Below are 55,509 nucleotides of genomic sequence, written 5' to 3'. Positions count from 1 at the left end.
GTCGCCGAGCGGGTGGCCCAGGATCTCGAGGGCGCGGTTCGCGATCACCTCGTTGGCGTTCATGTTCGTGGAGGTGCCGGCACCGCCCTGGATCACGTCGACGACGAACTGGTCGTGCAGCTCGCCGCGGCGGATCTCCTGGCACGCCTGCACGATGGCGGCGTGCCGTTCGTCGTCGAGCAGGCCGAGATCGTGGTTCGCCTCGGCGGCGGCCTCCTTGACGGCGGCGAGCGCCTGGGGCAGGTAGGGGCTGATGGCGATGGGGACACCGGTGATCGGAAAGTTCTCCAGGGCGCGCAGGGTGTGCACGCCCCAGTAGACATCCGCCGGTACCTCACGTTCTCCGAGCAGGTCGTGCTCGATCCGAACGCGTGTGATCTCGGTCATGCGTCCATCCAATCACCCGGACAGGCCGCATGCCGGTCAGCGCAGCTCGGCCCCGAGTGTCGCGGCGGCCGCGACGATCTGCTCGCGCGCGGCCTTGATGTCGGCGTCGGTGAGCGTGCGGTCCTCGGCACGCAGGCGCACCTTGAACGCGAGGGACTTGCGGCCCTCGCCGACCTGGTCGCCGGTGTACACGTCGAACAGTCGCACCGACTCCAGCAGCGGGCTCGCCGACGCGATCGCCGACTCCAGCTCGCCCGCGGTCAGGGCGGAGTCCACCGTGAAGGCGAAGTCCTCCTTCGCGACCGGGAAGGCCGAGAAGTGCGGCTTCGGGCCGATCGCGGGCGCGGACTCGATCAGCGCGTCGAGGTCGAGCTCACCGGCGGCCACGCGGCCCGGGAGGCCGTAGGTCTCGGCCACCTTGGGGTGGAGCTCGCCGACGTGGCCGACGACGCGGCCGTCGATGCTGAGTCGGGCACAGCGACCCGGGTGGAAGGGGGCGAGGCTCGCCGCCTCCACCGTCAGGTCGACGTGCAGGTTCGTCGCGACGCGCTGGGCGATCGCGAGCGCGTCGGTCCACGCGACGGCGCGACCCGGACCGGCCCAGCCGGAGCGCGTGCGCTCCCCCACCAGCACGAAGCCGGTGTGGCGGGGCTGCTCGGGCAGTGCCGCGTCGAGGGCGGCGAGCTCCTCGTCGGTGGGGCGCCGGTCGACGCCGAGGATCGGCGCCGCGGGGCTTCCCTCGCGCGGGTGGAACACGCGCCCGATCTCGCTCAGGGCGACCGCCTCGTGGCCGCGTCCGATGTTGAGCGACGCCGCGCGCAGCAGGCCGATCAGCAGCGTGGGCGTCAGCCCGGGCTCCTCGGCCGACAGCGGGTTCGCCAGCCGGACGAGCTCGCGCCGCGGATCGTCGGCGGGCAGGCCCAGCTTGTCGAGGTCGGCAGGGCCGACGAACGGCAGCGTGGTGACCTCGACGAGGCCGGCTCCGGCGAGCACGTGGCCCACGCGACGCCGCAGCTCCTGGTCGCGCGACAGGCCTCGTCCGCCCGTGGGCGTGGGCAGCACCGAGGGGACGTTCTCGTACCCGGCGGTGCGCAGCGCCTCCTCGACGAAGTCGTAGGGGTCGTTCAGGTCGAAGCGCCAGGACGGCGGGGTGACCGTGAAGCGGTCACCGGCGAGCTCGACCGTGCAGCCGTTGCGCTCGAAGGTGTCCTGCGCCTGCTCGGGCGTGATCGGCAGGCCGCTGATGCGGGCCGGCAGGTCGGTGGAGAGCGTGACGGGCTGGCGCGCGGGCGCGGTTCCCACGACGGTGGCGCCGGGCGCGAGCGTGCCGCCGGCCAGCTCGACCAGCAGCTCGGCCACCCGGGCCGCGCCGACGAGCGGCAGCTCCGGGTCGACACCGCGCTCGTAGCGCTTGGCGGCCTCCGACGGCAGCTTGTGCCGCTTGACCGCACGGAAGATCGTCACCGGATCCCAGTAGGCGGCCTCGACCAGCACATCGGTCGTCGTGGCGTCGATCTCGGTGTGGTCGCCGCCCATGACGCCGGCCAGTCCGATCGCTCCGGACGAGTCCGCCACCAGCAGGTCCTCGGTCGTGAGGGCACGGTCGACGCCGTCGAGGGTCCTGAGTCGCTCACCCTCGGTCGCGCGGCGCACCACGATCTCGCCGTTGACCTTGGCGCGGTCGTAGCAGTGGTTGGGTTGGCCCAGCTCGAGCATCACGTAGTTGCTGATGTCGACGGTGAGCGAGATCGGCCGCATGCCGGCGTCGGCGATGCGCTTGGCCATCCAGGCAGGCGTGGTGGCCGACGGATCGATGCCCTCCACGACGAGCGTGGTGAACACGGGGCAGCCCGCGGGGTCCTCGACGCGCACGGGGTACGCCGCGGTGTCGGCGGACGGCACATCGCGGTCGGCGGGGTCGGTGAACGGCACGTCGAACGCGAGAGCGGTGTCCCGCGCGACACCGCGCAGGCTCAGCGCGTAGGCGCGGTCGGGGTTGACCTCGAGGTCGAGGGTCTGGTCGTCCAGGCCCAGCAGCGCGATCGCGTCGTCGCCGGGCTCGGCCGAGCCGGCCGGCAGCACGACGATGCCGTGGGCCGAGGTCTCGTCGTCGGCCAGGCCCAGCTCGGTGGTGGAGCAGATCATGCCGTCGGACACGTGGCCGTAGGTCTTGCGCGAGCCGATCTCGAAGCCGAGCGCGGGCAGGTAGGTGCCGGGAAGCGACACCACGACCAGGTCGCCGACGCCGAAGTTGTGGGCGCCGCAGACGATGCCGCGCGACGGCACGTCCTCGCCGGGGGCGTCGGGCACGGACGGATCGTTCTGCGCGCCGACGTCGACCCGGCACCAGTTGATCGTCTTGCCGTTCTTCTGCTCCTCGGGCGAGATCGCCAGGACGCGACCGACGGTCAGCGGACCGCTGAGTCCGCCGCCGACGATCTCCTCCAGCTTGAGGTCGTACATCGTCAGCCGGTCGGCCAGCTGATCCGTCGTGACGGCATCGGGAAGCTCGACGAGTGACCGCAGCCACTCCACGGGGACACGCATGTCAGAGACCAACTCCGAAGGGCTCGGTGAAGCGGACGTCGCCGTCCCAGAGATCGCGCAGGTCGGCGATGTCGTAGCGACTGGTGACGGTGCGGTCGAGGCCCATGCCGAACGCGAAGCCCGAGTACTCCTCGGGATCGACGCCGCACGCGACCAGGACACGCGGGTTCACGACGCCGCAGCCACCCCACTCGACCCAGCCCTCGCCGCCGCACGTCCGGCACGAGGCGACCTCGGCGGGATCGTTGTGGCACACGTAGCAGAGCAGGTCGACCTCGGCGCTGGGCTCGGTGAACGGGAAGTAGGAGGGACGGAACCGGGTGGTGATCTCGGTGCCGTAGACGGCGCGCGCGAAGTGGTCGAGCGTGCCCTTGAGGTGCGCCATCGACAGGCCCTTGTCGATCGCCAGGCCCTCGACCTGGTGGAAGACGGGCATGTGCGTCGCGTCGGCCTCATCCGTGCGGTAGACGCGACCCGGGCAGACGATGTAGATCGGGGGCTGGCGGGTCAGCATCGTGCGCGCCTGCACCGGCGAGGTGTGGGTGCGCAGCACCATCGCGGCCGACTCGGGGTCGAGCCAGAACGTGTCCTGCATCGTGCGAGCCGGGTGGTCGGGGCCCAGGTTGAGGGCGTCGAAGTTCAGCCACTCGGCCTCGACCTCGGGGCCCTCGGCCACCTCCCAGCCCATCGCGACGAAGATGTCGGCGACGTGCTCCTGGATCGTGGTGATCGGGTGACGCGCGCCGACCGGCTCGACGTCGACCGGCAGCGTGACGTCGACGGTCTCAGCGGCGAGGCGGCGCTCGAACTCGACGGCCTCCACCTCGGCCGTGCGGGCGGCCAAAGCCTGGTTCACGGCGCCGCGGGCCTGACCGACGCGCTGGCCGGCGTCCTTGCGGGCGGCGGGCGGCAGCGCACCGATCTCGCGGTTGGCCAGAGCGAGGGGCGAGCGATCGCCGGTGTGGTCGATGCGCACCTGCTTGAGGGCGTCGAGGGACTCGGCCGCGGCGATCGCCGCGAGGGCCTCGTCACGCATGCGTTCGACCTCGTCGGCGCGCAGGGGCGTCACCTCGACCGGGTCGTAGTCGGAATTGGGCGCAGACACGCCCTCGAGTCTATCGGCGCGTCAGGACGTCATGGTGTCCGGCTCGTTCACCGGGAACCACACGCAGATCGACGCTCCCCCGCCCTCGGCGTCCTCGATGATGATCGACCCGCCGTGCTGGTCGACGACGCCGCGCACGATGAACATGCCCAGGCCGCTGCCCGCACCCGGACCGGACCTCCAGAAGCGGCTGAAGATGCGGACCCGCGACTCCTCGGGGATGCCCGGACCGCTGTCGACGATCCGCACCGCAACCCCGTCGATGTCGCCGCGCGGCTCGGCCGCCACGACGACCTCGCGGAGCCCCTCGCCGTGGCGGATCGCGTTCTCCACGAGGTTGGTGAGCACCTGGGTGACGCGGTCGGCGTCGCCCCACACCACCGGCACCTCGCCCTCGACGCGGGGCTGGGGAGGCTCGTCGACCGCGGAGAAGACCGAGTTCAGGACCCGACCCGTGAGCTCGTCGAGCTGGACCGGCTCGGTGCGCAGCGACAGTCGGCCGGCGTCGATGCGCGCGGCGTCGAGCAGCTCGGTGATCAGGCGGCTCAGCCGGTCGGCGTCGGCGTCGATCGTCTGCAGCATGAACAGGCGCTGGTCCTCGGTGAAGGCGTCCCAGCGGCTCAGCAGCGTGGCCGAGAAGCCCTTGATGCCGGTCAGCGGCGAGCGCAGCTCGTGGGCGACCGTGGCCACCATGTCGGACTTCTGCCGGTCGCGCTGCAGGCGCACGCGGGCGTTGCGCATGCTCACGATCACCTTGATGACCCGCCCCGCGGGCCGCTCGCGCACGAGGGAGGCGGTGATGAGGTACTCGCTGCCGCGCGGGGAGTACCAGGAGGACTCGCTGATGCGCTTGCGGATCGCGAGGCCGTCGTACGGGTGGACGGAGTCGAACCAGCTGTTGCCGGCGAGGTCGTCGAACGGGACCGCGTCCCGCAGGTCCATCCCGATCATCTCGTCGCCCTCGGCACGCGCCCAGTAGCGGACCCACTTGTTCGCCAGTGTCACCTTGGCGTGCTCGTCGGCGACGATGATGCCGTCTGGGAAGTCTTCGAAGGGCACGGCCAGAGCCTAGCCCTGCTCGCGCGCGGAGGCGTAGAGGCAGACCGCCGCGGCGGTGGCCAGGTTCAGGCTCTCGGCGCGGCCCAGGATGGGCACGTGGACGACGCGGTCGGCTGCTCGCGCCCAATGATCGGGGAGTCCGTGCGCCTCGTTGCCCATCATCCAGGCGGTGGGCACGGACAGGTCGAGGTCGGCGTCGAACAGGCCGGTCTCACCGGCGCCGTCGGCGGCGAGCACCTGGCAGCCGCGGCGCTGCAGCTCGGCGATGGCCGCCTCGACGTCGCGCTCGACGGCGATCGGCAGGTGGAACAGGGAGCCCGCGGTGGCGCGGACGACCTTGGGGTTGAGCGGGTCGACGCTGTCGCCGGCCACGACGACGCCGGCCGCTCCGGCCGCGTCGGCGCACCGGATGACGGCCCCCAGGTTGCCGGGGTCGCGGATCTCGGCGCAGACCACCACGAGTCGCGCGTCCTGCGGGACGTCGGCCAGCGTGGTGAGGATCGAGTGGCAGCGAGCCACGAGTCCCTGCGGGGTGACGGAGTCGGCGATCTCCTCGACGACGTCGTCGGTGACGACGTGCCAGGTCTCGGCACGCTCGGCCAGCTCGGGGTGGCGCTCGGTGGCGTCGACCGTGGCGAAGACCTCGATGACCGCGCCCGGGGCATCGAGGGCCTCACGCACGGCCTGGGGGCCCTCGGCGAGGAACTCGCCGGTCTTGACCCGGAACGCACGCGTGGCGAGCCGCCGAGCGGTCTTGACCCGTCCGGAACGGACGGTCAGATCGCCGGGGCTCGCCACGAGTGGAACTGAGCCGGAGCTCAGACGGCCGAGTCGGCCTTGGGAGCGTTGACGTCCTCGGGGAGGTTCGCCTTGGCGACCTCGACGAGAGCGTTGAACGCCGCGATGTCGTTGACGGCCAGATCCGCGAGGATCTTGCGGTCGACCTCGACCTCGGCGGCCTTCAGGCCCTGGATGAAGCGGTTGTACGTGATGCCCTGCGCACGCGCGGCGGCGTTGATGCGCTGGATCCAGAGACGACGGAAGTCGCCCTTGCGAGCCTTGCGGTCGTTGTACGAGTAGACCAGCGAGTGGGTGACCTGCTCCTTGGCCTTGCGGTACAGGCGCGAGCGCTGTCCGCGGTAGCCGGAGGCCCGCTCGAGGATCTCGCGGCGCTTCTTCTGCGCGTTCACTGAACGCTTGACGCGTGCCACAGTGTTACTCCTTCAAATCTTCGTAAAGTTCGGGGGCGCTCAGAGACCGAGCAGCTTCTTGACCTGCTTGGTGTCAGCCTTCGACACCGACGTCGTGCCGTCGAGGCGGCGCTTCCGGGTCGAGGACTTGACCTCCAAGAGGTGGCGGCGGTTGGTCTGCTCGCGGCGGAGCTTGCCCTTGCCGGTGATCTTGATGCGCTTCTTCATGCCCGAGTGGGGCTTGAACTTCGGCACGGTTATGCCTCCATGTCTGGATCGAGGTTCTCGGAGCGCCGGCGAGGCTTCTTCGGCGGCGCTGTCTTCTGGTGTTCTTCGCGATGGACCTTCTCGGCCTCGGCCTCGGCCTCGCGCTCAGCCTCGCGGGCGGCGGTGGTCACGGCCTTCTCGGCCTTGACCTCGGCCTGCGCCTCGGACTTCTTCTTGTGAGGTCCAAGCACCATCGTCATGTTGCGACCGTCCTGGCGGGCGTTCGACTCGATGAAGCCGAGATCCTCCACGTCGGCGGCGAGCTTCTGCAGCAGCCGGAACCCGAGCTCGGGACGGTGCTGCTCGCGGCCGCGGAACATGATCGTGATCTTGACCTTGTCTCCGGCCTTCAGGAACCGCACGACGTGACCCTTCTTGGTGTCGTAGTCGTGCTGGTCGATCTTCGGGCGGAGCTTCATCTCCTTGATGACCGTGTTCGTCTGGTTGCGTCGCGACTCGCGCGCCTTCTGGGCGGCTTCGTACTTGAACTTGCCGAAGTCCATGAGGCGGCAGACCGGGGGCCGGGCCTGGGGGGCGACCTCGACGAGATCGAGATCGGCCTCGGCGGCCAGGCGCAGGGCATCTTCGATGCGAACGATGCCGACCTGTTCACCGCTGGGTCCGACGAGCCGGACCTCCGGTACACGAATGCGCTCGTTGACGCGCAGATCTGTGCTGATGGATCCTCCTGAGATCGGGTTTGGAGGACACGAAAAAGGTGGCCTCCGTCGAAGCGAAAGCCACCACACGCACCGTACGGTGCCGCACGCCGCGAGATCGTTCGAGAACGACCCGCAGCGGGTGACCCCCGGATCCTTGAACCCGGCAGGTGGGAGTGACCTCCACTTCAGTCAACCATGTTAGCAGCCGATTCGTTCCCGGAGGAAATCGGGACGAAACACCGGCGGGTCAGACTGGTCGCATGATGTGGCGCGTGCGGACGACACTGGAGAACCGGCCCGGCATCCTGGCCGAGATCGCCCTCGCGTGCGGGCAGGCCGAGGTGAACATCGCGAGCATGCAGGTGTTTCCCGGCGACCCGACCGTGACCGACGAGTTCGTGGTGACCGCGGCACCGGGCATGACCGACCTGCAGCTGGCCGAGGTGTTCGAGAAGGCCGGCGGCACGCGCGTGGCCGTGACCCGCACGGGTCCCGACGCCCTCGACGACGAGGCGACCCGCTACCTCCGCGGGATGCACGAGGTGCTGGAGGGCGGGCGGGACGTCGAGAGCGTGCTCCGCGACCTGCTGGGCACCACTCCCCCGGACGTCCTGGACTACAACGGCCACGACGTGCTGGACCTGCAGCGCCGCAACGGCACGAGCCTGCGGATCAGCCGGGCGGTCCCCTTCACGCCCGCCGAGCGGTCCCGCGCCCAGGCACTGCTCTCCCTCGTCAGTGACGCGGGGATGGACGTGCCGCTGCTCCAGCCGGCCCAGCGGACCCCGTTGCCCCTGACGCGCCGGGCCACCCTCGCCGACATCGAGGGCGTCGCCGCCCTGCACCAGCGCTGCAGCGCCGAGACGCTCTACCACCGGTACCAGGCACCGCTGCGGATGCCGATGACCACGCGGCTGGCACGTCGGCTCGTCGTCCCCGACAGTGGCATGGCCGTCGTCGTGCAGTCAGGTTTGGACATCGTGGGCCACGGCCTGGTGGAGCAGGTCGAGGACCGGTGGACGTTCCACCTGATCGTCGAGGACGCGTGGCAGGGCCGGGGCATCGGCACGATGCTCGTCAAGCAGGGCGCCGGACGGGCCCGGGCGCTCGGCGCCCAACGGCTGACCTTCGTCACCGCCACCGCGAACGACACCCTGCTGCGCACGGTGGGACGAGCCGGGTTCGTCGCCCGGGTCGAGCGGCACGACGGGAACGTCCACATCACGGTGCCGCTGACGGGCGTGGCACCGCTGGAGGACTAGTCGCGCGCCGGCTCGATCCAGGCAGTGCCGGCGGCGGTGCGCACCAGCACGTGCTCGGCGGCGACGTGCTCGAGGTCCTCGGTCTCCACGACCCCGAAGGTGGGCTGGCCGAGATCGAGCAGCATGGCCGAGGCGCCATCGGCGAGGGCGGCCCGTGCGGCGTCGCGGCCGAAGACGGGCACGGGACGCGAGGTCGGGTTCCAGCGGCTCATCGTCTCCAGCGAGCTGAACGCGAGCAGCGCGGTGCGCCCGTCGGCGCCGGTCATCAGGACCGCCGCCATGTCGGAGTTCTTGTCGCTGCCGTCGGTGGCCCGCTCCCCCAGCACCGCCACGACCGGGACGAACACCCGCGCCGTGCCGATCGTGGCGAGCAGCGTGGTGTCGTCGGTCAGGTCGAGCGAGGGATCGACGGCACCGTCGTCGCCGGGGAACGCCGGCTCGGCCAGCGAGCGTCCGCCACCCCAGGAACCGTCGTCGTGACTCATCGGACGTGCCCGGACAGCCAGGTCACGGCGTCGCGCGCCGGATCGCCCTCGCTGGCCTGGATCGCGAACAGGGCGAAGCGGCGGCCGTCCTTCGTCTCGACCGTGGGCCACGGCGTGCCGGGGCGCATCGAGACGACGGAGATCCCGTCCCAGCGCAGCGTGCGACGGCGCCAGCCGTTGACGAAGGTCAGTCCCTCGTCGTCGGCCGTGACGTGGCTGCGTGAGACGAACAGGGCGAACAGCGCCATGAAGCCGATGAGCACCCAGATGGTGGCGGTCTGGGAGGTCGTGAACTTGTACTCCTCGGGCAGGCGGATCCCGATCAGCGCGGCGAGGACGGCGAGCACGACGACGCACGCCCACATCACGACGATGACGCCGACGGGACGGAACGTGCGCCGCGAGACTGACTGGCCCATCGTCAGATCCGGCACGACAGGATGTCGGTGACGAGGATGCCGCGGCCCCCGAGGGCGTACAGCTCGTCCATGATCTTCTGGGTGGCCTCGCGCGGGACCATCGCCCGGACCGCGACCCACCCCTCGCGATGAAGGGGCGACACCGTGGGCGACTCGATGCCCGGGGTCAGCCGGACGGCCTCGTCGACGTTCTGGACACGGATGTCGTAGTCCATCATCACGTAGGTCCGCGCCACGATCACGCTCTGCAGGCGGCGCTGGAATACGTCGACGCCGGCGGGCACCTCGGCCGCCGAGCGCGAGATCAGCAGCGCCTCGGAGGTGAGGATCGGGTCGCCGAAGACCTCCAGGCCCGCCTGGCGCAGCGTGGTGCCGGTCTCGACCACGTCGGCGATCGCGTCCGCGACGCCGAGCCGGATCGAGGACTCGACCGCGCCGTCGAGGCGCACGACCGAGGCGTCGATGCCGAGCCTCTCGAGGTGCGGGCGCACGATGCCGGGGTACGACGTGGCGATGCGCCGGCCCTGGAGCTCGGACTCGCTGGTCATCTGGCCCTCGGGGGCGGCGAAGCGGAACGTGGAGCCCGCGAAGCCCAGCTCCATCACCTCGTCGGCCTTGGCGCCGGAGTCCAGCAGCAGGTCGCGGCCGGTGATGCCGACGTCGAGCGTGCCCTCGCCGACGTAGATGGCGATGTCGCGCGGACGCAGGTAGAAGAACTCGACGTCGTTGTCGGCGTCGACCGTGACGAGGTCCTTGGCGTGGCGACGCTGGCGGTAGCCCGCCTCGGTCAGCATGGCGGCGGCGGCTTCGGACAGGGCGCCCTTGTTGGGGACGGCGACCTTGAGCATGTGGGGCTTCCTAGAGGTGGGAGTAGACGTCATCGAGGGAGATGCCAGCGGCGATCATCATCACCTGCGCGTGGTACAGCAGCTGGCTGATCTCCTCGGCCGCACGCGCAGGTCCCTCGTGCTCGGCGGCCATCCACGACTCGGCGGCCTCCTCCACGAGCTTCTTGCCGATCGCGTGCACGCCCGCGTCGAGCTCCGCGACGGTGCGCGAGCCCTCGGGGCGGGAGGCGGCCTTCTCGGACAGTTCCGCGAACAGGCCATCGAACGTCTTCATCGTGGTCATCCTATCGGCGGGGCGTCAGGCCCCGGACGGTCGCCCATGCCGAGAGGGCGGCCTCGGCGGCCTCGCGGCCCTTGTCCTCGGGCGATCCCGGCAGGCCGGCGCGGTCGAGCGCCTGCTGCTCGGTGTCGCACGTGAGCAGCCCGAAGCCGATCGGCACGCCGGTGTCCAGGGCCACGCGGGACAGCCCGTCGGTGGTGGCCCCCGAGACGTACTCGAAGTGGGGCGTCCCGCCGCGGATGATCACGCCCAGGGCGACGACCACGTCGTAGCCGGCGTTCGCGCAGGCCTGCGCGATGATCGGCAGCTCGAAGGAGCCGGGCGCCCGCAGCAGCGTGGTGTCGCTGACGCCGGCCTCCTTCAGCGCGCGGTCGGTGCCGGCGATGAGGCCGTCCATCACGACGGTGTGCCAGCTCGACGCGACGACGGCGACCTTGGCGCCGCTGCCGTCGACCGAGATCTCGGGTGCTCCGTGTCCGGCCATGTCAGATCTCCTCGTCCAGGTGGAGGTCGGGCAGGTCGTGGCCCATGCGGGCGGCCTTGGTCTGCAGGTAGCGCAGGTTGTCGGGCGTGGGCGCGATGACCACGGGCAGCCGCTCGGCGACCTTGACGCCGTACTGCTCCAGCTGGGTGGACTTGTCGGGGTTGTTGGTCAGCAGGCGCACCGACGTGACGCCGAGCTCGCGCAGGATCTGGGCCCCGGCGGCGTAGTCGCGCTCGTCCTCGCCGAAGCCGAGCGAGAGGTTCGCGTCGACGGTGTCCTGGCCCTGGTCCTGCAGCTCGTAGGCGCGCAGCTTGTGCAGCAGGCCGATCCCCCGGCCCTCGTGGCCGCGGAGGTAGACCACGATGCCGGCGCCGGCGGCGACGACCTCGGCCATCGCGGCCTCCAGCTGCGGGCCGCAGTCGCAGCGTCGCGAGCCGAAGACGTCGCCGGTCAGGCACTCGGAGTGCAGCCGGACCAGCACGTCCTCGGTGCCGGGCTCGCCGTGGACGAGGGCCACGTGCTCGGCGCCGTCGATGCGGTCCTTGAAGCCCATGGCGCGGAACGTGCCGAACTCGGTGGGCAGGTGGGCGTCGGCGAGGCGGGTGATCTGCGACTCGTGCAGCCGCAGGTACACCTGCAGGTCGGCGATCGACACGAGTGCCATGTCGTGCTCGTCGGCGAACTCGCGCAACTCGGGCGCGCGCTTGAGGGTGCCGTCGTCGTTCATCACCTCGCCGATCACGCCGGCGGGGGTCAGGCCCGCGAGCCGGGCGAAGTCGACCGCGGCCTCGGTGTGGCCGGCGCGCTCCAGCACCCCGCCGGGCTTGGCGCGCAGCGGCACGATGTGGCCGGGCTGCACCAGCTCGAACGGCTCGGTGGCCGAGTCGGCGAGCACGCGGCACGTGCGGGCGCGGTCGGAGGCCGAGATGCCGGTGGTGACGCCGTCGCGGGCGTCGATCGACACCGTGTAGGCGGTGCGCAGCCGGTCGCGGTTGTGCGGGGTCATCAGCGGGATCGCCAGCCGGTCGAGGATCTCGCCCGTGATCGGGGCGCAGACCAGGCCGCTGGAGTAGCGGACCAGGAACGCCATCAGCTCGGGCGTCGCCTTGGAGGCGGCGAAGATGATGTCGCCCTCGTTCTCGCGGTCCTCGTCGTCGACGACGACGATCGCCTTCCCCTCGCGGATGTCGGCGATCGCGCGCTCGATGCTGTCGAGGCGGACTCCGGTGTGCTGCTCCTCGATCATGAGTGAGCTCCCTTCTCGAGCAGTCGCTCGACGTACTTGGCGATGACGTCCACCTCGAGGTTGACGCGGTCGCCGGGCTTGCGGTCGCCGAGCACGGTGTCGGCGAGGGTCGTGGGGATGAGGGACACGCTGAACCAGTCGTCGCCGGCCTCGACCACGGTGAGCGACGTGCCGTCGACGGTGATCGAGCCCTTGTCCACGACGTAGCGCGCCAGCTCGGCCGGGAGGCTGAACCGGACGACCTCCCAGTGCTCGCTGGGGGTGCGGTCGATCAGCGTGGCCGTGCCGTCGACGTGGCCCTGCACGATGTGACCGCCCATCCGGGCCCCGGCCTGCATCGCGCGCTCCAGGTTGACGACGGATCCGGCCTTCAGGTCGCCGAGGCTCGTGCGGTCCAGCGACTCGCGCATGACGTCGGCGCTGAACGTGTCCTGCGTCGGGTCGATCACCGTCAGGCAGCAGCCGTTGACCGCGATCGAGTCGCCGTGTCCGGCGTCCGACGTGACGACGGGTCCGCGGATCGTGATCCGCACCGCGTCCCCGAGGTCGTCGAGGGCCACGACCGTGCCCTTCTCCTCCACCAAGCCCGTGAACATCAGTTCGTGCCCTCGCTGTCAGGTTCCTCGATCGGTGTGTCCATGTCCTCGCGCGGCATCCGGCCCGGCGTGCCGACGATGCGGATGTCGGGTCCGACCATCCGCAGGTCGGTGATCTCGATGGGGCGGATGTCCGCGAGCGTGGTCGCCTCGCCCTCGAGCGCGGCGCGGCCCGAGCCCAGCATGGCCGGCGTCATGTAGCCGATCACGCGGTCGATGAGGCCCTCGCCCCAGAACGCGCCGGCGAGCCGGGGGCCGCCCTCGAGCCAGACGTGATGGATGCCCTCGGCCTGCAGCTCGGCGAGGACCTCGTGGGGGTCGCGCGAGTGGATCTGGCGCGTGGGCGCGACGCGGTCGAACACGCGGTAGTAGGCGGGGATCTTCGATTCCCCCACCACGACGCGCAACGGCTGGCGGTCGTACGGCAGAGGCAGGTCGGCGGCGTCGCGCACGGTGAGCCGCGGATCGTCCGCGAGCACGGAGTAGGTGCCGGCCATGATGGCGTCGCACTCGGCGCGGAAGACCTGGACGTCGCGGCGGGCGGTCTGGCTGGTGATCCACTTGCTGGTGCCGTCGGGGGCGGCGCTGAGGCCGTCGAGCGTCGCGGCGTACTTCCAGGTGACGAACGGCCGGCCGTGGAGGTGGCGGTGGGACCAGAAGCGGACCAGCTCGTCGGTCTCGTCGGCCAGGACGCCGCCCTCGACGTCGAGGCCCGCCTCGAGGAGGACCTTCGCTCCCCCAGCGCCCTCGGCCGGGTCGGTGGTGCCGAACACCACGCGGGTCACACCGGCGGCGATCAGCGCCTGCGTGCAGGGGCCGGTGCGGCCGGTGTGGTTGCAGGGCTCGAGGGTGACGACGGCGGTGGCGCCCCGGGCGCGGTCACCGGCGAGCTGCAGGGCGTCGACCTCGGCGTGCGGCGTGCCCGCGCCCCGGTGGACGCCCACGGCGATCTCACGGCCCTCGGCGTCGAGCAGCACGCAGCCGACCGGCGGGTTGGGCAGGGTGCGACCCACGGCTCGGGCGGCCTCGACGGCCCGGCGCATCGCGTCGGTCTCGGTCTGACTGGCCACCGGTCTCCCTGACATCAGGCTCACGGGACACCGGGGACGGCTCGGACGCAGGATGCGTCCGAGCAGCGTGCGCCTTCCATCCGGACTTTCACCGTCGGTACCGGAGTTTCACCGGTTCAACCTCGGCCCTGCGAGCAGGGCCTCGGGTCGCGGACTGTCACCGCCGGTTCGGACTTGCACCGACCCCGGAGCACGCGAGCGATTAGCTCGTACGGGGAAAGTCTAGCGGCTCAGTGGCAGGCGCCGACGGCCGTCTCACGCAGACGCTCCACCATGGCGCCCGGGTCGTCGGCGCTGTAGACCGCCGAACCGGCCACGAAGGTGTCGGCGCCGGCCTCCGCGCAGCGCTCGATCGTCTCCAGCGAGACGCCGCCGTCGACCTGGAGCCAGATGTCGCCACCGACCCGGTCGAGCAGGGCACGCGTGCGTCGGATCTTCGGCAGGCACAGGTCCAGGAACTTCTGGCCGCCGAACCCCGGCTCGACCGTCATGATCAGCACCATGTCGAGCTCCGGCAGCAGGTCCTCGTAGGGCTCGATCGGCGTCGCGGGCTTGAGCGCCATCGACGCGCGGGCCCCCTGCGCGCGGATCTCGCGGGCCAGGCGCACCGGCGCCTTCGCGGCCTCCACGTGGAAGGTGACGCTCGACGCGCCCGCCTCCACGAACTGCGGCGCCCAGCGATCGGGCTCCTCGATCATCAGGTGCGCGTCGATCGGCTGCGGCGCGGCCTTCGCCAGCGCCTCGATCACGGGCGCGCCGAGCGTCAGGTTCGGCACGAAGTGGTTGTCCATCACGTCCATGTGCAGGAAGTCGGCCGTCGGGATCCGGGCCGCCTCCCCCGCCAGGTTCGCGAAGTCGGCGTTCAGCAGGCTCGGCGTGATGCGCATGGGGCGAGCGTATCCGTCAGCTGCGGCGCAGCAGCGCCAGGTACATCGCGTCCGTGCCGTCGATGTGCGGCCACCAGTGGTGCTCGGACTCGACCGTCACGTCGGACCGCTCGGCGAGCACCGCTTCGACGACCTCGCGGGTCTCGGCGGGCAGCGGCGAGCAGGTGGCGTAGCCCACCACTCCCCCCGGCCGGACCAGGTCGATGGCGCGCGTGAGCAGCTGCCGCTGCAGCGTGACGAGCTCGGGGACGTCCTCGGCACGGCGTCGCCAGCGGGCCTCGGGACGACGGCGCAGGGCGCCCAGCCCGGTGCACGGGGCGTCGAGGAGGACGCGGTCGAACGACTCCTCCTCCCACGGACCCTTGCGGCCGTCGTGGACCGTGACCTCGACGTTGTTGAGCGCCCGCACGGACTGACGGACGAGCTCGGCGCGGTGCGGCTGCATCTCGTTGGCCACGAGGGAGGCACCGCGCTGGGCGGCGAGCGCGCCGAGCAGTGCGGCCTTGCCACCGGGCCCCGCGGCGAGGTCGAGCCAGTGCGTGTCGTACCCCTCGAGCGGCGCCTCGGCCGTGGTGATCGCCACCATCTGCGAGCCCTCGTCCTGCACCCCGGCGCGGCCGTCGCGCACGGCGGGCACGAAGCCCGGGTCTCCTCCAGCGGTCATCACGCGGGCATAGGGGCTGAGCCGGCCCGTCTCCCCCGGCAGAGACCGCGGGTCGACGAGTCCGGGTCGGGCCACGAGCGTGACGTAGGGCGGCACGTTGTCGGCCTCGAGCAGGTCCTCGAGCTGGTCCGGGCCGACGGCCTGCTCCAGCGCCTCGACGACCCAACGCGGGTGCGAGTACCGGACGGCCAGCGCGTCGAGCCGGCTCAGCCCTGCGGTGACCTCGTTGAGCCACAGACCGAGGTCCTTCTGCCCGATCTTGCGCAGGACCGCGTTGGTGAAGCCGACGGGCCGGTGCCCGATCCGGCGACGTACCAGGTTCACGGTGGTGTCGACGGCCGCGTGGGGCGGCACGCGCATCGCCAGCAGCTGGTGGGCCCCGAGCCGCAGTGCGTCGCGCACGGCCGGGTGGACCGTGCCCGTGGCCACGCGATCGATGATCGCGTCGTAGGTGCCCTGGTTGCGGATCGTGTTGTGGGTCAGCTCCGTCGCCAGTGCGGCATCGCGCTCGGACAGTCCGCCCAGCAAGGTCGGCAGCAGCAGGTTGACGTACACCTCGCGCGTCCGGACTGCCGACATGACCTCGAACGCGACCTCGCGCGGATCGGTGATGGCCTTGGCGCTCATGCGAACACCACCTCGGTGGCTCCGCCGAGGCCCCGGCCCCAGTCGGCGGCGGCCATCGCCTTCTTGCCGTGCGGCTGCACCTCGCCCAGCACGACGTCGGTCGTGGTGGTGCCGACGCGCACCTCGCGCTTGCCGATCGACGCCACGCCCGGCTTGAGCGTGGACTCCTCGGCGATGGTGAGCGGCCCGATCTTCAGGCGCGCCCCGTCCACCTCGGTCCAGGCGCCCGGCGCGGGCGTGCAGCCGCGGATCTGGCGGTCGACGGCGAAGGCGGGGCGGTTCCAGTCGATGCGAGCGTCCTCGGTGGTCAGCTTGTGGGCGTAGGAGACGTTGTCCTCGGGCTGGCGCACCGCGCCGATGTCGCCCTCCTCGATGTGGTCGACGACGTCGACGACAAGGGTGGCGCCCTGGTCGGACAGGCGGTCCAGGAGTGTTCCGGTGGTGTCGTCCTGCTGGATCCGCTCGGTGATCGTGCCGAGCACCGGGCCGGCGTCCAGCGCCTCCACGAGGCTGAAGACGGTGGCGCCGGTGATCTCGTCACCGGCCATGATCGAGCGCTGCACCGGGGCGGCTCCGCGCCAGGCCGGCAGCACGGAGTAGTGCAGGTTGATCCAGCCGAACTCGAGGGCGTCGAGCACGTCGCGGCGCAGCAGCGCTCCGTACGCGACGATCACGCCCAGGCGCGCCTCCGTGGCCGCCAGAGCGTCGAGGAACTCGGGGTCGGACGTGGACGTCGGCTTGAGCACGTCGATCCCGTGGGCCTCGGCGGCCACCGCCACGGGCGAGGGCTGCAACGAGCGGCCGCGGCCGACCCGCGCGTCGGGACGGGTGATCACGGCGACCACCTCGTGGCGGCTGGCGACGAGCGCCTCGAGCGTCGGCACGGCGGTGGCCGGGGTCCCGGCGAACACGATCTTCACCCGCCGAGTCTAGGTCGTGCCGCCGGGCGGCTCAGAAGGCGACGGGGTCGACCTGGATCCGCACCGGTGTCTCCTTGGCCGCGCTGCGCTCGGCGGCCACCTGCTTGAGCACCGCCGCGAGGGCCAGTCCCTCGCGCCGGGGCACCCGCAGGATGAGGCGCTCGCGGCCCGGCTCCAGCGGGACCGGGCCGAGGACGTCGACGAACGGCGGCCACGACCGCCGCGCCAGGACGCCGATCACGTCGTCGGTGCCGTCGACCGTGGCGAGGCGCCCGACGGGCGGCAGGTGGGTCTCGGCGCGCTCGGAGAGCTCACGAGCGGCCACGGCCACCGGGTCAGCCCGGACGAGCGCCTGCAGGACGGTGGTGTCGCCGACTGCAACGGCGCGCGCGCCGAAGGCCGACAGCGCCAGGGCGTTGAACCAGCGCCGGTGCGACTCCTCCGTGACGCGCACGTCGTCGCGGCCCAGCATGAGCCACGTGTCGAGCAGCACCACCACGGCGTAGCCGCCGGGGACGGGCGGCTCGGCACCGGGCGTGGCCAGCACGAGCGGGTGACCCTCGGGATCGACCGTCTCGAGCACCGTGTCACCGCCCGAGGTGAGGACGGTGCGGTCGGGGAAGGCGGCGCCGAACTCCTCGGCGGTGCGCAGCTGGCCCACGACCGGGGCGCGCAGGCGCGTGCCGCCGCACTCGGTGCAGCGCCAGCGGGGCACCTCCGTGGCGCACCAGCGGCACACCAGCGGGGCGTCGGCGCGGTGCTGCAGCAGCGGTCCGTGGCACTGAGGGCAGGAGGCCGGTGTGCGGCAGTCCTGGCACGCCAAGGAGGTGCGGTAGCCGCGCCGCGGCACCTGGACGAGCACGGGACCCTCCGCGGCCCGGACCGCCTGGAACACCGCGGCGGGCAGCCGGGCGGCGGCCGCGCCGTGCTCGGTGCCGTCGGTGACCTCGACCACGGGCCACTCGCGCCGGCGCGACGCCTGGTCGGCGACGATCTCGGCGCACCAGCCCTGCTGCACGAGGGACTGGGCCTCGGCGGTGCGGGCATGGCCTGCGATCAGCACGGCCGCGCCCGTCTCGATCGCCCGGGTGAGCAGCACCTCGCGGGTGTGGGGGTACGGCGCCCGGGGCTCGGCGTGGAGGTCGTCGCCGTCGTCCCAGATCACGACGAGACCGAGGTCGCGCACGGGCGCGTAGGCGGCGGCACGGGTTCCCAGCACGACCTGCACCTCACCGCGGGAGACCCGCAGGAAGTTGCGGTAGCGCGCCGCGGGCTTCTCGGCGGCCGTGAGCGCCACGTGGGCGTCGGGACCGAGGGCCTCGGTGAAGGCCGCGTGCCAGCGAGCCACCTCACGCACGTCGGGCACGCAGACGACCGCGCCCCGACCCGACCGCACGACCGCCGACACCGCCTCGGCCACGGCCCGCTCGGGCTCGTGGCGCGGCAGCACGTTCAGCACGGCGCGGGGCGACTCCCCCGCCGCCAGCGCCTCGACGTAGGACGCGCCGTGCACGTAGGCGTGCCACGAGGCGCTGCCGATGTCGGGCGGCCGTGGTGCCGGCTCGGCCGGCGGGTGGGCCTCGGCACGGGCGTGGCGCGGCGGGATCGCGAGCCGCAGCACGTCGGCCGCGGTGCCCGCGTAGCGGTCGGCCAGGGCCCGGGCGAGGGCGGCGACCTCCGGGGTCAGGACCGGCTCGGAGGAGACCACCTTGGCGACCGCCGCGAGCTTGCCGTCGTGCGCGGAGTCGTCGGCGAGCTCGAGGACGAATCCATCCACGAGCCGTCCCGCGAAGCGCACCTTGACCCGGCATCCGGGCACGACCGCCTCGGCCAGCTCGTCAGGGACGGCGTAGTCGAACGGACGGTCCAGATGCGACAGCGGCGTGTCGACGAGGACTCTCGCGACACGCCGCTGTGCTGGGTTCACTCGGCTGTTCTACCAGCAGGGCCCGACAGGGCCCCGGGGCACGGGATCAGAGACCCGCGGCCGCGCGCAGGGCGTCGGCGCGGTCGGTGCTCTCCCAGGGCAGGCCCGGGCGGCCGAAGTGGCCGTAGGCGGCCGTCTCGGCGTAGATCGGGCGCAGCAGGTCGAGGTCGCGCACGATGGCGGCCGGGCGCAGGTCGAAGACCTCGAGCACCGCGTCGCGGATCGTGTCGACCGGGACGACCTCGGTGCCGAACGTGTCGACGTAGAAGCCGACCGGGTGGGCCACGCCGATCGCGTACGCGACCTGGACCTCGGCCTTGGTGGCCAGGCCGGAGGCCACGATGTTCTTGGCGACCCACCGCATCGCGTACGCGGCGGAGCGGTCGACCTTGCTCGGATCCTTGCCGCTGAACGCGCCGCCACCGTGACGGGCGTAGCCGCCGTAGGTGTCGACGATGATCTTGCGGCCCGTCAGGCCGGCGTCGCCCATGGGGCCGCCGATGACGAACTTGCCCGTCGGGTTGATGTGCGACTTGTAGTTCGACGAGTCGATGTCGTACTGGCTCAGCACCTCGTCGATGACGTGCTTCTTGAGGTCGGAGGGCAGCTGGTGCTCGAGGTCGACGCCCTCCTCGTGCTGGGTGGAGATGACGATCGCCTCGACGCGCACGGGCTTGTCGTTGTCGTCGTACTCGATGGTGACCTGGGTCTTGCCGTCGGGACGCAGGTACGGCAGCGTGCCGTCCTTGCGGACCTTGGTCAGCTGCTCGGAGAGGCGGTGCGCGATCGTGATCGGCAGCGGCATCAGCTCGGGGGTCTCGTCGCAGGCGAAGCCGAACATCAGGCCCTGGTCGCCGGCGCCCTGGAGGTCGAGCGGGTCGGTGGCGCCGCCGAGGCGGGCCTCCTCGGCCGTGTCGACGCCCTGCGCGATGTCGGGCGACTGCGCGTCGAGGGTGACCTGCACGGCGCAGGACTCACCGTCGAAGCCCTTGGTGGACGAGTCGTAGCCGATTGCGAGCACGCGGTCCCGCGCGATCCGCGCGATGTCGGCGTACGCCTCGGTGGTGACCTCGCCGCCGACCAGGACCAGGCCCGTGGTCACGAACGTCTCGGCCGCGACGCGGCTCTTCGGGTCCTGCGCGAGGAGTGCGTCGAGGATGCTGTCGCTGATCTGGTCGGCGATCTTGTCCGGGTGACCCTCGGTCACGGACTCCGAGGTGAATAGACGGCTCACGGTTACCTCTCTGGCTGGTGGCTACGACGTCTGAGACGTCGTGATGACTGTAGTGGGCGGGTGATGAGGGGGCGGGTTCATTCCACCCGTTGGACGACCGCGTCCCAGATCGCGTGGGCGATCTCGGACTTGGCCGCGCGGGCCACGGGATGCTCGGATCCCTCAGCCGTGAGGATGGTGACCTCGTTGTCGGGCTGGCCGAACGTGCGCTCGGACCCGACGTCGTTGACGACGAGCAGGTCGCAGCCCTTGCGGGCCATCTTGGCGCGGGCGTGGTCGAGCACCGAGCCGTTCGCGTCGCCGGTCTCGGCGGCGAATCCCACGATGACCGGGCGCTGGCCCGAGCGGGTGCGGACGAGCTCGACGAGGATGTCCGGGTTCTCGATCAGCTCGATCGACGGCGCGACGCCGTCGGCCTGCTTCTTGATCTTCGCGTCGGCGAAGGACGCCGGCCGGAAGTCGGCCGGTGCTGCCGCCATCACGACGGCGTCGGCGGACTCGGCGGCCTTGAGCATCGCCTCGCGCAGCTCGGACGTGGTGACGACCCGGACCACCTCGGCGCCGGCGGGCACGTCGATCGACACGTTGGCGGCCACCAGCGTGACCGTGGCGCCGCGGGCGAGGGCGGCCTCGGCGAGGGCGATCCCCTGGCGGCCCGACGAGCGGTTGCCCAGGAATCGCACCGGATCGAGGAACTCGCGCGTGCCACCGGCCGACACCACGACGTGCTGGCCGGCGAGGTCGCGCGGACGGCCCTGCAGCACCTGCAGGCATACCGCGTGGATGGCCTCGGGATCGGGCAGCCGGCCGGGGCCGGTGTCGGCGCCGGTGAGGCGCCCGGAGTCGGGCTCGATGACCAGCACGCCGCGCTCGCGCAGCGTGGCGACGTTCGCCACGGTGGCGGGGTGCTCCCACATCTCGGTATGCATGGCCGGGGCCATCACGACCGGGCACCGGGCGGTGAGCAGCGTGTTGGTCAGCAGGTCGTCGGCCAGCCCGTGCGCGGCGCGGGCCAGGGTGTTGGCCGTGGCCGGCGCGACGACCACGAGATCGGCCGTCTGGCCCAGCTTCACGTGCGGGACCTCGGGGACGTTCTCGAACACGCCGGTCTGGACCGGGTTCCCCGAGAGGGCCTCCCACGTGGGGGCGCCGACGAACTCCAGCGCGGACTCGGTGGGCACGACGCGGACGTCGTGCCCGGCCTCGGTGAACAGGCGCAGCAGCAGCGCCGCCTTGTAGGCGGCGACGCCGCCGGTGACGCCGAGGACGATGCGACTCATCGCGACGTCAGGCTCAGGCCTCGTCGGTGGTCGCGGGCGCGTCGGCGTCGGGGGTGATGTCCTCGACGGTCAGCAGGCCGGCGTTGATCTCGCGCAGCGCGATCGACAGGGGCTTCTCCTGGACCTCGGTCTCGAGCAGCGGACCGACGTACTCGAGCAGGCCCTCGCCGAGCTGGGAGTAGTACGCGTTGATCTGGCGAGCGCGCTTGGCGCTGTAGAGGACGAGCTTGTACTTGGAGTCCGCCTTCTCGAGCAGGTCGTCGATCGGCGGGTTGGTGATGCCTTCGGCGGCAGAACGTGTCGTGGACACTCAGAATCTCCAGAAGTTCGAGGATTACCCGGCAGGGTCGGCTGGCGGGCGTGATCTGAACAAGTCTACCAACTCCCGCCCCGCTTCCTCGACTTCGGTGTTGACGATGGTGGCGTCGAACTCCGACACTGCCGCCAGCTCCTCGCGGGCGGTGGCCAGGCGGCGCTCGCGCTCGGCCTCGGTCTCGGTGCCGCGGCCGACGAGGCGGTTGACCAGCTCGTCCCAGCTGGGCGGCGCCAGGAACACCAGGAAGGCCTCGGGGAACCGCTCGCGCACCTGGCGCGCGCCCTGCAGGTCGATCTCCAGCAGGACCGACTCGCCCTGCGCCAGCTTCTCCTCCACGGCGGCGCGCGGGGTGCCGTAGCGGTTGACGCCGTGGACCGTGGCGTACTCGAGCAGGCCGTCGGTGGCGATGAGGTGGTCGAACTCCTCGGGGGTGACGAAGTGGTAGTGCCGGCCGTCGACCTCGCCCGGCCGGGCGGGCCGGGTGGTGGCCGAGACGGACATCCAGATCTCGGGGTGGTGCTCGCGCACCCACGCCGCCACCGTGCCCTTGCCGACCGCGGTGGGCCCGGCCAGCACGATCAGGCGACCGCGCCGTTCAGCACTGCGTGGTTCAGCCACGGCGGGCGATCTCGGCGACGAGGCCCTTGGCCTGGTTCGTGCCGAGGCCGCGCAGGCGGCGGCTCTCGGCGATGCTCAGGTCGGCCATGATCTGCTGGGCCGTCAGCTTCCCGATGCCGGGGATGCTCTGGAGCAGGTCGAGCACCTTGATCTTGGCGACGGCCTCGTTGCGCTTGGCCTCGGCCAGCACGTCGGCGACGCTCGCGCCGGAATGGCGCAGGCGGTACTTCACCTCGGCACGCACCTGGCGGGCGGCGGCCGCCTTGGCCAGCGCCTCGCGGCGTTGTTCGTCGGTCAGCTCGGGCAGGGCCACGGTCAACTCCTCACTTCTTCGACAGGTCGATGCCGCACTCGTCGTTCACGTGCTCGACCACGTCCTCGCGCTGGGCCCTCGTGTCGTTGAAGGCCTCGTGGGCGGCGGTGATCCGGTCGATGTCCTGCTGGGACAGGGCGTTCACCTTCTCCTCGCTCTTCATGTCCTCGAGCGCGAAGTCGGCCTTGCGGTGGGCGATCACGACCTTCTTGGTCGCCTTGGCGATGTCGGTCCACTGCTTCGCGATGTCCTCGGGCGCCTCGTGGGCGACCTTCGTCGTGACGTCCGCGTAGGTGGCGAACGCGGCGTCGTTCTGCTGGCCGAAGGTGGCCAGCGAATCGCGGCCCGCGTCGACCGCGTCGCAGTAGGGCCCCCCGCCGGAGCAGCCCGTCAGGGTCGCGAGACCGAGGACCACGGACAGCAGCAGGGAGGGTCGTCGCACCCCGACAGGTTACTAGCGAGCACCGTCCCGCCGACGGTCCGTCGACCGCGTGTATCAGCGCGCCCCCTTCCTGCCTCGTCCCGGATGTGCGCACAATGAACTTCGTGACCAGCGAAAAGTCACACGAACCAGCAGAATCCGACGACGGCCCGTGGATCCGCTCCGGCGAGGCCTTCGCACGCTGGCGTGACGGGGACCGCGGAGCGATCGACGAACTCGTGCGCGAGATGACCCCCGTGCTGTGGCACGTGGTGCGCGCCTACCGGCTCGACGAGGACGTGTGCGAGGACGTCATCCAGTTCACCTGGCTGACGCTCGTGCGCAAGGCCGACAGCGTGGACAACCCGCGTGCCGTCTCCTCGTGGCTCATCATCACGGCCCGCCGCCAGGCATGGCGGGTCGCCTCACGGAACCGGCGCGAGGACGCGGTCGACGACGAGCTGCTGGCGCCTGCGCTGCCCAGCTCGCCCGCCGCCGAGTCCGAGGCCGTCTCGGCCGACGAGAACCACCGGCTGTGGTCGGCGGTCGCGCAGCTCAACGAGCGCTGCCAGCGCCTGTTGCGCGTGATCGCCTTCGATGACCGGCCCGACTACCAGCACATCTCCGAGGACCTGGGCATGCCCGTGGGGAGCATCGGCCCGACACGCCGACGCTGCCTCGAGAAGCTCAAGGCCGTCATCTCCGGCGAGGGGGCCACGTCATGACCGAACGCGATCCGATCTTCACCAACCTGCGAGCGATGTACGAGGTGCTCGATCCACCGCCGGCCCACCTGGCCGACGCCATGATCGCCGCCATCGCCGCCGAGAGCCTCGACGCCGACTACGAGCTGCTGAGTCTGCTGGGCCGCAGCACCGAGCTGGTCGGCACCCGCGGCTCGGGCGTCATTACCATCGAGTTCTCCCACGACGAGGCCTCCATCCTGCTGCGCGTGGCCCAGGTCGACGAGACCACCCGCCGCGTCGACGGCTGGGTCACGGGCACCGGCGCCGACCACGCGCGGCTGACCGCCGGCGACCAGACCTGGACCGCCGACGTGACCGACGGCCGGTTCGAGTTTGAGTCCCTTCCGGCCGGCCTGATCCGCATCTACTTCTCGGGCGACACCGAGCTGGCGACCCCCACCTTCGAGATCTGAGGAGCACCGGATGCGTCCGACTGGCCAGGAGCCGCCGCGCTGGGAAGAGCAGGACCCGTGGGAGCGGGAGCAGGACCTCGAGAGCGTCGCCGCGCGCGAGGGCGCGACCCTCGACCCGTCCAAGGCCACCGTGGGCCCCGGCGGGCGCGAGACGCACCCCACGGCGTACCTCTCGACGAAGCTGCTCATCTCCACCCTCGTCGACGTCGATGCGGCGATCCAGCTGCTGAAGGACGCGGCCGAGGTGTTCAACTGGCAGGTCGTCGAGGACGAGACGTACCCGAGGATCGTGGTCGAGGAGACCGACGAGGAGCGCCGCGAGCGCGCCGAGCGCTACCCGTGGCTCACCACCACCGGCGGTGTCGGCATGGCGCGCGTCGTCATCTCCGCCACGGCTCGCTCGCACGCCCGTCCGCCGGACGCCTGGTCGCTGCTCCAGGCGGCCCGCGCCCTGGCGCTGGGTCGTGAGCCCGAGAAGGGCACCGACCTGCTGCACGGCATCGGTCTCGACCACGTCCTGCAGAGCAGCCCGTTCACGCGGGGCGCGCCGTTCACGCGCGGGGCTCCCTTCACGCGGGGCGCGCCGTTCACCCGCGGGGCTCCCTTCACGCGGGGCGCGCCGTTCACCCGCGGCGCACCCTTCACCCGCGGAGCCCCGTTCACCCGCGGCGCGAGCATGGCGGTCGACTCGTACGGCGAGGTCGGCTCCGGGGGACGCCAGCCGGTGGCGTGGGTCGGCCCGGCTCCCACTCGCTCCCCCGACGACCCCGACGGACAGCGCCGCCCGCGGGTCGGGGTGCTGGACTCCGGCTGCGGCAAGCACGCCTGGTTCACCAACGGCGCGGTCAAGGACGGCACGAAGCTGATCTCCGGAGTCACCATCGGTCGCGACGACGCGCCCACCGACCCCGAGACGCTCGGCAACGTCAGCGGCCCGCTCGACGGCTCGATCGACGACGCCTCGGGCCACGGGACGTTCATCGTGGGCCTCCTGCACCAGGGCTGCCCCGACGCCGACATCCACTGGTGGCGGGTGATGGACTCCGACGGCACGCTCGCCGAGTCCGACTTCGTCACCGCGCTGATCCGCATCGCGCAGCTCGTCCGCGCGGGCGACGGCGGCGTGAACGGGCTCAGCCTCGACGTGCTGAACCTGTCGTTCGGCTACTACCACGAGACGCCGTACGACCTGGAGTTCGACCCGACCCTCTACGAGCTGCTCGCCCTGATCGGCCGGACCGGCACCACCGTGGTCTGCGCGGCGGGCAACGACGCGACGTCGCGTCCCCTCTTCCCCGCCGCCTTCGGGCCGTGGGAGGACCCGGCCGACGAGGTCGTGCGTCGCGACCCCCGCGCCACGCCGATCGTCGCCGTCGGGGCGCTGAACCCGAACGGTCGGACCGACGCGATGTTCACGAACACCGGTCCGTGGGTCCACGTGTACCGGCCGGGCGCCTCGCTCGTCAGCACCATCCCGCCGTTCGAGGGCGGACTCCAGCCGATCGCGCGCGCCACCTTCCGGGGCCGTACCCGCGAGACCGTCGACCCCGACGACTTCGCGAGCGGCTTCGCGGTGTGGAGCGGGTCGTCGTTCGCCGCGCCCGTGTTCGCGGCCCAGCTGGCGTCCGCACTGGCGAAGGACCTCCCGGTGGAGGGAACGGCCGACGATCCGGCGCAGGCCGTGGAGCGGGCGATCGCCGCGATCGGTCGCCTCACCGACCCGGAGTGAGGTCCCATGCTCTCGGCCGTTGAGCTGCACCGGCGGGGCCGAGCCTCGATGGACGCCGGTCGTTACCGCACGGCGCGGCGGCAGCTGTTGACGGCACTGGAGCGCAACGCCGATCCCGATCGTGAGGTGCGGATCCTGGTCAACCTCTCGCACGTCGCGTCCACCCTCGGCGATGCGGAGGAGGCCCTGCGGCGGTGCGACGAGGCCGCGCGGCTGGCCCGAGCGCCGGCCGTGCGCGCGCTCGTGCACAGCCAGCGGGCGGGCCTGCACCTGAACGCGGGCGACGCCGACCGGGCGTCGGCCCTGTACGACCTCGCCGTTCCCGCGCTGACGGGCACGGCCCGGGCGAACGCCCTGATGAACCGCGGGGTGCTGCACCTGCAGCAGTGGCGCCTCGAGCGGGCGCGCCACGACTTCGACGAGGCGGCCGCGCTCTTCGATGCGGCCGGCGACGAGACCGGGTGGGCCCAGGCACGCCACAACGACGGCTACGCGGCGCTGCAGAGCGGCGACCTCGTCGGGGCCCTCGCGGCGATGGACGCGGCGCGCGTGCACTTGGCCGACCTCTCCCCCGTCGCCGCCGCCGTGTGTGACCAGGACACCGCCGAGGCGCTTCTGGCGGCCGGCGAGACCCACGAGGCGGTCGACCTCATCCTCGCTGCCGCCCGCGTCTTCGCCCAGGCACGATTGCGCCAGCACCAGGGCGAGTGCGAGGCCACCGCCGCGCGGGTCCTGCTGTTCAGCGATCCGCGCCGGTCGCGCCGGCTGGCGCGGCAGGCGGCGCGTCGCCTGCGCGGCACGGGCAGCGAGTGGTGGGCGCTGCGCGCCGACACGGTCGCGCTGGCTGCCGAGACCTCGATCGCACCACCCACCGTGGCGTGGCTCGACCGCGCCGAGGAGACCTCCGGCGCCCTGCGGAAGCACGGACTCGACCACTTCGCCCAGCTGCTGGACCTGCTCGCGGCCCGCTTCGCGGCTGTCCTCGGTGATCCCGAGCGGGCGACGCAGCTGCTGAAGCGCGGCCGCACCACCGAGCGCGACGGCCTCACCGAGCGGCTGCTGGAGCGATCGGCGCTGGCGGCGCGGTCACTCGCGCGCGGGCGCAGGCGCGAGGCGCTCGCGCACCTGCGCCGCGGACTCGACCTCCTGCACGACTGGCAGTCGTCCTTCGGCAGCCTCGACCTCGCCGTCGGCGTGGCCGGCAGCGGTCGCGCCCTGGCGCTCACCGGCATCCGCGAGGCCCTCGCCTCGGGCGACCCGTCGCTGGTCCTGGAGTGGTCCGAGCGCGCGCGCGAGCTGACCAGTCGCGTCGTGCCCGTGCGGCCGCCCGTGGACGCCGATGCCGCCGACGACCTCACCCAGATCCGCCAGCTCACCGTGGAGGAGCCGGACGAGGGGTCACCCGAGGCCCGCGAGCTCGCGCGCCTGCGCGATCGGGTGCGGCACCGCGCCTGGCTCGAGCGCGGGTCCGGCGAGGTCGGCGACGTGGTCGAGCCTGCAGAGCTGACCGACTCCCTCGGCGACCGCGACGCGCTCGTGAGCTACCTGTGGGACCGGCGCCGGGTGCACGCCCTGGTGATCACCGACGGCGACCCGGTCCTGCTGGACCTCGGCCCGCACGGTCCTCTCGTCGAGCGGCTCGGCGGGCTCCAGGCCGACCTCGACATGGCCGCCGCCACCCTCATGCCGGCGATGCAGCGAGCGGTGCGTGGATCGCGGGACCGGCGGCTGGTGGAGCTCTCACGACTCCTGGTCGATCCTGTGCTCCCCCACCTGGGCGACCGACGCGTGGTGATCACGCCGGCGGGGCTGCTGTCGGGCCTGCCGTGGTCGATGCTGCCGGGCTTCACCGGGCGTCCGGTCACCGTGCCGGTCACGGCCACGCGGTGGCTGGCCACACGCGACCTCCGCGCACCACGCAGCGCGGGCTTCGTCGCCGGACCCGGCGTCGCACGTGCCGTGGAGGAGGTCAAGCAGTCGGCGGCCCACTGGACGGGCTCCAGCGCGCTCACCGATGCGAGCGCCACCGTGGCGGCCACGCTCGACCTCGCCGACGGTGTGGATCTGCTGCACGTCTCGGCCCACGGCCGCCACGCCGCCGAGAACCCGTTGTTCTCCGGTGTGCTGCTCGAGGACGGACCGCTGTTCGGCTACGACCTCGACCGGATCGCCACGGTGCCGCAGATCGTCATCCTGTCCGCGTGCGAGGTCGGCCGCTCCACGCAGCGCTGGGCCGAGGAGTCGCTGGGCATGGTCACCGCGTGGCTGCACGCCGGTGCGCGCTGCGTGATCGCCTCCCCCGCCGCCGTGGCGGACGACGAGGCCTGCGAGGTCCTGCAGGACGTGCACCAGCTCATGGCCGCGGGCACTCCCCCGGCCGTCGCGCTCGCCGAAGCGACCGGCGACCGCCCCACCTCGTTCGTCTGCTTCGGCGCCGGCTGGTGAGCTGACGGAGCGCTGGCAGTGACGTTCGCGGGGGCGACACGCCGTGTGAGACCCCCGAAACGTCACTCCCAAGGCTACAGCAGGGACAGCGCGTCGTTGGTGGCGGCGGCGGCTGCGCGCAGGGCGTTGACGTCGGGGCCCTTCGCGAGGACGTCGCGCGAGGTCGACGGGACGATCTGGTCGGTCACGGTGTCGAAGAGGCGGCGCAGGTCGTCGACCGTGCCGCCCTGGGCGCCGAAGCCGGGCACGAGGATCGGGCCGTTGAAGCCGAGCCGCTGCGTGTCGAGGTGGGCCACCGTGGCACCGATGACGGCGCCGAAGGAGCCCATCGGGGAGGCGCCCTCGTTGGCCTGCCCGAGCTCGACGAGGATCTCGTCGCCCACCGACATGCCCGACGACGTCGTGGCGGCCTGGAAGCGGATCGCCTCGGGGTTCGAGGTGAACGCCAGCACGAACACGCCCGCGTCGTTCTTCTCCGCCGCCGCGAAGAACGGCGTCAGCGAGCCGAACCCCAGGTAGGGGCTGACGGTGATCGCGTCGGCCGCCATCGGGGCGTCGTCGTCGAGGTAGGCGTCGGCGTAGGCCGTCGCGGTGGAGCCGATGTCGCCGCGCTTCACGTCGAGGATCGTCAGCGAGCCGGTGTGCCGCAGGTCCTGCAGCGTGCGCTCCAGGATCGCCACCCCGGCCGCGCCGAACCGCTCGAAGAACGCGGACTGCGGCTTCACGAACGCCACCTTGCCCGCGAACGCCTCCACGCACGTGGCCGCGAACCGGTCGAGTCCCTCGACCGAGTCCTCGAGGCCCCACTGCTCGAGGAGCTGCGCGTGCGGGTCGATGCCGACGCACAGCGGACCGTACGCCTGCATCGCCACGTGGGCGCGGCTGCCGAAACTCATCGCGTGATCGTCTCCGCCCACGACTGCAGCGACCGCACGCCGATGCTGCCGGCGATCTCGGCCTCGATGCCCTGCACGGCGGCGGCGAGCGCCTGCACCGTGGTGAGGCACGGGATCCCCTCGGCCACGGCGGCCGTGCGGATCTCGTAGCCGTCGACGCGAGCGTTCGCGCCGCTGCCCAGGCCGTGCGGCGTGTTGACGATCAGCTGCACCTGGCGCTCGTTGATCTTCTCCACGACGGTGCTGCCCTGCGAGTCGTCCTCGTGCAGCTTGCGCAGGACCGTGGCCTTCACGCCGTTGCGCTCGAGGACCTCGGCCGTGCCGCTCGTGGCGAGGATCTCGAAGCCGAGGTCGGCCAGGCGCTTGATCGGGAAGATCATGTGGCGCTTGTCGCGGTTGGCCACCGAGACGAAGACCGTGCCCGAGGTGGGCAGGCCGTTGTACGCGCCCGAGGCCGACTGGCTCTTGGCGAACGCCGAGCCGAAGGACGCGTCGATGCCCATGACCTCGCCGGTCGAGCGCATCTCGGGGCCGAGCAACGTGTCGACATATCGACCGTCGTAGGTGCGGAACCGGTTGAACGGCATGACCGCCTCCTTGACCGCGATCGGCGCGGTGGCCGGCAGCCGGCCCCCGTCGCCCTCGGCGGGCAGGACGCCGGCGGCGCGCAGGTCGGCGATCGACTCGCCGAGCATCACGCGAGCCGCAGCCTTCGCGAGCTGCGTGTTCGTCGCCTTGGAGACGAACGGCACCGTGCGCGAGGCGCGCGGGTTGGCCTCGAGCACGTAGACCGTGTCGGAGCTGAGCGCGAACTGGATGTTGATCAGGCCGTGCACGCCCACGCCGCGGGCGATCGCCTCGGTGGAGGCGCGGATCCGATCGATCTCGGTGGTGCCGAGCGTGATGGGCGGCAGAGCGCAGGCCGAGTCGCCGGAGTGCACGCCGGCCTCCTCGATGTGCTCCATGACGCCGCCGAGGAACAGCTCCTCGCCGTCGAAGAGCGCGTCGACGTCGATCTCGACCGCGTCGTCGAGGAAGCGGTCGACCAGCACGGGGCGGTCGGGCGAGATCTCGGTGGCGTTCTCGATGTAGGTCGAGAGCGACTCCTCGTCGTAGACGATCTCCATGCCGCGGCCGCCGAGCACGTAGGACGGGCGGACGAGGACCGGGTAGCCGATCTCGTCGGCGATCCGCTTGGCGCCCTCGAACGTGGTGGCGGTGCCGTGCTTCGGCGCGGGCAGCCCGGCGTCGGCCAGGACCTGCCCGAAGGCGCCGCGCTCCTCGGCGAGGTCGATCGCCTCGGGCTGGGTGCCCACGATCGGCACGCCCGCGGCCTTCAGACCGGCGGCGAGGCCGAGCGGCGTCTGGCCGCCGAGCTGCACGACGACGCCCGCGACGGGGCCGGCCTGCTGCTCGGCGTGCACGACCTCGAGCACGTCCTCCAGCGTGAGCGGCTCGAAGTACAGCCGGTCGCTGGTGTCGTAGTCGGTGGAGACGGTCTCGGGGTTGCAGTTGACCATGATGGTCTCGTAGCCGGCCTCGGACAGCGCCAGCGACGCGTGCACGCACGAGTAGTCGAACTCGATGCCCTGACCGATGCGGTTCGGGCCCGATCCGAGGATGATGACGGCCTCGCGCTCGCGCGGCTCGACCTCGGTCTCCTCGTCGTAGGACGAGTAGTGGTATGGCGTCTTGGCGGCGAACTCGGCGGCGCAGGTGTCGACCGTCTTGTAGACGGGGCGGACGCCCAGCGCGTGCCGGACACCGCGGACGACCTCCTCGGAGAGCCCGCGGATGCGGCCGATTTGGGCGTCGGAGAAGCCGTGGCGCTTGGCGTGCTGGAGCAGCTCGGGCGTGAGGCGCTCGGCGGCGGTCACCTCGGCGGCGACCTCGTTGAGCAGCGCCAGCTGGTCGACGAACCACGGGTCGATCGCGGTGGCCTCGAAGACCTCGTCGGGCGTGGCGCCGGCGCGCAGCGCGTCCATGACCTCGCGCAGGCGGCCGTCGTGCGGCACGGCGGCGGACTTCAGCAGCGCCTCCTTGTCGAGGTCGACCCACTCGCGCTCCCACGAGAACACCGCGTCGGGGCGCTCGAGCGAGCGGAGGGCCTTCTGCAGGGCCTCGGTGAAGTTGCGGCCGATGGCCATGGCCTCGCCGACGGACTTCATGTGCGTGGTCAGCGTCGCGTCGGCGGCCGGGAACTTCTCGAAGGCGAACCGCGGCACCTTGACGACGACGTAGTCCAGCGTCGGCTCGAAGCTGGCCGGCGTCTCCTGCGTGATGTCGTTCGGGATCTCGTCGAGCGTGTAGCCGATGGCGACCTTGGCGGCGATCTTGGCGATCGGGAAGCCGGTGGCCTTCGACGCGAGCGCCGACGAGCGCGAGACGCGCGGGTTCATCTCGATGACCACGATGCGGCCGTCGACCGGGTTGACCGCGAACTGGATGTTGCAGCCGCCGGTGTCGACGCCGACCTCGCGGATGACACCGATCGAGATGTCGCGCAGGCGCTGGTACTCGACGTCGGTGAGCGTCATCGCCGGCGCGACGGTGATCGAGTCGCCGGTGTGGACGCCCATGGGGTCGAGGTTCTCGATGGAGCAGACGATCACCACGTTGTCGGCGGTGTCGCGCATGACCTCGAGCTCGTACTCCTTCCAGCCGAGGATGGACTCCTCCAGGAGCACCTCGGTGGTGGGGCTGAGCGCCAGGCCGCTGCCGGCGATGCGCAGCAGGTCGTCGTGGTCGTACGCCAGGCCGGAGCCGGAGCCGCCCATCGTGAACGAGGGCCGCACGACGACCGGGTAGCCACCCAGCTCGTCGACGCCGGCCTCGCACTCGGCCATGGTGTGGCAGATGACCGAGCGGGCGACCTCGGCGCCCCACTCGGCGGGCAGGTCCTCGACGATCGCCTTGAACGTCTCGCGGTTCTCGCCCTTCTCGATCGCGTCGATGGACGCGCCGATGAGCTCGACGCCGTACTTCTCCAGGATCCCGGCCGCGTCCAGCTGCATGGCGCAGTTGAGCGCGGTCTGGCCGCCGAGGGTGGCCAGCAGGGCGTCGGGACGCTCGGCGGCGATGACCTTCTCGACGTACTCGGGCGTGATGGGCTCGACGTACGTGGCGTCGGCGAACTCCGGGTCGGTCATGATCGTGGCCGGGTTGGAGTTCACGAGGATGACGCGGATGCCCTCCTCGCGCAGCACGCGGCAGGCCTGCGTGCCGGAGTAGTCGAACTCGCAGGCCTGGCCGATGACGATCGGGCCGGACCCGATGACCAGGATGGACTCGATGTCAGTGCGCTTCGGCACGGGCTGCCTCCATGAGGTCGGTGAAGCGGTCGAAGAGGTAGCCGGCGTCGTGCGGACCCGCGGCGGCTTCCGGGTGGTATTGGACGCTGAACCCGGGGCGGTCCAGCAGGGCGATGCCCTCGACGACGTCGTCGTTCAGGCACACGTGGGTGACCCGCGCGGGGCCGTAGGGCGTCTCGAAGTCGGCGTCCAGCGGCGCGTCCACGGCGAACCCGTGGTTGTGCGCCGTGATCTCGACCTTGCCGGTGGTGCGGTCCTGCACGGGCTGGTTCACGCCGCGGTGGCCGTACTTGAGCTTGTAGGTGCCCCGGCCGAGCGCGCGGCCGAAGATCTGGTTGCCCAGGCAGATGCCGAAGTACGGGGTGCCGCGCTCCAGCACGCCCTGCACGAGCTCGACCTGGTGGTCGGCCGTGGCCGGGTCGCCGGGCCCGTTCGACATGAAGACGCCGTCGGGGTTGAGCTCGAGCACCTCGTCGAGCGTGGAGGTGGCGGGCAGCACGTGCACCTCGATGCCGCGCTGGGCCATCAGCTTCGGGGTCATCCCCTTGATGCCGAGGTCGAGCGCGACGACGGTGTACTTCTTGTCGCCTTCAGCCGGCACGACGTGCGCCTCGTCGACGGTGACGTCGGCGAGGTAGTTCGAGCCGGTCATGCTCGGCGCGGCCGTGACCTGCTCCAGCAGCGCCTCGGGGTCGAGGACCTCGGTGCTGATGCCGGCGCGCATGGAGCCGCGCTCGCGGAGGTGGCGGGTGAGGGCGCGGGTGTCGATGCCGCTGATGCCCACGACGCCCTGCTCGGCGAGCAGGTCGTCGAGGGAGCGGTCGGAGCGCCAATTGGAGCGCTGGCGGGCGGGGTCGCGCACGACGTAGCCGTCGACCCACACGCGGCCGGACTCGAAGTCCTCCGCGTTGGCGCCGGTGTTGCCGATGTGCGGGGCCGTCATCACGACGATCTGGCCGCGGTAGGACGGGTCGGTGAGCGTCTCCTGGTAGCCGGTCATGCCGGTGTTGAAGACGATCTCGGCGACCGTGGTGCCCGTGGCGCCGTAGGAGCGGCCGCGGAAGGTGCGTCCGTCCTCGAGCACGAGGATGGCGGGGGTGAACGTCACAACAGCTTTCCTTCCAGGACGGTGGGCTTGCCGGCGAGGAACGTCGCGACCACGCGGCCCGGGAGTTCCCTTCCGGCGTACGGCGTGTTGCGCGAGAGACTCGCGGTGTCGGCGGGTTCGATCGTACGGGTGACCGACGGGTCGTAGAGCACGACGTGGGCCGGCTCACCGACCGCCAGCGGGCGGCCGTGGCCGGTGGCGCGGCCGATGCGCGCCGGGTTCGCGCTCATGACCTCGGCGACGCGGCTCCAGGACAGCGCTCCGGTGTCGACCATGGTCTGCTGGACGATCGACAGGGCGGTCTCGAGGCCGATCATCCCGAAGGCGGCGGCGCCCCACTCGCACTCCTTGTCCTCCATGGGGTGCGGGGCGTGATCGGTGGCGACGATGTCGATCGTGCCGTCGGCCAGGCCCTCGCGGACGGCGAGGACGTCGTCCTTGCTGCGCAGCGGCGGGTTGACCTTGAAGATCGGGTCGTAGCTGCGGACCAGCTCGTCGTCGAGGAGCAGGTGGTGGGGCGTGACCTCGGCGGTGACGTCGATGCCGCGGCTCTTGGCCCAGCGCACGATCTCGACCGAGCCGCGCGTGGACAGGTGGCACACGTGCAGGCGGCTGCCGACGTGCTCGGCCAGCAGGACGTCGCGGGCGATGATCGCCTCCTCGGCGACCGCGGGCCAGCCGGTGAGGCCGAGCTCGCCCGAGAGCGGGCCCTCGTTCATCTGGGCGCCCTCGGTGAGGCGGGGCTCCTGCGCGTGCTGGGCGATGACGCCGTCGAACGCCTTGACGTACTCGAGCGCGCGGCGCATGAGGACGGCGTCGCTGACGCACTTGCCGTCGTCGCTGAAGACGCGCACCTGGGCGGCCGAGTCGGCCATCGCGCCGAGCTCGGAGAGCCGCTCCCCCGCCAGTCCGACGGTGACCGCGCCGATGGGCTGCACGTCGGCGTAGCCGTGCTCACGGCCGAGGCGCCAGACCTGCTCGACGACGCCGGCGGTGTCGGCGACGGGCTCGGTGTTGGCCATCGCGAAGACGCACGTGAACCCGCCGCGCGCGGCGGCCTGGGTGCCGGTGAGGACGGTCTCGGCGTCCTCGCGGCCGGGCTCGCGCAGGTGCGTGTGCAGGTCGACCAGACCGGGCAGCGCGATGAGACCGGTGGCGTCCACCGTCTCGTCACCGCTGAGGTCCGCGCCGATCGCCGCGATGACCCCGTCCTCGATCAGGATGTCGGTGACCTCGTCGCCCAGGATCCGGGCGCCCTTGATGACGGTGCTCATGCGTTCTCCATTCCGGTGATCGAGTAGCCACGGAGCGCCGCCCCGGTGATCGAGTAGCTGGCGAGCGAAGCGAGACGCGTATCGAGATCACACGTCATGCGCTCTCCCCCTCCGTAGCCCCACCCAGCAGCAGGTAGAGCACCGCCATCCGCACCGCGACGCCGTTGGTGACCTGCTCGACGATGACCGAGCGGTCGCTGTCGGCCACGTCGGCGTTGATCTCCATGCCCCGGTTCATGGGTCCGGGGTGCAGGACGAGTGCGTGGTCGGGCAGCCGGTTCATGCGGGCGACGTCGAGCCCGTAGCGGCGGCTGTACTCGCGGGCGCTGGGGAAGAACGAGGCGTTCATCCGTTCGCGCTGGACACGCAGCATCATGACGGCGTCGGCCTTCTCGAGGCTGGCGTCGAGATCGTAGGAGGTCTCGACCGGCCAGGTCTCGACGCCCACCGGCAGCAGCGTGGGCGGGGCGACGAGCGTGACGTTCGCGCCCAGCGTGTGGAGCAGCAGCGCGTTCGAGCGGGCGACGCGGCTGTGCAGCACGTCGCCGACGATCGTGACGTTCTTGCCGGCCAGGTCGCCGAGGCGCGAGCGCATCGTGAAGGCGTCGAGCAGGGCCTGCGTGGGGTGCTCGTGGGTGCCGTCGCCGGCGTTGACGACCGCGCCCTTGGTCCACTCGGAGGTGGCGAGGCGGTGCGGCGCACCCGAGGCGTGGTGACGGATCACGACGGCGTCGGCGCCCATGGCTTGGAGCGTGAGCGCGGTGTCCTTGAGGCTCTCGCCCTTGCTGACGCTGGAGCCCTTGGCGCTGAAGTTGATGACGTCGGCCGAGAGGCGCTTCGCGGCGGCCTCGAAGCTGATCCGGGTCCTCGTGGAGTCCTCGAAGAACAGGTTGACGATCGTGCGGCCGCGCAGGGTGGGCAGCTTCTTGATGGGCCGCTGGGCGACGCTCAGCAGCTGCTCGGCGGTGTCGAGGATGAGGGTGGCCTCGTCGCGGCTCAGGTCGCCGGCGCTCAGGAGGTGCTTCATGCGTCGCTCCCCTCGATCGCGACGGAGTCGGCGGCGCCGTCGGTGTCGGTGAGCCGGACCCGGACCTTCTCGGTCTTCGAGGTGGGCAGGTTCTTGCCCACGAAGTCGGCCCGGATCGGCAGTTCGCGGTGGCCGCGGTCGACCAGGACGGCGAGCTGCACGGCCTTGGGACGACCGAGGTCGCTCAGCGCGTCGAGCGCGGCCCGGATCGTGCGGCCGCTCATGAGGACGTCGTCGACCAGCACGACGACGCGGCCGTCGATGTCCTCGGGGACGTTGGTGGCCTCGAGCGCACGGGGCGCCTTCAGGCGCAGGTCGTCGCGATACATCGTGACGTCGAGCGCGCCCGGCTTGATGGTGGTCCCCTCCACCTCGGCCATCTTGGCGGCGATCCGCTCGGCGAGCTCGACCCCGCGGGTGGGAATCCCCAGGATCACCACGCCTTCGGCGTCGCGATTTCGCTCGAGGATCTCGTGGGTGATGCGTGTCAGCGCACGCGAGATGTCGGTGGCATCCATGACGGTGCTCAAGCCCGACCTCCTTCTCCGCCTCACAGGACGGTGGTTAAAGGATGGTTCTGCGTCAGGTTATCAGTGCGGTTCGCCCATGTTGTGATCGCCTGCGGACCGGTCGGACCGAGACGCGCGACGTTGCGGTCGCTGGAGCGACAACTTCTGTACAAAGTCGCCCGCGCTGGCTTTACGGCGCTTCCGTATTCCTGTATTCCGCAGCAGCCGGACGCGGGTGATACGTGCGGTGCGACGGGCGTAGACCTTGGAAACGGATATGAGCCGAGGAGCCATTCACAGGAGTTTGACCCGCCCGACGACCGGTTTGGAAGTTTGGCCCCTGCGTCGGGGCAGCGTGGTTACGCCAGATCACGCTGTGAATCGCCCCGGGTCTGATGGAGGCTCTCAATCCTTGGAGGATGAGAGTTATGGCAGCACCGAGGAAGTACCCCGACGAGTTGCGTGAGCGTGCCACGAGGATGGCGGTCGAGCTCCGGGCGGATCCGGAGACGAAGTCGGGTGCGATCACCCGAGTGGCTGAACAGCTCGGCATGCATCCAGAGACGTTGAGGAACTGGGTCCGCCAGGCCGAGATCGACGGTGGGGTCCGGCCGGGCACCACGACTGGCGATGCGCAGCGGCTGGCCGAGTTGGAGCGGGAGAACCGCGAGTTGCGACGGGCTAATCACATTTTGAGGACGGCGTCGGCTTTCTTCGCGGCGGAGCTCGACCGCCCCACCAGCAGGTAGTGGCCTACCTCGACGCCCATCGCCACGACGTGGTCGATGGGCGCGAGGTCGGGGTCGAGCCGATCTGCGCCGTGCTGAAGAACGCCGGCGTCCAGATCGCCCCGAGTGGCTACTACGCGGCCAAGATCAGGCCGCTCTCGCAGCGCTCGGTGCGTGATGCCGAGCTGGTTGAGGACATCAAGGTCGTGCACCGGGCCAACCTGGGCGTCTACGGCGCCAGGAAGGTCCACGCCGCGCTGAACCGTGAGGGAATCACGGTTGCTCGGTGCACCGTCGAGCGGCTGATGCGCGCCGAGGGTCTGCGCGGGATCAGGCGGGAGAAGTCCCGCAAGACCACGATCGGTGACGGTGCTGAGACCGAACGGCCGGAGGATCTGGTGAGCCGCAAGTTCGTCGCTGCGGCACCGAACCAGTTGTGGGTCGCCGATCTGACCTACGTCCGCACGCACGCCGGCTGGACCTACGCAGCGTTCGTGATCGACGTGTTCAGCAGGAAGGTCGTGGGCTGGCAGGTCTCGACATCGCTGCGCACCGACCTGGCCCTGGACGCCCTCGACATGGGCCTTTGGGAACGGCAGCGGACCGGCCAGAGCGTCGGCGGGCTGACCCATCATTCCGATCGTGGAGTCCAAGGCGGATTCAATCGGTCGTCGCAACACCTCGTCGTGGAGGTGTTCGAGCATGGCGACAGCGGACTGGAGCAAAAAGACCAGCGACGCGCCAGAGGAGCTTCGCCGGCAGTGGCGTGCGGACCGGGCGCTGCGGCCAGCGATGCGCTCGCCCGGGCGTCCTGACCCATCCCGAGCGGTGCAACGGCAATTCTGGCGGCTGATCGCCACGGGCATCACGTCGGCAGAAGCGGCACTGGCGGTCGGTGTGTCAGTGCCGGTCGGGACCCGCTGGTTTCGCCACGCTGGCGGCATGCCGCCCATTTCGCTGGCCGAGCCCACCGGCCGCTATCTGAGCTTCGAGGAACGTGAGGAGATCGCCATCCTGCACGCCCAGGACAAGGGCGTTCGCGAGATCGCCCGCGCGATCGGGCGTGATCCCGGAACGGTCTCACGCGAGCTGCGGCGCAACGCTGCGACTCGTGGGGGGAAGCAGGAGTACCGGGCCACCGTGGCGCAGTGGAAGGCACAGCAGGCGGCCAAGCGCCCCAAGACCGCGAAGCTGCTCGAGAACCCGCAACTGCGGGAGTATGTCCAAGATCGGCTCGCCGGCAACGTTCGCCGGCCCGACGGCACGATCGTCACTGGCCCCACACCGGCCCCCTGGAAGGGGCTGAACAAGCCGCACCGTGCCGACCGGCGTTGGTCGCTGGCCTGGAGCCCGGAGCAAATCGCACAGCGGTTGAAGGTCGACTTCCCCGATGATGAGTCCATGCGCATCAGCCACGAGGCGATCTACCAGTCGCTGTTCATTGAGGGCCGTGGTGCGCTCAAGCGCGAGCTGGTCACGTGTCTGCGCACCGGACGTGCGCTACGTCAGCCGAGGGCCCGATCGCAGAACAAGCCCGGTGGGCATGTCACGGCCGATGTGGTTCTCAGCGAACGCCCCGCTGAAGCCGAAGACCGCGCCGTCCCAGGTCACTGGGAGGGTGACCTGATCATCGGCACTGGCCGGTCGGCGATCGGGACGATCGTTGAGCGCAGCAGCCGCTCAACGGTCCTGGTCCACCTGCCACGCATGGAGGGCTGGGGCGAGAAGCCCTACGTGAAGAACGGTCCATCGCTCGGCGGCTACGGGGCCGTAGCGATGAACGCGGCGCTGAGTGCGTCGATCACCAAGCTGCCCGAGCAGCTGCGCAAGACCCTGACCTGGGATCGCGGCAAGGAGCTCTCGGGTCACGCGCAGTTCGCGTTGGAGACCGGCACGAAGGTGTTCTTCGCCGACCCCCACTCGCCGTGGCAGCGGCCGAGCAACGAGAACACCAACGGCCTGCTGCGCCAATACTTCCCCAAAGGCACGGACCTGTCGCGTTGGTCCGCCGAGGACCTCGAGGCCGTCGCTCACGCGCTCAACAACCGGCCCCGCAAGATCCTTGGGTGGAAGACACCTGCCGAGGTGTTCGATGAGCAACTACGCTCGCTTCAACAACCCGGTGTTGCATCGACTGGTTGAACCCAAGCAATACCGCGCGATCCGCTACACCGAACGTCTCGCCGAAGCCGACGCCGTCGCCTCCGTCGGCAGCAAAGGCGACAGCTACGACAACGCGATGGCCGAGGCGTTCAACTCGCTGTTCAAGGCCGAGTGCATTCGCAACCCGATCATGCGTCCCAAGGGCGGCTGGAAGTCGGTCGGCGACGTCGAGCTCGCCGTCGCCGAATACGTCGACTGGTTCAACCACAGGCGCCTGCACGGCGAACTACGGCAGGTCCCACCCGCCGAGTTCGAAGCGAACCACTGGTCGCTCCAGGGCATCACGCACTACGTTGAAACCCCGACCCCAGCAGGGGCCGGAACCAAGTAACCGAGCCTCCACGAAACCCGGGGCGATTCACTGTCGTCGGGTGAGATGCCCATGGTTGGACTAGCCACGGATCGCTTCTGAGCCAAGTTGCTGGTCCTCCCGCTGAGCGGCGTGTGTGACCGTAGGCTCTTGGCGTGAATTCGGACCAAATCCTCGCCCTGCCGTACGACGAACGCAGGATCGTGGTCGTCACCGACAAGGTGCCGCCTGCGGTAGACAAACCCACGCGCTGGGAACTCGTCACGAAGCTCGTCGGCATCGGATGGGGTGGGGTTGGTCTGGCTGCCACTGCCTTCGCGGTCGAGATCGTTGCAAACTTCCGAGCGGGCGGTGAGCATGTCCTCCCCATTCAGTTCGACGCTGCACGCGGCCTACGCTTTCCCCCTGGACATCCCAGACGGAGCGTCGTCTACGTCGGCCACCCCGTCGACGTCGGCTCCTACATCCCCGCCGCCGACTTCCACCGGTTCCTCTTCGAGCATAAGGTCGCCGAGGCCCTCCGCCTGGTTCGATCGCTCGGCGCCAAGACCGTCGAAGTGGTTTCGGTTGAAGGCTGGGATAGCAGTGCCGCCGCGAAGCTCGGCATTAGCCTTCCTCAATCGGTCACCGGAGCAGATGTCGACCTAGGCGCCGAGTACGGACGCGAAGGGTCAAAGGGCTACGAGGTGCTCACATCGATGAAGATGGCCCCCACCGGCGAACCAGCCATCCCTACCGACCTCGTGTGGACACCCCATGAGCCGCTGTGGTCGGAACTGGCACAAGCACGCATTGAGTCCGGCCTCACGGACATCGTCATCGACATCCGGTCCACCGACGATTTTGGGGTCAACGCTGGCCTCAAGACCCTCATCAACAAGACCGGCCTAGACGCCGGCGGCGAGTTCGTGGAGCACAAGAAGACCACTTGGCGTCTCGAAGCCGCGTTTTGAATAGGGACCGCACGGCCGCCGCAAGCAGCATGTTGTATCCCCCGTCGATACCGGTTGGTGGCGTCGACCCATGCGTCGAATCCAAGAAGTTCGGACTTCAGGGGCCGTCCATCACCCCACCGCACGAGTGCGTCCAGGTCGTCGCTCATGGACTCCTCGGCTTGCGCCTGCCACTTGAATTCCCGTCCCGCCAACGGGCCGTCAGCCATGTCGGGATGACGTTCCAAAGGGAAACCTCCATCGTCACGGCGTCCACTTCCTGACTGCATGCGTCGTCGGCGTCTGAACGACACTGACACCCCTTGCGCCCAGAATGCAGAGGCCTCTAGGGCTAGGCACCGTGGTGATGTGAGGGAACTCATCTCTCAGCAGGCCCCCGCTTGCGGAGAAACGGTGACACGGACCGATCCTGATCAGAAATGTCGGTACCCGCGCCTAACGTTCTTTCGAGCCCACAGCGGCGACAAGGGGTGCATGACCATGGACCGAGACCCGTACAACGACCACGCGCTGTGGCCTGTTCTCGACAACTTGAAAGAAATGCTCGCGGGGGACCTCGCGGGGGAGGCTGAGGAAGGCCGGAGCGAGATCCGGTTGGCACACTCTGTTGTGCAGTACGTGGAATCACTCCGCGGTGTGGACCCGGGCCTCGTAGATGAGGGCGTCCTCGCGTCGCTCGCCCAGGACCTGACCAACGCTCGGGATTATTTGACGACCTACCTTCAGGACCGCGAGACGAATGCCGGAGTTCTCGCGTCCAACGCCGTTACGTCCTTCACTGGTGCGCGAAACACAGCCGTCCAGTCGATGCCGCCGCCGCCCGCAGACGAACAGGTACGCGCCGCCCAGGAGGCGACGGACCGGTACAAGCAGGCAGCGGACGCTGAGATCGCTGCGCTGCGCGATCTGGTCGGTGGCCTGAAGCAGCGCATTGCCGAGGCCGACGAGCAGCGCACCGCTGACGCTGAGACGGCGGAGGCGTCCTTGGAAGGGTTGCAGGAGAAGATCGCTGAGGGCGAGCAGGCCGTTGCGACGCAAACGACCCAACTGCAGGAACAGATCGAAACGCAACGGGCCGCTTTCTCTGAGGAAGCCGAGCAGCGCGAGACTGCATTCAAGGAGTCGGAGCAGGAGCGCGAGGCAGCGGGCAATGAGCAACGCGAGCAGCAGTCGCAGCGAGCGACAGAACTGCTGTCCGAATTGCAGGGCTACAGGGAACAGGCACGCGGGCTGATCGAGGCTACGGGCCGCGACGCCGTCTCGGGCGACTACCAGGTGTGGGCGAAGACTCAGGGCAAGGTCGCCAAGTGGTGGAACATCGCCGCCGTGGCGGTGGGTCTAATCACCGTCGGCGCTTTGGTCTGGGTGGTGCTCGGCGCCCGCAATGACACCACGCAGTTCCTGATCGCTAAGAGCAGTGTCGGTATTATTGGCTTGATCGTCGCCGGGTACTGCGGACGTCAGGCCGCTGAACACAGGGCGGAGGAGCGGACCGCGAAGCGGCTCGGATTGGACCTGGCTGCGCTGGAGCCATTCCTGGAGAACGTCGAGGATCCGCAGGAGTTGCGGGTCGAGATCGCTCGGCGCGTGTTCGCGCCGGAGCCTCCGGCGCCTGATGAGCGACGCATCTCGCTAGGCCGCCGGCGAATGTCGCTGAGCGAGTTGACCGAGTTCGTAAAGATCATCAGGAACCCACCGGTCTAAGTCCCGAGCCCCGCAGTTCGTTGGTCGGTCGAGCTCGCAGACGACGGCCAGGACCGATCTGCTTGCCTCATCCACCGGACGGACCAAGGCGACAAGTGTCGGCGCGAATGCAGGGACGGCCGCACGACCCCGATTCGGTACGGACGGTGCTGCGACGTTCCGCCGCGGTCCGGCCGGGTTCGCGAATCTCAGCAACTGAATCTCAGACGGCGACATACTGATCATCATGGGACAGCAGGAGATCAACGAAGCGATGGTTATTGCCAACGCTACGGACGAGAAGGTCAGCCAACTCTTGGAAAAACTGACGGTCATCGAGGACAGTTTCGATGACTACGAGTCCGAGGCCGCGTGGCGGGCCACGCTCGATGCGATCGAATCTGAGATCACCAACGCTCAGGAGGAGCGGGACGAGGCCGAGCGGGTATTCCAAGCCGCACTCGCTGACGACCTCGGTGGCGATGGCGGCTCCGGCGGTACTTCTTATTGCTGCGGGATGATGTACGACGGCGGTGAGGACACGTGCCGAAGCTGTGGCGATCCGCTTTAGCCGCAGATGACGAACACCAAGCCTTGGATCGCCACGCAGAGCTTGACGTGCGCCAACCCGAGCGGGTCGGCGCACGTCGCGCCTAAACATTCCCAGCTTGACGTCTAGTCGACGACAGACAGACCCCGCCCTCTACACCTTCAGCTTGTCAACGGTCTTGGTGATCTTCTCGCCGTCCCTCTCGAGGAACACGATCTCGCCGAACTCCAACAGGCCCCAGTCCGCCTTGCTGTCGGTCAACGGCTCGGAGGCGAAGATGACGCCGGTCGCGTTGTCGACGGTGCACTCCTCGAAGTCGTAGGTCGGGCCGTCGTGGTCGAAGTTGCGGCCCATCAGCAGGTACATCGGCTCCAGGAGCATGGAGAGGGCGTAGTCGTCCGTGCCGGGGCCGGACTTGCGCAGCTCCTCCCAGTCCCCCGCCGGGTCGGGCTCGCCGTGGTGCCCGGTGCCGACGTTGACCCCGATGATCCGGTTCGGAGAGACCAGCGCCAGCTTCAGCTTGGCCAGCGCAGGCAGATCGAGGTCCTTCATCGCCTGCACGAGGAGTCGCATGACCTCTTCGAAGGCGCGCTTCACGTCCTCGTCGCTGTCGCTCTCGAGCAGGGACAGCAGCAGCACGTAGAGGAACTCGGTGTCCGTGGTGCCCACCATCTGCTCGAGGTACTCGTCCTTGCAGTGCTGCAGCAGCTCGCGCTGCAAGAGCTGCCAGTTCGGCACGTCGCCGTTCTGCGCGACGATCCACGGCGTCCCCTCGAAGGAGAAGGGGTGGCAGTTCTCGTCGGCCAGCACGGTCTTGGAGTTGTAGTCCGCCGCCCTGACGTGGGCGAGCATGGTGCTGACCTGGAGGCTCGGCACGATGCCGACGACGTTGTCGTCGTAGAAGGCGGCCATGGGGCGGTGGTAGAGGAACGGCTTCTCCGGCTTGAGCAGGTGCTCGCTCCACGCTCCGAATCCCCACCCGGCCAGTTGGAGCTGCGGGTGGCGCTCCGGGTCGAGGGCCTGGTTGATGAGGCTGTTCTCAGGCTTGAGCAGCAGGTCTTCCAGCGGTACTTCTGATCCGAGATAGGCCAGAACGCGGCACATGGGCTTCCTTCACTGATCGATCATGATCCGGGACGTGGTCGGTCGGCACAGGCCCGCGCGCTCGAAGGGACGCAAGCGTCCCGAGCCTAGGGGCGATGGGTGGAGACGGCGACCGGGACGCCTCCCCCGGGCGAGCCAGCTCTGTTCGGGTCGGACACCCAGATAGCGTCCAGAGGTGGCCAGTCCTCGCCGATCCGGTGCTCGCCGACGCACCGCGTCTCCGCGCCGTGGCGGGACGCGACAGCAGTCGCGGCCGTTGCCGGCCGCCGGACCGGGTGAACGGATCTGGGTGCTCGACGTGCCGTACGGGACACAGGTCGACGGCGCCACCTGGCACCCAGCGGTCAAGACTCACCTCCACGTCGGACGCGCGCTGCCCGAGCACCTCGCCCCGTACGCTCCGGGGCCCCACACGCTCGGTCGGTTCATCGAGAACTCCCTCAATCCCGACCGTCCGACGCCGCGCCCCGAACCGACCGATGAGCTTGAGCCGCGGAGGATCCAGTTCGAGGCGGCCGACGCGATCGCGGCGCGTGCGGCGGCGGGCGGGCGGCAGTTCCTGCTGGCCGATGAGCCCGGCGTGGGCAAGACGATCTCTGCCGTTCTCGGCGCGACGGCGGTGGCCGATCTCCGAGCTGCGCGGCGGGTGCTCGTGGTGGCCGACCGACCCGCCGCGATCACGATCGGGCACTGGTGCCGCACGATCACCGCACTCGGCGACGGCGGCCTCGAATGGGTGGTCATCACGTGGGACCGGTTGGAGAAGGTCAAGGACCACACGTGGGACGTCATCATCGCGGACGAGGCTCACGCGCTGCGACGGACGACGACGAAGCGATGGAAGCTCTGGGCACGGATCTCCGGACACGGCCGCCCGCACGACAAGGCGCCGTTCGTCATCGCGACCACCGCGACGCCCGGGCACACGCCACTCGAGCTGCCGTACCTCGCTCCGGCCTATGCGCAGGTGCTCGGTGAGCCGATGAAGGAGTGGACCTCGTCGACGCAACCCGCAGCCGCGTTCGCCGACGCGCTCGAGCGCCACGGCGTCGGCGTGGAGCGGGGACGCTACGGCGCGACGTGGACCACCGACCCCGCTCGGCGCGCCGCAGATCTCAAGCTGGTGCGCGGCTGGCTGAGTGAGGAACGGCCTCCGGCCATGCTGCACCGCTCCGCACCGTGGGGGCCGGTACCGATCTCCGGCATGCCCGTGGCGCTCACCCCGGCGGAACGGAGCGCCTATGAGTCCGAATGGGGCCAGTTCTGCCATGAGATGGACATCGCCCGGCGCGGCCGCAACGTCGCGAAGGGCCGCTCCGCGCTGTTGCGCTTCCGGCAGAAGGCCGGACTGATCCGCGTCGACTCGACCGTCGCCTGGATCGCCCAGCAGGTCGAGGCCGAGCGGCAGGTCGCGTGCTCCGTCGAGTTCGTGGCGACCGCCGCTGACCCGATCGCCGACCGTCTGCGCGAGACCGGCATCGAGGTCGCCACCATCTACGGCCGTGACCGGTTCGACGTCGAGGCCGAGCGGCTCCGGTTCCAGACGGGACAGGCGAAGGTCTGCGTGTTCACGACCGTCGCCTCGATCAGCCTGCACGCCGGCGAGATCCTCGCCGACGGTCGCTGTGGGAGCACCGAGCCGCGGGTCGGCATCTTCCACCAAGCGCGCTTCTCGGGCATCGCCGGACGACAGGTGACCGGCCGAACCCACCGCGACCACCAGGTCTCGCCGTGGCACATCGCCTACGCCGAGGGCACCGTGGAGGAACGGGTCGGCAAGGTCATGGTGGAGCGGATCGCCGCAGCCTCCGACACCGCGGGAGGCGACACCACGGGCTTCAGCGAGCTCGCCGAGCTCCTGGGGGCCGACTGGCTGCCGGCCACGGCCCTGATCGAGGACGGAGTCTGATCCGTCACGACCAGGACACCGACCTCACGCGAGATCGGAGAGGCGGGCCTTCCAGTAGGGACGCCAGCGCTGACCTTCGGCCGTCGACGCGAGGCCGGCGTGCTGGATCGCGATCCGACCGGCCGAGACGTCCACCTTGACCGTCGAGCCGTCCGCCAGCTTCGCTCGCCAGTAGCGCCACTTCTCCGTCGAGCTCACGCGTGGGTCCCCCTCGACCGCCACGCCGTCGAACGCATCCTGGCCGGCGACGAGGTCAAGCCAGCGCTCGAGCAGCTCGTCGAGCGTGCCGACGACCTTCTTCGACGCCGACACCGCGTGGTCCCCCGCCGCCAGCTGGCCCTTCTCCCGCAGGCCGTGCTGGTGTCCGTACTCGATCGCGATGGTCTGGGCCCACCAGCCGTCGTTGAACGGCTTGCCGTTCGCCGCGTGCTGCGTGATGCCGAGCTCGTGGACGCGCTCCAGCGCAAGCCTCGCGATGTCGGGGTGCGGAAGTTCCTGGGCTCCCTGCTCGGTCAGCCACTCGTCCCAGGAGGTCCACGCGGTTCCGGTGGCCTTGGTGATGCTCGCCGCCTTCGATGCCATGGGGACGAGTTTCTCAGGCGCGGCCGATGACGCCCCGCCGACGCGCCTCAGCGACCGCCGCGGTGCGCGAGTTCACGCCCAGCTTGGGGTAGATGTGCGCCAGATGGGACTTCACGGTGGTCTCGCTCAGGTGCAGTCGCCGGGCGATGTCCGTGTTGCTGTGCCCCGCGGCGACCAGGTTCAGCACCTCGAGCTCCCGCGCGCTCAGGGACGTCCGCGGCTGCTGCATCCGCGCGAGGAGGCGCGTCGCCACCGACGGTGACAGAGCGGTCTGACCTGCGGCAGCGGCATGGATCGCCGCGGTGATCTCCTCCGGTGCCGCATCCTTCAGCAGATAGCCGGCGGCACCCGCCTCGATGGCCTCGATGATGTCGGCGTCGGTGTCGAAGTTCGTCAGGACGAGCACAGCGGGCGGCTCCGCCAGTTCGCGAATCTCGCGGGTGGCCCGCGCACCCTCGAAGACACGGTTGAACTGCAGGTCCATCAACACGACGTCGGGGTGGCTCCGCCGAACCTCGTCGAGGGCCTCCGCCGTGGTGCCCACGGCCGCGACGACCTCGATCGTCCCCTCGGTCTCGAACAGTGCGCACAGGGCGGCGCGCATCAGTGGGTGGTCGTCGACGATGAGGACGCGCACGCTCATCCGGCCACTCCGAAGCTCGCCACGACGCTGGTCCCGTGCCCGGGGCGGGACTCCACGTCGAGTCGACCACCGAGGGACGCCGCCCGCTCGCGCATGGCCGCCAGACCGAACGACGTCGAGGCGTCCCCGAGCGGCCCGAGGTGGGCCGGGTCGAACCCGACACCGTCGTCGACGACGTCGAGGATGACCTCGTCATCGAGCCGCGTCAGGGTCACGTCGACCCGAGTGGCGTGGGCGTGCTGAATCACGTTCGCCATCGCGCCCTGGGCGATGCGCAGGAGAGCCGTCTCCACCGGCATGGGCAGGACGCCGGTGTCGGCCGGCACGTCGACCTCGACCTGCAGACCGGTGGTGTCCCGGGTTCGTACTCCCAGCCGCACCAGCGCATCCCCGATGCCGGCGTTCCGCAACGCGGGTGGGGCCAGGGCGTGGATGAACTCGCGTGTCTCCGCCAAGGCCTCGGTGGCCGCTTGTCGGGCCTGCTCCAGCCGCTCGCCGCCCTTCGGCGTACCGGGACCGCTCCGCTGTGCGGCATGCAGCAGCATGATGACGCTCGAGAGGGACTGCGAGACGGTGTCGTGGATCTCGCGGGCCAGCCGTTCGCGTTCGGCCACCACGCCCGCGGCATGCTCGGCCACCACCAGCTGGTCGCGAGTCCGCGTCAGCTCCTCGATCAGCCGCTGTCGTTGCGCGACCTCGCGTTGGAGGGCCTCGTAGCCCCAGCCGATCACGATGGCGACTCCCGCGCCCAGGGCCGGCCCGACGATCCCGGCGACGTCGAAGCCCCGGTGCAGGCCGAAGGCGCCGATCGCGACCATCGTGGCGCCGATCACCGCCATGACGCCCAGCGCCGTCCCGAGCTGGCGCAGGTAGAGGAAGAACAGCGCGAAGACCAGGTAGGTCGCCTCCACGCTGAGCCACATCAGCGCGAGCCACTCCAGGGTCAGGGCCACGATCCACCACCAGCCCCGCCGTCCCGGCTCGGGCAGCGCGCCCTCCGGCACGACCCCGAGGACGTACGTGACGGCGAACAGCGTCGCCAGGGAGAGCACCGCGATGCGATCCACAGGGGTTCCGTCGGCGGAGTTGAGCACCACGATCGCGATCAGTGCGGCCACCAGCGCGTGGAGTGACATCGAGAGCCAGGTCGAGACCGGGCCGATCCCGCGGCTGCTGTCGTCCCGCTTCACACCCACATCACCGATCCAGTCTAGGTGTCGCGACGGTCGGTGCCCCTCGTTCGAAAGGTGGAATTGCGCCTCGTTCGTTCGCCCTTGGGAGAGCGTTCGGGTGCACGATGGCGCGACGCCGGAATCGAGCGACGGTGGAGGGGACGCACCGGTCACCGGGATCGTGCGCACCTCTCTCGAAGGAATCCCATGTTCGTCGCCTGGCGCGACCTCAAAGTGGCGAAGGGACGATTCGCGCTCATCGCCGTCGTCGTCACGCTCATCACCGTCCTGGTGACCTTCCTCGCCGGACTCACCGGAGGGCTGGCCCAGCAGAACGTCTCGGCCATCACCTCCCTCGACGCGGACCGCATCGTCTTCTCGACTCCGGACGGCCAGCCGGCGTCCTACACCGACTCGGCGGTCACCCAGGCCCAGGCCGAGACCTGGACCCGCCGGGACGGGGTCACCTCCGTCGACCCGCTGGGCATCAGCACCTCTCGGGTGTCCGCAGCCGACCGGAACGAGACCGTCGCGCTGTTCGGTGGCGGCCCGCCCACGTCCTCTGAGCCGACACCTCCGCGTGGCCACGTCGGCTTGGGCGCGGAGACGGCGCAGGAGCTGCGCGTCGTTGCCGGCGACACGGTCCGGATCACGGACCGCACGTTCGTCGTCGACGCCATCCGTGACGTTTCGTGGTACTCCCACCTGCCGGTGGCCAACCTCGCGCTGGAGGACTGGCAGCAGCTCGCCGCACGACCCGGCGAGCCGGAACCGTTCGCGACCGTCCTGGCCGTCTCCGGATCGCAGGTCGACTTCGCCGCTGCCGACGCCGAGGCGGGCACGGAGTCCACTGGTGTGCTGACCTCGCTCCCGGCACTCGGGTCCTTCAAGTCAGAGATCGGATCGCTGCTGCTCATGGTCGGGATGCTCTTCGGCATCTCGGCCCTGGTCGTCGGCGCGTTCTTCACCGTGTGGAGCATCCAGCGGCAGCCGGACATCGCGGTGCTCAAGGCGCTCGGCGCCACCAACCGCATGCTGACGCTCGACGCCCTGGGACAGGCCGCCGTCGTGCTGCTCGTCGGCGTGACGACCGGGATCGCGGTGACCGCGGTGCTGGGCACCGCGGCCGGCGCTGCCCTGCCCTTCGTCCTGAGTCCGCTGACGACGGTGCTGCCCGGGCTCATCATGACGGCACTCGGGCTCGCCGGCGCCGGTCTCGCCACCGGCTCAGTCACCCGCATCGACCCCCTCACCGCCCTCGGGAGCAACCGATGATCGACCTCGCCAACATCACCCTGACCTTCCCCGACGGCACATCCCGCGTGACCGCGATCGACGACGCCAGCCTGCACGTCGAGGCCGGAGCCACGGTGGGCATCACCGGCCCGTCGGGATCCGGGAAGTCCAGCCTGCTGGCCGTCGCCTCGACGTTGATCACCCCCGACCGGGGCACGGTCACCATCGACGGCATCGAAGCGACCGATCTCACCCTTCCCGAGCGAGCCGAGCTCCGCCGCACACGAGTGGGACTGGTCTTCCAGCAGTCGAACCTGCTGGCCTCCCTGACGGCCTTCGAGCAGCTGCTGGTGATGAACGAGCTCACGACCGACCGCCAGCGCCGTGGCGCACGGAACGCCACCCGCGAGCGAGCCGCCGAGCTCCTCGAGGCCGTCGGGCTGAGCCGCGACGCCGACAAACGACCCGCGCAGCTCTCGGGCGGCCAACGCCAGCGGGTCAACATCGCCCGCGCGCTGATGCACCGTCCGTCGGTGCTGATCGTCGACGAGCCCACCAGCGCACTGGACCAGGAACGTGGCACCCAGATCGTCGACCTGCTGCTGAGGCTCACGGCCGAGCACGACACCGCGACGATCCTCGTCACCCATGACCAGCGCATCCTGCCGCGCCTGACCAGTGCCCACACGATGGTCGACGGCCGGCTGCGTCCCCTCGCTCTGGACGCGTCCGTCAGCGCATCGGGTCGATGATCGTCATGCCGGCGAGCTTCGCTTGGTCGAAGACCGGGAGCAGGGCCGCCGCTTCGTCGAGTCCGATGGTGCGCTCGATGAGACGCTGCGGCTCCAGCGAGCCCTGCTCGATGAGCGCCATCATGCCCGGGTAGTCGGCAGCGGCCATGCCGTGGCTGCCGAAGAGGTCGAGCTCCCAGCCGATGACGCGCTCCATCGGCACGCGTGGGTGGCCCTCGATCGACGGGAGCAGGCCGACTTGGGCGAGGCGGCCGCGGCGACGCAGGCTGAGGATCGCGTCGGCGCAGGTCTGCTCGCTGCCCACCGCGTCCACCGCGACGTGGCTCCCGCCGCCGGTCAGCTCCGCGACAGCCCCGCCGACATTTGTGACGCGGTTCGGCTCTCGACCGGCTTTCGAGCCGACTGCCGTCACAAAAGTCGCGGCGGGCGCAGGGCCTGGGCCTTCGGGGAGATCGGGGCCAGCGAGGAGCGTGTGCTCAGCGCCGAGGTCGGCGGCGACGGCGAGTGCCTCGGGATTCCGGTCGACGGCGATGACGCGGGCGCCGAGCGCGCGGGCGATCATGACAGAGCTGAGGCCCACTCCCCCGGCGCCGACCACCGTGACCCACTCGCCCTCGACGACCCGCGCGCGCCCGACGAGCGCGCGGTAGGCCGTGGCGAACCGGCAGCCCAGGCTTGCCGCGGTCGCGAAGTCGACCGACTCGGGGATCCGCACGAGGTTCGTGTCGGCCGCGTGCACGGCGACGTACTCGGCGAACGAGCCCCAGTACGTGAATCCGGGCTGCTCCTGGTCGGGGCAGACCTGCGCGTCGCCGGCCAGGCACCACTCACAGGTGCCGCAGCCGGCGACGAACGGGACCGTGACGCGGTCGCCCACGCTCCAGAGCGTGACGCCGGACCCGACCTCGGAGATCACGCCGGCCAGCTCGTGGCCCGGCACGTGAGGAAAGGTGATGCCGTCGTCGTGGCCGGCCCACCCGTGCCAGTCACTGCGGCACAGGCCGGTGGCCACCACCCGCACCACCACTCCGCCGTCCGGTGCCGTGGGCTCCGGGACGTCGCGGATCTCCGGCTGGGCCCGGACGGTATCGAGGACTAGCGCGCGCACCGCCTCATCCTGTCAGGCGGGCGCGCGCGGCGCCCTCAATCGCGAACGAGCAGGTCCTCCAGGGCGGTCGGCGTACGGCCGCCGACCCGCTCGACCACGTCGGTGACGCGGGCCAGCTTGCCGAGCCGGATCGAGGCGCCGAACGACACGAGCAGCGGCGCGAACGCCTCCGGCACACCAGCGGCAACGAGTCCACCCTGATAAGCCTCGTCGTCGACGTTGATGACCTCGACGGGGCGTCCGGCGAGCTTCGTGGCGAGCGCGGCCAGATCCGTGGCGGTCACCGCGGCGGGGCCGGTCACGTCGTAGGCCTGGCCCTCGTGGCCCTCGCCCGTGAGGACGCCCACCGCGACGGCGGCGACGTCGTCGCGCGTGACGTAGGCGGCTCCGCCGTCACCGGTGTTGGTGAACAGCTGGCCGCTGGCGGCCGCCTGCTCGATCGTGCCGACCTGCATCTCGGCGTAGAGGTTGTTGCGCAGCATCGTCCACGCCAGGCCGCTGGCGCGGAGTGCGTCCTCGGTGGCCGCGTGGTCGGGGACGACACCGGAGGGGTTGTCCTCGGTCGGCTCGGGGATCGACGTGTAGGCGACGTGCCGCACGCCGGCCTTCACGGCGGCGTCGATGGCGGCGCGGTGGCCGTCGACCCGGGCACCGACCACGTCGGTGGAGATCAGCAGCATCCGCTCCACGCCGGCGAGCGCGTCGACCAGGCCGTCCGGCTGGTCGAAGTCGGCGGCACGGACGGTCGCACCGCGATCGGCGAACTCCGAGAGCTTGGCGGGGTCGCGCGTCAGCAGCACGACCTCGGAGGGGTCGACGGTGGCGAGGAGCTGGTCGGCGACGAGGCGGCCGAGCTGGCCGGAGGCACCGGTGATGGCGAGGGTCATGGGGTTCCCGATCTGTAGTTACGGTGATGACAGTTCATAACTGTAGTCACGACGATGGCGGTATGGCAAGATGGGGTCATGGCCAGGTCCACCAACACCCAGTTCGCGGTGGCAGTGCACGTGCTGACGTACCTCGCCGCCAGTGCGGCGGCGGGTCGCGTAGCGCCCGTGGGCTCCGAGGAGCTGGCCGGCAGCACTGCCGTGAACCCCGTGCACGTGCGCAAGGTGCTGGGTCCCCTGCGTGCCGGCGGCCTGGTCCGTTCGCGCCCCGGCGCCCGCGGCGGCTGGGAGCTGGCGGTCGACCCCGCATCCGTCACGCTCGCGCAGGTCTGGCAACTGCTCCAGGGCGACGATCCGGTGCTCGGGATCCATGGCCCCAATCCGGCGTGCGCCGTCGGCGGCAGCATCCAGGGCGTGCTGACCGACCTCGACCGACTTGTGACGGAGGCGATCGTCGCAAGGCTCGACGCGATCTCGCTGAAGGACGTCCTCACGGACGCGGGCTTCGACGCCGACGACTACGCGGCGCTCACCTCCATGGCCGGGATGCCCTGAGCCGCATGGCCGAGCTCGACGGGATCTGGTGGTCCTCGGCGGGTGAGGGACCTGCGGTGGTGGTGCCGCGCCTGAACGTCGACTGGTCGTCGGTGGACCTGTCCGCCCTCACGGAGCGGTTCCGGGTGGTGATCGTGGCTCCGCGCGGATTCGGGCCGAGCGTTCGTCCCGGGTCGTATGACGTGCGGGGCTTCGTCGGCGACGTCGAGCGGGTGATCGACCACCTCGGCATCGGCTCCTACGCCACGTTCGGGTACTCGATGAACGGCGTGATGGCCGCTCGGCTCGCCCTGAGCAGCCCCCGCGTGACGGCGGTGGCCTGTGGCGGCTTCCCGCTGACCGCCGACCTGAGCGGCATGGGCGACCGTGCGCGAGATCGCAACACCTCCGCGCGCGAAGACCCCGAGGCCTGGGAGGAGGTCCTCGCGACCTACGACCCCGCGGCCGCCGAGGCGTTCTGGGACGACATCGCCACCCTGCCGCCCGGCGCACTGGCCGACCTCGACCGCCCGCTTCGCCTCTGGTGGAGCGAGGACGACGCCGTCATGGCCTCGCTCCTCTCCCCCACCCTGCTGGAGCGCGACCTCGACGCCCGCGGCATCCCGTACGAGGTCGTGCCGGGGCTCGACCACGACGGGATGCTGCGGCGGCTCGACCTCGTGCTGCCCGCGATCAGCGAGTGGTTCTCATGGTGTGCGGAGCGGCCGCGCCACGACGGGGATGACCACGGCCGCCGCGACGAGGTGTAGCCCCACGAGGGTGGCCGTCGTCGCCGCGTTCCCACCTGCGAGGAACGGCGGCACCAGCGAGACCGCGGTCAGTGCCAGCGTGGCCTGCAGGAATCGCTGCGCCGGCCTAGCGCTCCACCGTCCCAGCGCCAGCGCGACGGCCACGCCGACGAGCGAGAAGAACACGGTCACCGTGGCGAAGCCGCCCACCGGGATCGCCTCGCCGCCGTCGGGAACCTCGAAGTCCACGCCAGCTGCCTTCGCCAGCGCGGCGCAGGCGGTGGTGACCGCTGCCGCCACGACCGCGGCGACGACGCCGGTGACGGCGACCCTGCCGAGACGGGGACGGGTGCTGACCCGTGCCTCCGCGGCGCTCATGACGCCTCCAGACGCTCGGGCAGACCCAGCCGCGGGAACTGGTCACTGTGGAAGGTGAGGATCTCGCTGATCCTCCCGCCCTCGATCCGCAGCACGTCGACCGTGAGGGGCAGGTAGGCGTTCTCCTGCTCGCGCCAGAGGTAGGCCCCGACCGCGGGCTGCCGGTTCGCCGACGTGGAGACGACCCGCAGGCCCGTCATGCTCTCGAAGCCGCTCTCGACCCAGTCGCCGACCACCGCGTCGCGGCCGACATGCAGTCCCGGAGTCGGCGGCATCGAGCAGCGCACGTCCTCGCGCAGCATCTCGGCGATCGAGTCGATGTCGGTGGCGACGCACGCCTCCGTGTAGCGGCGCACCAGCTCGAGCGTCTCGGGGTCGTCAGCGCCGCCGGTCCACTCCTGGCGCTCGGCCGGCAGGTGCTCGCGCATCCCGGCGCGGGCACGCTGCAGCGCCGAGTTCACCGAGTTCACGGAGTCCCCGAGGAGCTCGGCGACGTCCTTCGCCGGCCAGCCGACCACGTCGCGCAGGATCAGCGCCGCTCGAGGTCGCGGAGCCAGGTGCTGGACCGCGATCAGGTAGGCCAGCTCGATCGTCTCGCGTGCCACGACCCGCGACTCGGGCTCGTCGGCGTCGTCCGCGCGCAGCTCGTCGAGCAGCCGGTCGGGGTACGGCTGGAGCCACAGCACCTCTCCGCCGGTGGCCGGCTCAGGGCGTCGCTTGGTCAGCAGGTCCAAGCAGGCGTTCGTCGCGATCCTGTAGAGCCACGCGCGGAACGTCGAGCGGCCCTCGTAGGTCTCCCGGCGTCGCCAGGCCCGCAGGAACGTCTCCTGCACGGTGTCCTCGGCGTCCTCGAAGGAGCCGAGCATCCGGTAGCAGTGCACGTGCAGCTCGCGCCGGTGCCGCTCGGCCATCGCGGAGAACGTCGACTCGTCGACCTCGGTCATGTCGCTGCGCTCCCCCAGTTGCGTGTCCACACTCATGGCCATCCTCTTCCGACTCGTCATGTCCTGTCACAGGTAAGACGGCGGAAGTGGCGAGAACTCATCACCGGGGGTGGTCGGTGGTTCCACGAGCTCTGTACATCTAGGCGACAGAGCATGCCGCCCGGTTCGAGTCCAGGAACCTCGTTCCCCACTCCACCGCCGCGGCGTAGTGCGCGACTCCGGGGCTGATGCTGTGGATGCGGTTCTCGAGAGCGCCACCGGACGCTCCGAGACCAATCCTCACGATGCAGGCTTCCTCGATCGCCCGAGCCTCGCCGAGGCTCAGCTTCGTGGCCGTGGGGATCAGCTGTGGGGTGAAGGAACGCCCCGCGGACGCATGTTGCGCCTTCCGCGCCGGGAAGTCCTTCGTCCTTCCGACATATCCGGCCCCGATGTAGACGCTGTGTTCCTTCGGCCCACCTCGGAGCTCGACCGGGAGTCTGCGGGTGCCACCGAAGATCTTCTCCCGTGCGCTCGCCTTGTCGGCTTTCGACCACGGAAGGCGCTCGATCG

General features: G+C 70.7%; 58 protein-coding genes and 1 riboswitch (2 of these 59 running past the window's edge). Of the genes, 17 read left to right on the top strand and 41 right to left on the bottom strand.

The annotated features are described in order from the left end of the window. The 8 genes in view from aspA to infC are tightly spaced (at most 39 nt apart) and all read right to left on the bottom strand, a layout consistent with a single transcriptional unit that may run on beyond the window. Nucleotides 1–387, bottom strand: the start of a protein-coding gene (aspA, locus tag ACY1JX_RS01150; RefSeq protein WP_462564928.1) for an aspartate ammonia-lyase. Its footprint begins 1,047 nt before the window's first position; only the first 387 of its 1,434 coding nucleotides appear in the window; its start codon is at nt 385–387; the stop codon falls past the left edge of the window. 36 nt (nt 388–423) lie between these two features. Continuing rightward, nucleotides 424–2,934, bottom strand: coding sequence for a phenylalanine--tRNA ligase subunit beta (pheT, locus tag ACY1JX_RS01145; RefSeq protein ID WP_462564927.1), 2,511 nt, complete (start codon nt 2,932–2,934; stop codon nt 424–426). Between the two features lies 1 nt (nt 2,935). Continuing rightward, a complete protein-coding gene (gene pheS, locus ACY1JX_RS01140) occupies nt 2,936–4,039 on the bottom strand; it encodes a phenylalanine--tRNA ligase subunit alpha (protein WP_462564926.1) in 1,104 nt (367 codons plus the stop codon). A gap of 21 nt (nt 4,040–4,060) precedes the next feature. Beyond that, on the bottom strand, nt 4,061–5,098 hold the full coding sequence (locus tag ACY1JX_RS01135; RefSeq protein WP_462564925.1) for a sensor histidine kinase: 1,038 nt from the start codon (nt 5,096–5,098) through the stop codon (nt 4,061–4,063). Nucleotides 5,099–5,107: 9 nt separating this feature from the next. Beyond that, complete coding sequence (locus ACY1JX_RS01130; protein WP_462564924.1) at nt 5,108–5,896, bottom strand: TrmH family RNA methyltransferase; 789 nt, start codon at nt 5,894–5,896, stop codon at nt 5,108–5,110. Between the two features lie 20 nt (nt 5,897–5,916). Continuing rightward, nucleotides 5,917–6,309: a 50S ribosomal protein L20 gene (gene rplT, locus ACY1JX_RS01125; protein WP_078700950.1), complete on the bottom strand. Its 393-nt coding sequence runs from the start codon at nt 6,307–6,309 to the stop codon at nt 5,917–5,919. A gap of 39 nt (nt 6,310–6,348) precedes the next feature. After that, nucleotides 6,349–6,543 (bottom strand): 50S ribosomal protein L35, encoded by a 195-nt coding sequence (gene rpmI, locus ACY1JX_RS01120; protein ID WP_078700949.1) that lies wholly within the window; start codon nt 6,541–6,543, stop codon nt 6,349–6,351. 2 nt (nt 6,544–6,545) lie between these two features. Beyond that, nucleotides 6,546–7,304, bottom strand: a complete 759-nt coding sequence (infC, locus tag ACY1JX_RS01115; RefSeq protein ID WP_286928517.1) for a translation initiation factor IF-3 — start codon at nt 7,302–7,304, stop codon at nt 6,546–6,548. Nucleotides 7,305–7,477: 173 nt separating this feature from the next. On the opposite strand from infC, the gene ACY1JX_RS01110 reads away from it, so the two are divergent. Beyond that, the gene (locus tag ACY1JX_RS01110; RefSeq protein ID WP_286928516.1) at nt 7,478–8,479 is read left to right on the top strand and encodes a GNAT family N-acetyltransferase; all 1,002 of its coding nucleotides are present in this window, start codon (nt 7,478–7,480) and stop codon (nt 8,477–8,479) included. Here the strand turns inward: ACY1JX_RS01110 and ACY1JX_RS01105 are convergent. The 18 genes from ACY1JX_RS01105 to ACY1JX_RS01020 form a co-directional block, all read right to left on the bottom strand. Beyond that, nucleotides 8,476–8,964, bottom strand: coding sequence for an SseB family protein (locus ACY1JX_RS01105; RefSeq protein WP_286928515.1), 489 nt, complete (start codon nt 8,962–8,964; stop codon nt 8,476–8,478). The two genes, ACY1JX_RS01110 and ACY1JX_RS01105, sit on opposite strands and share 4 nt — an antisense overlap. Continuing rightward, the gene (locus tag ACY1JX_RS01100) at nt 8,961–9,383 is read right to left on the bottom strand and encodes a PH domain-containing protein (RefSeq protein ID WP_286928513.1); all 423 of its coding nucleotides are present in this window, start codon (nt 9,381–9,383) and stop codon (nt 8,961–8,963) included. Before ACY1JX_RS01100 ends, ACY1JX_RS01105 begins: the two co-directional genes overlap by 4 nt. Nucleotides 9,384–9,385: 2 nt before the next feature. Then, nucleotides 9,386–10,231, bottom strand: a complete 846-nt coding sequence (hisG, locus tag ACY1JX_RS01095; protein ID WP_462564923.1) for an ATP phosphoribosyltransferase — start codon at nt 10,229–10,231, stop codon at nt 9,386–9,388. Nucleotides 10,232–10,241: 10 nt separating this feature from the next. Then, nucleotides 10,242–10,505: a phosphoribosyl-ATP diphosphatase gene (locus ACY1JX_RS01090; RefSeq protein ID WP_078701480.1), complete on the bottom strand. Its 264-nt coding sequence runs from the start codon at nt 10,503–10,505 to the stop codon at nt 10,242–10,244. Between the two features lie 10 nt (nt 10,506–10,515). Further along, entirely contained in the window at nt 10,516–10,995 is a 480-nt protein-coding gene (gene ribH, locus ACY1JX_RS01085; protein WP_462564922.1) for a 6,7-dimethyl-8-ribityllumazine synthase, read from the bottom strand. A 1-nt stretch (nt 10,996) separates the two neighbouring features. Then, nucleotides 10,997–12,241 (bottom strand): bifunctional 3,4-dihydroxy-2-butanone-4-phosphate synthase/GTP cyclohydrolase II, encoded by a 1,245-nt coding sequence (locus ACY1JX_RS01080; protein ID WP_286928510.1) that lies wholly within the window; start codon nt 12,239–12,241, stop codon nt 10,997–10,999. Next, on the bottom strand, nt 12,238–12,837 hold the full coding sequence (locus tag ACY1JX_RS01075; protein WP_462564921.1) for a riboflavin synthase: 600 nt from the start codon (nt 12,835–12,837) through the stop codon (nt 12,238–12,240). Before ACY1JX_RS01075 ends, ACY1JX_RS01080 begins: the two co-directional genes overlap by 4 nt. Continuing rightward, on the bottom strand, nt 12,837–13,922 hold the full coding sequence (gene ribD, locus ACY1JX_RS01070; RefSeq protein WP_462564920.1) for a bifunctional diaminohydroxyphosphoribosylaminopyrimidine deaminase/5-amino-6-(5-phosphoribosylamino)uracil reductase RibD: 1,086 nt from the start codon (nt 13,920–13,922) through the stop codon (nt 12,837–12,839). The genes ACY1JX_RS01075 and ribD overlap by 1 nt, the downstream gene beginning before the upstream one ends. A 49-nt stretch (nt 13,923–13,971) precedes the next feature. Next, nucleotides 13,972–14,104, bottom strand: a riboswitch (FMN riboswitch). 33 nt (nt 14,105–14,137) lie between these two features. After that, nucleotides 14,138–14,794: a ribulose-phosphate 3-epimerase gene (rpe, locus tag ACY1JX_RS01065; RefSeq protein ID WP_078700940.1), complete on the bottom strand. Its 657-nt coding sequence runs from the start codon at nt 14,792–14,794 to the stop codon at nt 14,138–14,140. A gap of 16 nt (nt 14,795–14,810) precedes the next feature. Then, nucleotides 14,811–16,085 carry an RsmB/NOP family class I SAM-dependent RNA methyltransferase gene (locus ACY1JX_RS01060; protein WP_462564919.1) on the bottom strand — a complete coding sequence of 425 codons (1,275 nt, stop codon included), beginning with the start codon at nt 16,083–16,085 and terminating at the stop codon, nt 14,811–14,813. After that, the gene (gene fmt / locus ACY1JX_RS01055; protein ID WP_286928502.1) at nt 16,082–17,005 is read right to left on the bottom strand and encodes a methionyl-tRNA formyltransferase; all 924 of its coding nucleotides are present in this window, start codon (nt 17,003–17,005) and stop codon (nt 16,082–16,084) included. Before fmt ends, ACY1JX_RS01060 begins: the two co-directional genes overlap by 4 nt. 31 nt (nt 17,006–17,036) lie before the next feature. Then, nucleotides 17,037–18,932, bottom strand: coding sequence for a primosomal protein N' family DNA-binding protein (locus tag ACY1JX_RS01050; protein WP_462564918.1), 1,896 nt, complete (start codon nt 18,930–18,932; stop codon nt 17,037–17,039). A 46-nt stretch (nt 18,933–18,978) separates the two neighbouring features. After that, nucleotides 18,979–20,166 (bottom strand): methionine adenosyltransferase, encoded by a 1,188-nt coding sequence (metK, locus tag ACY1JX_RS01045; protein WP_181755944.1) that lies wholly within the window; start codon nt 20,164–20,166, stop codon nt 18,979–18,981. Nucleotides 20,167–20,243: 77 nt separating this feature from the next. Continuing rightward, entirely contained in the window at nt 20,244–21,446 is a 1,203-nt protein-coding gene (gene coaBC / locus ACY1JX_RS01040) for a bifunctional phosphopantothenoylcysteine decarboxylase/phosphopantothenate--cysteine ligase CoaBC (protein WP_462564917.1), read from the bottom strand. A 13-nt stretch (nt 21,447–21,459) separates the two neighbouring features. Continuing rightward, nucleotides 21,460–21,756, bottom strand: coding sequence for a DNA-directed RNA polymerase subunit omega (rpoZ, locus tag ACY1JX_RS01035; RefSeq protein ID WP_181755946.1), 297 nt, complete (start codon nt 21,754–21,756; stop codon nt 21,460–21,462). Between the two features lie 24 nt (nt 21,757–21,780). Beyond that, a complete protein-coding gene (gmk, locus tag ACY1JX_RS01030) occupies nt 21,781–22,380 on the bottom strand; it encodes a guanylate kinase (protein WP_286928496.1) in 600 nt (199 codons plus the stop codon). Next, a complete protein-coding gene (gene mihF, locus ACY1JX_RS01025) occupies nt 22,373–22,693 on the bottom strand; it encodes an integration host factor, actinobacterial type (protein WP_462564916.1) in 321 nt (106 codons plus the stop codon). Before mihF ends, gmk begins: the two co-directional genes overlap by 8 nt. A gap of 10 nt (nt 22,694–22,703) precedes the next feature. Then, nucleotides 22,704–23,135, bottom strand: coding sequence for a hypothetical protein (locus ACY1JX_RS01020; RefSeq protein WP_462564915.1), 432 nt, complete (start codon nt 23,133–23,135; stop codon nt 22,704–22,706). Nucleotides 23,136–23,239: 104 nt separating this feature from the next. Between ACY1JX_RS01020 and ACY1JX_RS01015 the strand changes: the two genes are divergently transcribed. Genes ACY1JX_RS01015 through ACY1JX_RS01000 form a run of 4 tightly spaced genes read left to right on the top strand, consistent with a single transcriptional unit; the run spans nt 23,240 to nt 28,447 of the window. Next, nucleotides 23,240–23,839 carry an RNA polymerase sigma factor gene (locus ACY1JX_RS01015; protein ID WP_286928494.1) on the top strand — a complete coding sequence of 200 codons (600 nt, stop codon included), beginning with the start codon at nt 23,240–23,242 and terminating at the stop codon, nt 23,837–23,839. Continuing rightward, nucleotides 23,836–24,273, top strand: coding sequence for a hypothetical protein (locus tag ACY1JX_RS01010; protein ID WP_462564914.1), 438 nt, complete (start codon nt 23,836–23,838; stop codon nt 24,271–24,273). The genes ACY1JX_RS01015 and ACY1JX_RS01010 overlap by 4 nt, the downstream gene beginning before the upstream one ends. 10 nt (nt 24,274–24,283) lie before the next feature. Next, complete coding sequence (locus ACY1JX_RS01005) at nt 24,284–26,002, top strand: S8/S53 family peptidase (protein WP_462564913.1); 1,719 nt, start codon at nt 24,284–24,286, stop codon at nt 26,000–26,002. Between the two features lie 6 nt (nt 26,003–26,008). Next, nucleotides 26,009–28,447 (top strand): CHAT domain-containing protein, encoded by a 2,439-nt coding sequence (locus ACY1JX_RS01000; RefSeq protein ID WP_462564912.1) that lies wholly within the window; start codon nt 26,009–26,011, stop codon nt 28,445–28,447. A gap of 74 nt (nt 28,448–28,521) precedes the next feature. Here the strand turns inward: ACY1JX_RS01000 and pyrF are convergent, their stop codons facing one another. The 6 genes from pyrF to pyrR all read right to left on the bottom strand — a co-directional run bounded on the left by pyrF (nt 28,522) and on the right by pyrR (nt 36,617). After that, a complete protein-coding gene (gene pyrF / locus ACY1JX_RS00995) occupies nt 28,522–29,343 on the bottom strand; it encodes an orotidine-5'-phosphate decarboxylase (protein ID WP_462564911.1) in 822 nt (273 codons plus the stop codon). Continuing rightward, nucleotides 29,340–32,654: a carbamoyl-phosphate synthase large subunit gene (gene carB / locus ACY1JX_RS00990; RefSeq protein ID WP_462564910.1), complete on the bottom strand. Its 3,315-nt coding sequence runs from the start codon at nt 32,652–32,654 to the stop codon at nt 29,340–29,342. The genes pyrF and carB overlap by 4 nt, the downstream gene beginning before the upstream one ends. Next, nucleotides 32,638–33,762 carry a glutamine-hydrolyzing carbamoyl-phosphate synthase small subunit gene (gene carA / locus ACY1JX_RS00985; protein WP_462564909.1) on the bottom strand — a complete coding sequence of 375 codons (1,125 nt, stop codon included), beginning with the start codon at nt 33,760–33,762 and terminating at the stop codon, nt 32,638–32,640. The genes carB and carA overlap by 17 nt, the downstream gene beginning before the upstream one ends. Next, the gene (locus ACY1JX_RS00980) at nt 33,759–35,036 is read right to left on the bottom strand and encodes a dihydroorotase (RefSeq protein ID WP_462564908.1); all 1,278 of its coding nucleotides are present in this window, start codon (nt 35,034–35,036) and stop codon (nt 33,759–33,761) included. The genes carA and ACY1JX_RS00980 overlap by 4 nt, the downstream gene beginning before the upstream one ends. 94 nt (nt 35,037–35,130) lie before the next feature. Beyond that, nucleotides 35,131–36,063, bottom strand: a complete 933-nt coding sequence (locus tag ACY1JX_RS00975; RefSeq protein WP_462564907.1) for an aspartate carbamoyltransferase catalytic subunit — start codon at nt 36,061–36,063, stop codon at nt 35,131–35,133. Beyond that, entirely contained in the window at nt 36,060–36,617 is a 558-nt protein-coding gene (gene pyrR, locus ACY1JX_RS00970) for a bifunctional pyr operon transcriptional regulator/uracil phosphoribosyltransferase PyrR (RefSeq protein ID WP_462564906.1), read from the bottom strand. The genes ACY1JX_RS00975 and pyrR overlap by 4 nt, the downstream gene beginning before the upstream one ends. A 434-nt stretch (nt 36,618–37,051) precedes the next feature. On the opposite strand from pyrR, the gene ACY1JX_RS00965 reads away from it, so the two are divergent. From ACY1JX_RS00965 to ACY1JX_RS00935, 7 genes are all read left to right on the top strand, one after another. Further along, on the top strand, nt 37,052–37,321 hold the full coding sequence (locus ACY1JX_RS00965) for a transposase (protein ID WP_462564905.1): 270 nt from the start codon (nt 37,052–37,054) through the stop codon (nt 37,319–37,321). Beyond that, complete coding sequence (locus tag ACY1JX_RS00960) at nt 37,321–38,115, top strand: IS3 family transposase (protein ID WP_462564904.1); 795 nt, start codon at nt 37,321–37,323, stop codon at nt 38,113–38,115. Before ACY1JX_RS00965 ends, ACY1JX_RS00960 begins: the two co-directional genes overlap by 1 nt. After that, complete coding sequence (locus ACY1JX_RS00955; RefSeq protein ID WP_462564362.1) at nt 38,003–39,442, top strand: IS30 family transposase; 1,440 nt, start codon at nt 38,003–38,005, stop codon at nt 39,440–39,442. The genes ACY1JX_RS00960 and ACY1JX_RS00955 overlap by 113 nt, the downstream gene beginning before the upstream one ends. Then, nucleotides 39,393–39,794, top strand: coding sequence for an integrase core domain-containing protein (locus tag ACY1JX_RS00950; RefSeq protein WP_462564903.1), 402 nt, complete (start codon nt 39,393–39,395; stop codon nt 39,792–39,794). Before ACY1JX_RS00955 ends, ACY1JX_RS00950 begins: the two co-directional genes overlap by 50 nt. A 134-nt stretch (nt 39,795–39,928) precedes the next feature. Further along, complete coding sequence (locus ACY1JX_RS00945) at nt 39,929–40,726, top strand: hypothetical protein (RefSeq protein WP_462564902.1); 798 nt, start codon at nt 39,929–39,931, stop codon at nt 40,724–40,726. 474 nt (nt 40,727–41,200) lie between these two features. Next, entirely contained in the window at nt 41,201–42,430 is a 1,230-nt protein-coding gene (locus tag ACY1JX_RS00940; RefSeq protein ID WP_462564901.1) for a hypothetical protein, read from the top strand. A gap of 226 nt (nt 42,431–42,656) precedes the next feature. Next, nucleotides 42,657–42,980: a hypothetical protein gene (locus ACY1JX_RS00935; RefSeq protein ID WP_462564900.1), complete on the top strand. Its 324-nt coding sequence runs from the start codon at nt 42,657–42,659 to the stop codon at nt 42,978–42,980. A 132-nt stretch (nt 42,981–43,112) separates the two neighbouring features. Here the strand turns inward: ACY1JX_RS00935 and ACY1JX_RS00930 are convergent, their stop codons facing one another. Next, nucleotides 43,113–44,063: a class II glutamine amidotransferase gene (locus ACY1JX_RS00930; protein ID WP_462564899.1), complete on the bottom strand. Its 951-nt coding sequence runs from the start codon at nt 44,061–44,063 to the stop codon at nt 43,113–43,115. Nucleotides 44,064–44,352: 289 nt separating this feature from the next. Between ACY1JX_RS00930 and ACY1JX_RS00925 the strand changes: the two genes are divergently transcribed. After that, nucleotides 44,353–45,972, top strand: a complete 1,620-nt coding sequence (locus ACY1JX_RS00925) for a DEAD/DEAH box helicase (protein ID WP_462564898.1) — start codon at nt 44,353–44,355, stop codon at nt 45,970–45,972. A 24-nt stretch (nt 45,973–45,996) separates the two neighbouring features. Here ACY1JX_RS00925 and ACY1JX_RS00920 read toward each other — a convergent pair whose 3' ends face one another. Genes ACY1JX_RS00920 through ACY1JX_RS00910 form a run of 3 tightly spaced genes read right to left on the bottom strand, consistent with a single transcriptional unit; the run spans nt 45,997 to nt 48,387 of the window. Next, entirely contained in the window at nt 45,997–46,554 is a 558-nt protein-coding gene (locus tag ACY1JX_RS00920) for a hypothetical protein (protein WP_462564897.1), read from the bottom strand. A 13-nt stretch (nt 46,555–46,567) separates the two neighbouring features. Next, entirely contained in the window at nt 46,568–47,197 is a 630-nt protein-coding gene (locus ACY1JX_RS00915; protein WP_462564896.1) for a response regulator, read from the bottom strand. Beyond that, nucleotides 47,194–48,387, bottom strand: coding sequence for a sensor histidine kinase (locus ACY1JX_RS00910; protein ID WP_462564895.1), 1,194 nt, complete (start codon nt 48,385–48,387; stop codon nt 47,194–47,196). The genes ACY1JX_RS00915 and ACY1JX_RS00910 overlap by 4 nt, the downstream gene beginning before the upstream one ends. Nucleotides 48,388–48,576: 189 nt before the next feature. On the opposite strand from ACY1JX_RS00910, the gene ACY1JX_RS00905 reads away from it, so the two are divergent. Together ACY1JX_RS00905 and ACY1JX_RS00900 are read left to right on the top strand one after the other, a co-directional pair. Further along, entirely contained in the window at nt 48,577–49,644 is a 1,068-nt protein-coding gene (locus ACY1JX_RS00905; protein ID WP_462564894.1) for an ABC transporter permease, read from the top strand. After that, nucleotides 49,641–50,357 (top strand): ABC transporter ATP-binding protein, encoded by a 717-nt coding sequence (locus ACY1JX_RS00900; RefSeq protein ID WP_462564893.1) that lies wholly within the window; start codon nt 49,641–49,643, stop codon nt 50,355–50,357. The genes ACY1JX_RS00905 and ACY1JX_RS00900 overlap by 4 nt, the downstream gene beginning before the upstream one ends. Here the strand turns inward: ACY1JX_RS00900 and ACY1JX_RS00895 are convergent. Then, on the bottom strand, nt 50,338–51,465 hold the full coding sequence (locus ACY1JX_RS00895; RefSeq protein WP_462564892.1) for a zinc-dependent alcohol dehydrogenase family protein: 1,128 nt from the start codon (nt 51,463–51,465) through the stop codon (nt 50,338–50,340). The genes ACY1JX_RS00900 and ACY1JX_RS00895 overlap by 20 nt on opposite strands. A gap of 35 nt (nt 51,466–51,500) precedes the next feature. Then, nucleotides 51,501–52,352: an SDR family oxidoreductase gene (locus ACY1JX_RS00890; RefSeq protein WP_462564891.1), complete on the bottom strand. Its 852-nt coding sequence runs from the start codon at nt 52,350–52,352 to the stop codon at nt 51,501–51,503. Between the two features lie 78 nt (nt 52,353–52,430). Here ACY1JX_RS00890 and ACY1JX_RS00885 point away from each other — a divergent pair, with 78 nt between their 5' ends. Together ACY1JX_RS00885 and ACY1JX_RS00880 are read left to right on the top strand one after the other, a co-directional pair. Next, a complete protein-coding gene (locus tag ACY1JX_RS00885) occupies nt 52,431–52,907 on the top strand; it encodes an Rrf2 family transcriptional regulator (protein ID WP_462564890.1) in 477 nt (158 codons plus the stop codon). A 5-nt stretch (nt 52,908–52,912) separates the two neighbouring features. Continuing rightward, a complete protein-coding gene (locus ACY1JX_RS00880; protein ID WP_462564889.1) occupies nt 52,913–53,656 on the top strand; it encodes an alpha/beta fold hydrolase in 744 nt (247 codons plus the stop codon). Here ACY1JX_RS00880 and ACY1JX_RS00875 read toward each other — a convergent pair. The 3 genes from ACY1JX_RS00875 to ACY1JX_RS00865 form a co-directional block, all read right to left on the bottom strand. Beyond that, nucleotides 53,594–54,013, bottom strand: a complete 420-nt coding sequence (locus ACY1JX_RS00875; RefSeq protein ID WP_462564888.1) for a DUF6069 family protein — start codon at nt 54,011–54,013, stop codon at nt 53,594–53,596. The two genes, ACY1JX_RS00880 and ACY1JX_RS00875, sit on opposite strands and share 63 nt — an antisense overlap. Continuing rightward, a complete protein-coding gene (locus ACY1JX_RS00870) occupies nt 54,010–54,993 on the bottom strand; it encodes an RNA polymerase subunit sigma-70 (RefSeq protein ID WP_462564887.1) in 984 nt (327 codons plus the stop codon). Before ACY1JX_RS00870 ends, ACY1JX_RS00875 begins: the two co-directional genes overlap by 4 nt. A gap of 103 nt (nt 54,994–55,096) precedes the next feature. Continuing rightward, nucleotides 55,097–55,509: the end of a hypothetical protein gene (locus ACY1JX_RS00865; protein ID WP_462564886.1), read on the bottom strand. Its footprint extends 904 nt past the window's final position; 413 of the gene's 1,317 nt are visible here — the last part of the coding sequence; its start codon lies off the right edge, out of view; the stop codon is at nt 55,097–55,099.

It is taken from the genome of Aeromicrobium sp. JP4, assembly GCF_054957925.1.
This window is presented reverse-complemented; position numbering and strand designations above follow the sequence as displayed.

What these genes read in the sequence shown, in the direction of transcription:
- pheT (WP_462564927.1), bottom strand. Translation starts at nt 2,934, where the DNA reads ATGCGTGTCCCCGTGGAGTGGCTGCGGTCACTCGTCGAGCTTCCCGAT.
- ACY1JX_RS01110 (WP_286928516.1), top strand. Translation starts at nt 7,478, where the DNA reads ATGATGTGGCGCGTGCGGACGACACTGGAGAACCGGCCCGGCATCCTG.
- ACY1JX_RS01105 (WP_286928515.1), bottom strand. Translation starts at nt 8,964, where the DNA reads ATGAGTCACGACGACGGTTCCTGGGGTGGCGGACGCTCGCTGGCCGAG.
- ACY1JX_RS01100 (WP_286928513.1), bottom strand. Translation starts at nt 9,383, where the DNA reads ATGGGCCAGTCAGTCTCGCGGCGCACGTTCCGTCCCGTCGGCGTCATC.
- hisG (WP_462564923.1), bottom strand. Translation starts at nt 10,231, where the DNA reads ATGCTCAAGGTCGCCGTCCCCAACAAGGGCGCCCTGTCCGAAGCCGCC.
- ACY1JX_RS01090 (WP_078701480.1), bottom strand. Translation starts at nt 10,505, where the DNA reads ATGAAGACGTTCGATGGCCTGTTCGCGGAACTGTCCGAGAAGGCCGCC.
- ribH (WP_462564922.1), bottom strand. Translation starts at nt 10,995, where the DNA reads ATGGCCGGACACGGAGCACCCGAGATCTCGGTCGACGGCAGCGGCGCC.
- ACY1JX_RS01080 (WP_286928510.1), bottom strand. Translation starts at nt 12,241, where the DNA reads ATGATCGAGGAGCAGCACACCGGAGTCCGCCTCGACAGCATCGAGCGC.
- ACY1JX_RS01075 (WP_462564921.1), bottom strand. Translation starts at nt 12,837, where the DNA reads ATGTTCACGGGCTTGGTGGAGGAGAAGGGCACGGTCGTGGCCCTCGAC.
- ribD (WP_462564920.1), bottom strand. Translation starts at nt 13,922, where the DNA reads ATGTCAGGGAGACCGGTGGCCAGTCAGACCGAGACCGACGCGATGCGC.
- rpe (WP_078700940.1), bottom strand. Translation starts at nt 14,794, where the DNA reads ATGCGCATCACGCCGAGCCTGCTGAACGCCGACTTCGCGAACCTGGCG.
- ACY1JX_RS01060 (WP_462564919.1), bottom strand. Translation starts at nt 16,085, where the DNA reads ATGAGCGCCAAGGCCATCACCGATCCGCGCGAGGTCGCGTTCGAGGTC.
- coaBC (WP_462564917.1), bottom strand. Translation starts at nt 21,446, where the DNA reads ATGAGTCGCATCGTCCTCGGCGTCACCGGCGGCGTCGCCGCCTACAAG.
- ACY1JX_RS01010 (WP_462564914.1), top strand. Translation starts at nt 23,836, where the DNA reads ATGACCGAACGCGATCCGATCTTCACCAACCTGCGAGCGATGTACGAG.
- ACY1JX_RS01005 (WP_462564913.1), top strand. Translation starts at nt 24,284, where the DNA reads ATGCGTCCGACTGGCCAGGAGCCGCCGCGCTGGGAAGAGCAGGACCCG.
- ACY1JX_RS01000 (WP_462564912.1), top strand. Translation starts at nt 26,009, where the DNA reads ATGCTCTCGGCCGTTGAGCTGCACCGGCGGGGCCGAGCCTCGATGGAC.
- pyrF (WP_462564911.1), bottom strand. Translation starts at nt 29,343, where the DNA reads ATGAGTTTCGGCAGCCGCGCCCACGTGGCGATGCAGGCGTACGGTCCG.
- ACY1JX_RS00980 (WP_462564908.1), bottom strand. Translation starts at nt 35,036, where the DNA reads ATGAGCACCGTCATCAAGGGCGCCCGGATCCTGGGCGACGAGGTCACC.
- ACY1JX_RS00975 (WP_462564907.1), bottom strand. Translation starts at nt 36,063, where the DNA reads ATGAAGCACCTCCTGAGCGCCGGCGACCTGAGCCGCGACGAGGCCACC.
- ACY1JX_RS00965 (WP_462564905.1), top strand. Translation starts at nt 37,052, where the DNA reads ATGGCGGTCGAGCTCCGGGCGGATCCGGAGACGAAGTCGGGTGCGATC.
- ACY1JX_RS00955 (WP_462564362.1), top strand. Translation starts at nt 38,003, where the DNA reads ATGGCGACAGCGGACTGGAGCAAAAAGACCAGCGACGCGCCAGAGGAG.
- ACY1JX_RS00950 (WP_462564903.1), top strand. Translation starts at nt 39,393, where the DNA reads ATGAGCAACTACGCTCGCTTCAACAACCCGGTGTTGCATCGACTGGTT.
- ACY1JX_RS00940 (WP_462564901.1), top strand. Translation starts at nt 41,201, where the DNA reads ATGACCATGGACCGAGACCCGTACAACGACCACGCGCTGTGGCCTGTT.
- ACY1JX_RS00935 (WP_462564900.1), top strand. Translation starts at nt 42,657, where the DNA reads ATGGGACAGCAGGAGATCAACGAAGCGATGGTTATTGCCAACGCTACG.
- ACY1JX_RS00930 (WP_462564899.1), bottom strand. Translation starts at nt 44,063, where the DNA reads ATGTGCCGCGTTCTGGCCTATCTCGGATCAGAAGTACCGCTGGAAGAC.
- ACY1JX_RS00920 (WP_462564897.1), bottom strand. Translation starts at nt 46,554, where the DNA reads ATGGCATCGAAGGCGGCGAGCATCACCAAGGCCACCGGAACCGCGTGG.
- ACY1JX_RS00915 (WP_462564896.1), bottom strand. Translation starts at nt 47,197, where the DNA reads ATGAGCGTGCGCGTCCTCATCGTCGACGACCACCCACTGATGCGCGCC.
- ACY1JX_RS00905 (WP_462564894.1), top strand. Translation starts at nt 48,577, where the DNA reads ATGTTCGTCGCCTGGCGCGACCTCAAAGTGGCGAAGGGACGATTCGCG.
- ACY1JX_RS00900 (WP_462564893.1), top strand. Translation starts at nt 49,641, where the DNA reads ATGATCGACCTCGCCAACATCACCCTGACCTTCCCCGACGGCACATCC.
- ACY1JX_RS00890 (WP_462564891.1), bottom strand. Translation starts at nt 52,352, where the DNA reads ATGACCCTCGCCATCACCGGTGCCTCCGGCCAGCTCGGCCGCCTCGTC.
- ACY1JX_RS00885 (WP_462564890.1), top strand. Translation starts at nt 52,431, where the DNA reads ATGGCCAGGTCCACCAACACCCAGTTCGCGGTGGCAGTGCACGTGCTG.
- ACY1JX_RS00880 (WP_462564889.1), top strand. Translation starts at nt 52,913, where the DNA reads ATGGCCGAGCTCGACGGGATCTGGTGGTCCTCGGCGGGTGAGGGACCT.
- ACY1JX_RS00875 (WP_462564888.1), bottom strand. Translation starts at nt 54,013, where the DNA reads ATGAGCGCCGCGGAGGCACGGGTCAGCACCCGTCCCCGTCTCGGCAGG.
- ACY1JX_RS00870 (WP_462564887.1), bottom strand. Translation starts at nt 54,993, where the DNA reads ATGAGTGTGGACACGCAACTGGGGGAGCGCAGCGACATGACCGAGGTC.